The sequence below is a fragment of the Syntrophales bacterium genome (genome assembly GCA_023229765.1).
In the GTDB taxonomy this organism is placed as follows: Bacteria; Desulfobacterota; Syntrophia; order Syntrophales; family UBA5619; genus DYTH01.
Genome location: JALNYO010000002.1, coordinates 57672 through 115342 on the forward strand (window position 1 = coordinate 57672; position 57671 = coordinate 115342).

Below are 57671 nucleotides of genomic sequence, written 5' to 3' on the forward strand. Positions count from 1 at the left end.
TTGTTCAGGATGGGGAGTGCAAAGGCAGCGGTTTTGCCGGTGCCGGTCTGCGCCTGGCCGATAGCATCAATGCCGGCAAGCATGAGCGGTATGATCCCCGACTGAATGGGGGTAGGCTCGGTATAGCCAAGCGCGGAAACCGCCTGCGTAAGCTCGGGGCGCAGGTGTAGATCAATAAATTGTGAAGTCATTTTCTTCCTTTCGTCTTGTTGTCCAGAATTACCAGGTTCGACATCCCGGATAATACTGGATGGTTACGAGACTCTTGTTTCAATGACTCCGCAATGCTCTTGCCAACACCAGGCCTTCCTCGCGGAAGAAACCCGCCCAACAAAAATGCCCGACCGTCGGAGCGCCGGGCAAAACCTCGGAATTTTTAAAACAACGTCCCAATGCAATGGATCTTCTACTATGCCGGATCTTCAAAAAACCACTCCGACGAGCGGATGTATATGAGGAATGCCCCTGTTTGTCAAGGGAATTGTTCTTAATTATTGAAAAAGCCCTGTACTCAGGTGATTAACTCATTCGTACCGCAAATGCAGATACCGCCCCTTTTCCAGTAGACAATTTAGCCATAGCCGGCGCTCGCACGCAAATCCGGATTAAATAATCCTTATTCCACGTCACAATGCTAACTTACATTTTTCTTGAGTATTCTTAAAAGAGGCGGCTCCTGCCTGTTGATCCTAATGATTACCGAGCGGCCAGAACTATATAAGCGTTTACTTTCCTTAGGGAGGACCTTCTATCGTTTGCTTCGCACTATATCCGCGATTCTTCAGCGCTTCCACAACAGCGGGGGTAGAAGTCTTTGCATCATCAATGATAATGTTCACAGCATCACCACCGGGAAAAGTCACCTTGGCCACACCCTCTACTGTCTTGAGGATAGCCATCTCCTTTTAACATTCAAACTTTACGAGTGGGCTATATCAAATATCCAGAGTCACTTTATGGCACTACAAAACACTTTTCCGCCCCACTGTCAACGTAAATCACTGTAATCACTCATTGCAAAATCTGAAAAAACCGAAAAATGGCTCGTTTTTAAAAATTTCGTCATGAATTTGGGTTAGCCGTGGGGAAGGGAGAGGAAAGCAAAAATCGCTTGCTAAAGCCACGGCGACAGGTGTAGAATGCCGCCGAGATTCGGGAAGCGGTGTTTTCAGGAACATGTTAACCCTCGTCCAACCAGAATTTTCCGGAATTGCGGACAATTTTGAATCCTCCTTTTCGCCTCTTCGTCCGTTCTCCGGCACAACTTCGTTTTAGAAAACAGGCAGTTTCATTGACAATAAATCCGCACGGAGAGCGCGTCCCTCGGGGTCGGCCTTTACTTGCGCCAGTCTTCGTGCCCCGCCTTGATACAGGGAGGTAGATGCGATGACATCCAGGAAGAAGTCAGGCCGGCAGAATGTTTCCTTGTTTATCACGTTTTTCCTGTCCTCTTGCCTGACATCGCTGACGATGTCGGCGTACGCCCAGGTACAGGAGAGAATCGATGCGAGTTCCGCAGGAGTTTTTGCCGCGGGCGGCTCCTGGAACCCTTCGATCTCCAAAGACGGCGTGCATGTAGCCTTCTATTCATGGGCAAGCAATCTGGTGGATGATGACACTAACTCCATCGCGGACATTTTCGTCCGTAACCGGACAACCGGTGTGACAGTCAGGGCAAATGTAGCTACCGACGGAACTCAGGCCGACGACATCTCCGAAAACCCGTCTCTTTCCGGCGACGGCCGTTTTGTCGCTTTTCAGTCGAAGGCAACCGTGGCCACTCAACTGGCGAAAGACGTCGCGTTTGTCGAAGACAGCTATCATGTCTATCTGCGGGATCTCGGCAACAATCAAACCATATTGGTCAGTAAAAACCTGCCGGGACGGGAAATCGGCGCCGGTTATTCCTATCGTCCCAGGGTGTCATTCGACGGTCGTTACGTGGTGTTCGATTCCTGGGTTGTCCATCAGTTCGAGGGAGATCCCTACTACAAATACGATGTTTTTCTTTACGATCGGCAGACGGATTCACTGATCCTGGTCAGCAGGAATGTTTCCGGAACACAGGGAAATGGAAGCGATCAGGGCCCGGACATCACGGGCGACGGTCGTTACGTGGTTTTCGAGAGCCAATCGACCAATATCGTTTCCAATACCCTGGATGGAACGACTTCACACCTCATCCGGCGCGACCTGCAGACCGGCGAGAATCTGCTGGTCTCGGTCAACTCCGAGGGGACGCCGGCGGACAAGAGCTGTACCGAGCCAAGAATTTCCGACGATGGGCGTTATGTGACATTCAGATCCTATGCAACAAACCTTGTTTCCGGAACGGCGAACGGCAAGCAGCATCTCTTCATCAAGGATCTTGTCACGAACGAGGTGAGGCGAATTACGCAAAATTCCTCTGGCGATCCGGGAGACCTCAACAGTTTTGACGCGGCGATCTCTCCCGATGGCCGTTTTGTCGCATTCCAGTCAGCAGCGGGCAATCTGACGGATCAATCCGAGTATGGCGTTGGTCACGAGTATCTCTACGACCTGGAAAAGAACGAACTGAGGTTGCTGGACATCAACGCCGCGGGGGCGGTAGGCAACAATGACGTATTCACGGCAAACGATATTTCCGAGGGGGGCCGTTATGTCGTATTCGACTCGGAAGCAACCAATCTCGTTGCCAATGATCCGGTTGATTACAATGATGGCATATACCTCGCCCTGGGAAGCGTCTCGGAAGACTGGTCGATCGGTCCCAAGGGAACGATCGGCGGCTGGCGCAACGATGTCGCCATATCGGGCAATATCGTTGCGGTCGCCGAGGGGAAGGGGGTAAGCCTTTACGAGATCAGCGGCGAGACGCTGGTGAAAAAATCGACCCTCTCCCTTTCCATCGAACCGACGGCGATTGCGATTAGCGGAACGAAACTCTACGGCGCCTCGGGGCCATGGGAAGATGCCCCGCTGTTTTTCGTCGCCGACATCACGAACCTCTCTTCTCCCTCCGTACTGGGTTCATGTACGGCATCCTGTCCGAACCACGGCAGCCTGATTGCAGCCGGAGATTATGTCTATATGTCGGCCCTATCCGGAGATTCTTGGGTTGTCAATGCCATAGCTGCCGTTGATGTAAGCAATCCGTCTGCCCCGGTCGCGCAGGGGAACCTTGCTCTCGGCGACGGAGTTATCGCCAATGCCTTTACGATCGATGGAGACCGTCTCTATCTCCAGGGGAGTCTCAACGGTGCACCGATGTTTTTCGTCTATGCTCTTTCGAGTCCGCTGGCCCCTGCAAAAACGGGCGAACTGGCTGCCGGAGTCAGCGAGACGAGCCAGGGTCTCCATGCCAGCGGTGACCTGGTTTACAGTGCCATCGGGTCCAAGGGGGTGCGTGTTGTCGATGTTTCGTCTCCTGAAAACCCGCTTCCGAGGCACCAGTTCACGATTGTTGAGGGGACGACAGCGCTGACGGTCGGCGATGTCTATGCCACAGGAAATACTCTGTACGTTGCCGCCGGAAACGGCGGAACGGTTGTTTTCAATGTCACCGACCCCATGAATCCGATCCGCCTCGGGGCCGTGCCGATGAAAGGTACGTTCCGGGTGACGGGATCCACCGGCGGGGTCGTGGCGATGGCGGGCGAAGGGGACATTGCCGTGCAGAAGATCGGTATGGCCGGTGCGACACCGGTTTCCCAGGGCGGAGCGGCGAGCCCTATGGTCCCCTCCGCGCCACTGGCCGTCGGAAACCGTCTCTATCTCGGTGGGGACGGGCTTTTCATTTACGATATCACTGATCCGGCGTTACCGGCGTTGTTGAGCGTAAACGCCGCCTGGCGTTATTTTACCCCGCTTGCGGCGACGGATAACACACTGGTTGGGCTTTCTGCGGCTCCTGATTTCTGGACGAAAACGATCCTTTCCGTCATCGATGTTTCCAACCCGGAAAACCCGGTTGCGCGCGGCAGTTACACGACCGGCGACGGGAATTTCGTCGCCGGCGCGGTAGCCGGGAACATTGCCTATCTTGCCCGCAACAAGCCGGATGCAGAGATCGTGGATTTTTCGGACCCCGCCAATCCCCTGAAAATTGGGATGCTGCCGTTCAGCAGCACTTCCGGGAGCCTCGATATAGCCGCCGCCGGGAATATTGCCTGCATCGCCGGTCAGACCGAAAATGGCTACCGTGTCCATATATTCGACGTGACGACTCCCGCGTCTCCGGTGTTAAAATCGGAGCTTACCCCACCCGGTGGAACGATCCGCCTGTGGCTTGCCGGAAGTACGCTGCTGGTTTCCTCCAATACAGGAACAGGCAACAGCGTCGAGGCGTTCGACCTGACCGATCCGGCGAACCCGGAAAAGGCAGGTGCGATCACCGTCCCGCTTGACGCTGAGGATATTGCCGCGCTTCTCCAGGAAGGCCAGGAACCGATAGTTCTTCTGGCCAAGCCCGGTGGCAGTGTCCATACCTATGGCTACAGTCCGTCGTCCGGCGTTTTTTATGCCGGGCCGGTCTGTCATTCTCCCTATTCGCACCAGGTGATGGTTTCCCAGACTCCGAACAGAACAGGAGGCTACACCGTTGCCACATCCGATGAATCCTACGGACTCTACACCCAGGAGATCACGCGCACGCCCTCCACCTGCTGCCTGACGACGGAGGTTTCCCCGGCCCAGGCGGCGGCGGAAGGCTGTACGGCCGCACCGGCGAAGGTCGATCCGGTCGATTGCGGAGGGACGGTCGATGTGACGGCGACGGCCAAGGAGCCTTGGTATTTCAAGGAGTGGACTGGCGCGGCGACGGGGGCGAGTCCGTCCGCCACAGCCACGGCGACGGGGCGCTGTTCGGTTGCCGTCGCAAATTTCGTCAAGCCGACGCTGACGCTCACGGCGGGTGTGCAGAACCCCGGCGCCTACGCCGAATTCTACGGGATTACCGGAGAATATGCCTACGCGAACGGGCGGACGAACGTCCCAGTCATCCACGTCGTGCTGACGGCCAACGATGTCGATGACTGGCTGGCGACCGCCATGACCTTCATGACATCGGGCACGGGCAACGAAAAGGAGGATGTCGCCGAGGCGAGGCTCTATCTGGGGAATATCGGCGGGACGCTTCTCGGGACGAAGACGTTTACCGACGACAACGGCAATCTGAGTTTCAACTTCACCGTCAATATCCCCAAGTCGAGCAGCGTGTCGATGATCCTCGTCTATGACTTCAAACCGGAGCGGGCCTTTCCCTGCAACAACTACAGCGCCAAACTCGACATGGCCCATGTGACCGCCATCCCGGTGAACTATCCTCCCGGCCAGAAGCTTCCCGTGCCTCCCCTCGGCGTTACGGGCGGCCCCAGCACCATCAAGCGGGGCGATGTCGTGATCGACGACGGCGACCGTCAGTACGGCCAGCCGGAGGACCAGCAACATCCGAATCCGCCGCCCTTGGAAAAGAAGCTCAAGACAAGACTCAAATGGCAGCCTCCCGCGACGGTGGAGTACATACAATACGAGATCAGCTCCGCGCTGGCCTGGGGCGGGTTCCTCGAGGGGGTGCGCGGCCAGCGGAAGGTCGAGCAGCCCGTCAACGCGGAGGGGTACGCCGAGGCGTCGATGACGCTCGGCACGGCGAAGGGGCACGACAACCCCTACGCCGTCGTGGTGGATCAGAAAAACAGGGGCGCCGCCTGCTATTCCAGCTATGCCCGTTCGGTTTTCACCGAATGGGGAATGGGCGTTGAACTCCCGACCAACGCCCGATACGACGGCACCGCCGACGGCGGTGAGGACGGTTTCGGTACCTTCCTCAACATGATTCAACTGGAAAACGACTTCATTGTGACCGTTACGATGGCGCCCGAGAACTTCGCGGAGATCAAAGAGGTGAATTTCCAGTTGGGTTCCCTTCTTCACGCGCAGGGGACTTCTCTGGGCAACAACCAGTACAAGGCCACCTTTGACCTGAAACACTTCAACGGCCCGACCCCGCTTACGATCACTTGCGTCTTGAACCGAAACGGGGAGCAGATCACCGCCGAGGAGCGCTACATGGTCAAAATCATTCCCCTGCCTTCATGGGTGAACGCGGTAGGCGAGATCTGCGACGGGAGTTCCTTTGTCAAGGAATTCGTCGGCGAGGACGAGGCGTACAAGCTCACGTTCAACTACCCGACCAACTTCGCCTGGAGCGACTACGTGCCGGGCGACGTCGGGATGCTGGGCGGACTGAACAACAAACTCGATATCGAATTTTCCGCCGAGGCGCTCTATCGGATCGACGAGACGAGTACGTTCGGGGCGACGGTGAAGGGGAAGCCGACGATCCTCGGCAAGGAGTTCGATCTGGAAGGGGGGCTGTCGGGAGACTTCGACCCGAATTTCGCCTTCCAGCGCGGGACCGGCAACCTTCGGGCGAGTTTCGGCTTCGATCTGCCCGAAAAGGGCTATTCGAAGACGTTTCTCGTCTATGGCGTTCCGATCACCGCCGCCGTCGATCTGAGCGGGAACGTCGAGATCTTCGTCCGGGGGGCGGCGGTGCTGAACCGGCAGCTCGAGTTCGAGGAGATCACCGTGGCGCCCGGCACGACGGTCACCGGCAACATCACGATATCGCTTTCGGCCGTGTTCGGCCTGGCGAAGATTTCCGCCACGGGTTCGCCGTCCGTGACGCTGGAAATCGAGATGAAATACACCTCGGCCAACGGAACGAACACGACCTGGCGCGGAGAGGTCGTGGTTCCCATAACGGTGGTCGGGTCGATCTTCTGGGGAGTGGGCAGTGCGGAACTCTGTTCGGTGACGCTGGGGCCGTGGACGTTCGGAAGCGGCGCCGCGCCGCAGGCTTTCCGGTCGCCGATGGGGGCGGGGGCCGCCGCGCCGCGTTTCCTCTCCTCCCAGTCGCTGGCCGTTGACGCCACCGGCAGAAGGATGCTGGTCTGGACGGACGACGCCGCGCCGGATCAGCCGTCCCCGAACGCCGAGCTGTACTACCGTTTCCATAATGGAACGGATTGGGGCGAGAAGGGGCCGATCACCGGCTCAACCACACCGAACGCGGAGTGGGAGACCGACCCGGCCGCGGTCTTTCTGGGAAGCGGGACGGCCCTTGCCTGCTGGACGGCCAACAAGGGAGCGCCGACGCTGAATAACCTCAACGAGATTCTCGCCGCGCAGGATATCGCCTGTTCCGCCTGGAGCGGAACGGCCTGGAGCGCCGCGCAGAAGATCATTGACGATGACCAGGCGGACGGAACGGCGACCATCGCCTATGACGCCGTCAACAACAGGGCCGTCGCCGTCTGGGTACACAACGCCGACGCGCAGAAAGACGCGATGAAACGGACGAGCTGGAACCTGAAGTACGCGCTCTTCGATCCATCGATTCCCGGATGGACGCAGGCGGCGGATGTGCCCGGGACGGAGTCCGGCGCCGACATGATGCCCGCCGTCAGCGTGGATGCGAGCGGAAACCCCGTTCTCGTCTGGGCGCGGGACGACGACGGGATTTACTTCACCGAAAACGAGAAGGGAGCGAACGACGAGCCGGTTGTCAAAAACGGGACCACCATCGCCTCGGCGGATAACCTCGACAGCCGCATCCTCTGGTCGAAGTGGTCGGGTTCGTCCTGGAGCGCTCCCGCGGCTGTTGCTTCGGGCGACAAAGCGACGAGGCTTGCCCCGTCGATCGCCCCGTCTCCGGGCGGCCAGGCGCTCGCCGTCTGGACGGAGAAGGAACCGGGAAAGAAAAACAGCATCAAATACGCAGTTTTTGACACAAGCGCCGGGTTATGGACGACGCCGGGTCTGGTCGTGGAAAGTTCCCAGTTTCTGGAGGAGCCCGAGGCGGTTGTCGATGCAACCGGCAAGGTGACGGTGATCTGGAAGGGCTATACGAAGGGCGGCGGCGCGCTCTTCTCCTCGACGGGGCAGATGGCCGCCGCGATTGTCTGGTCCGAGCCGAAGCAGATCACGGCCAATGACGCGATCCAGTGGCAGTTGGTCGCCGTTGTTGACAAGGACAACAGGATCCTGACCTCCTGGAGCGAGTACGACGCGGTGACCGGCAAGCCGGTGACGTCCGGCGGTTTCGGAAGCGCCGGAAACGTGGTCGATCCGAATCCGGGATCGGCGACGCTGGCCGGGACGTATTCCGACCGGGCCGTCGATGCGAACAGTGACGGGCTCTACGAGGCCGTCGAGGTCTCCGTCGATGCGACCATCGTTCTTGCCGGGAATTACGAGGTGCGGGGAAAGCTCTTCAAGGATGGAAAGTTCCTTGTCCGGGCGGTGTCCGTCCGGGACGGCCTGAGCGTCGGCAAGCAGACCTTTGCGCTCCTTTTCCCCGGCGCGGTTCTGGGCGACAGGGGCGCTGGCGGGCCTTACCAGCTTCGGGACGTCGTCCTGATCGATAGAAACGGAACCGCGATCCGCATCGATGGCGCCGGGACGCCCTACGCGACGACCGGGATGTACGATCCGGCGAAGTTCGCGCCCGGTCCGCTGAAGCTCGACAAGACGCGCTACATCGGAACCGGCGCCCGGGCGGTCGTCACGCTGACGGATCCGTCGCGAAACACGAACAGTGAAACAATCCAGACAGCCGCGGTGCGGGTCGCAAGCGCCCTAGATCCGACAGGCTTTTTGTTGACGCTGACCGAAACGGGCGTCGCGACCGGCGTCTTTACCGGAGAGGTCGGCTTCAGCCTGACGGCCAGCAATGCCGATCAGAAACGGATCCACGTCGGCGATCACGCGCTCCTTCAGGTGATCCATGACGATTCCGTTCTGGATTACCGGTGGGTGGCGGCGGCGCCGTGGGTCATCGGCGGCAGCGGGGATCTCAACGGCGACGGCTTGCTGGATATGGCGGACGCGGTGCTGGCGATGCAGGTGATGACGAAAAAGATCAACGCGGGAACGGTCGTCATGAAGGCGGCGGGTGTCGGCGGCAGGGAGGAGATCGGTTCCGACGACGCGCTCTACATTCTCCAGAAGAACGCCGGTCTCCGATAGGCAATTCCGGTAAACGGGGCATGATGCAGTTTGATACAGTGATGTCCGGTTAAGAATTTGCATGTGATTGCTCCCGGTTTGGCGGGGGATGAATCTCGCCGCCGCCAATATTTGCAACGATATCCTCAATGGTCATTTCGTTGCGGATATTAGAAGAAACTGCTCTTTTCGATGCCGCCAGCGGGAGCAATGCACTGCCTGGCAAAATCATCTTCTTTCAGCAAGGGTGTAATCCTGGTAAAAATGGAACCTGAAGGGAGATGTGCGCCATAATTATGCCATATCATTAGATTTATTAATAAAATGCAGCGCTTGCTTTGAATAATGGCAATTTAAAAGGCCACGTCAGAGCTTAATGGGCTTAATAGGATTTTTTTAGCTGTTGCGACCAGAAAAACTGCTCCGCCAAATTCAATCGCGGATTTCGGGCCCACAAACATTGCGAGAATGATTTGTTGACAACGGTTCTGTTATCGGTTAGTAAAATCCGCAGGCCGCTTTGAGAAGCAGTAGCCATCATAATTCATTTTTGTTATCAATGCCATTCCTTGCTTCGAACGGCGCCATCGATTTTCCGGCGGCCATGCGTGACCCGCGATGCAGGAGCAGTGCGCCCGCAATTGCCCGCTCCCTGCAGGGCAGCTATCGACCGGAGCATCTGTTCAGCCTGCAAAAGGCCGTCGGACTCTACGAGTTTCATCAAGAGAAGATTACCGACTGTGAACGGCAGATCCTGGAGCAGTTGAGGCGCTCTCAATGCCCGGGAACCGGGGGCCAAGTTGGTCGCCGGAAAAGGGTCAGCAATACCAGCATAAAATCAATAATTGAATGTACTTGGAGTTAGGCAGACTCGGGAGGTAATAACGAAGATATGAGACGCGATCATAGCAGTGTGAGTGCATCGTTTACTCTCATCGGTCCGGGGGCTTTCGCGTTGATGCTGGCCATGCTGTTTTGGCTTCCCGCGCAATCCGCTCAGGCCGAGGGCATCCTGGACGTATACAAAATGGCTTTGGAGAAGGACGCCAGTTTTATCGGCGCCCAGTTCAGTCACGAAGCCTCAAAGGAAACCCTGACACAGGCTTGGGCCGCTTTTCAACCAAAGATTTCAGCAGAGGGGAAATACACCAGAACCGCCCAGAAAATCATCAGTAGCGACAACACCGTTTATGGTCAAGGATCCTCCACTTTTCCAACCAAGGAATATTCGCTGTCGCTGGTACAGCCTCTTTTCAACAAAGCCTCTCTTGCCAATCTCTCCCGCGCAAAGGCACGGCTGAAGGGTGCGGACATGGACATGGAGGTGGCCAGGCAAGACCTCATTGTTCGCATCGCCAAGGTCTATTTGGGGGTGCTTGCTGCACGCGACAGACTTGCCCTGGCCAGGACCGAGGAGGCTGCGGTCGGTCTCCACTATGAGCTGGCATCAGAAAAGTTCAAAATGGGGCTCACGCCCAAGACTGATTATCTCGACGCAAAATCGCGCATAGCGGAGATTCGGGCAAACAGGATCGCCGCGGAAAGTGCCACGGATGACGCCCACCAGGCCCTGCGGGAGGTAACGGGAAAGCTGATTGTGTCTCTTGCCGCGCTCCGCGAAGATTTGCCCATGAAATATCCGGCGCCGGGTAATGTCGAAGCCTGGATCGACGGAGCCGTGCAACAGAATCCTTCTCTCGAAGCGCAACGACAGGCTGTGGAAGCGGCACGTCGGGAATACGAACGTCAGTGTGCAGGGCACTATCCACTGCTGAATCTGGAGGCCGGTTACACTTACAATGAAGCTGATGGCACTGTTTTCGGCGGCGGGAGCCAGGTGGAGTCAACTAACGTCTTGTTGCGGCTGAATATTCCCCTTTTTGAAGGAGGAATTACCAATTCCCGTTCGCGGGAGGCCTACAATCTTTATCAGGCAGCCCTCCAGGAACAGGAGCGCCAGCTAAGGGCGCTGCAAAAGGAGACGCGGGCCGCCTATTCCGGCGTGGTCAACGCAATGGAGCGGGTGAAAGCCCTGCAGGAAGCCGTTGAATCCCGAGAGCTTGCGCTGCAGGCCAAACAAGATGGATATAAATCAGGGCTTTTCATCCTGCTGGCGGTTCTGGATGCGCAGCGGGATCTTTCCCTGACGAAGCAGGACTATGCAATGGCCCGGTATGATTATGTCATGAACAGCCTGCGGTTAAAAAAGGCTTTCGGAACGTTGGCCGAACGCGATATCGTTGCCGTCCAGGGATGGCTGGCAGACAAGCAGTGATTTGTTGGGTTTTTCATCCCCGTTCGTAGATCCGTAAACCAAAAGGCAGGAACGGGCATGTCGGCTTTTACTTCAACGAGGTGTAACCATGTGGAGTTTTGGCGGCAGCAAAAAGGCCTCGGGGAAGCAGGCAAAGCAAGTTCGCCGGACGCGCCCCTTGCAATGGGAGGAATTGGAACCGCGGCTTCTTCTTTCCGCGGATGTTCCGCTGCCCGTCGGCGAAATCAGTGATGCAAACATATCAAACACAATTGCACCGGCAAGCTATACCCGTCTCCTGGAGACTGTCTCGGTGAGTGGCGGTCCCGGGGATAGTGCCGTTGTCGTGGATTTTAATGCCCGGACAATTGTTCTGGATAGTGAAGCGCCCCGGAATTTCGCGCCAGGCGATCTTCTGAATCTCAGCGGTAACGGCGGGGCAGATGTACTGATCATCAAGGGCACGGACAGCGTGCTGGGAGTCGGTGGCGACGATGTCATCATCGTATCTCAAAACATCATTGATGTTAACGATACAGAAGTGAATTTTTCTGCCTTTGAAACCATCCGGATCGATGCCCGCGGCGGGAATGATTCCCTGACGTTTACAGGTGATTTGAATGCCGGCGGTGGCGTCGATGTCAAAGCCGAAGATATTGTCATCAATGAATCGGTGACTGTCTCCACCCGTCAGGTCGATGCAGGAGCGGATATCATGACTGCATCATCGAGCGGCGATTCCGGCAACATCACCTTTACTGGCGAAAACATTGCCATGAAACCGGGATCACGTCTGCTTTCCCATGTTGAAGAGGGAAGTGAGTATGTGGCCGGCTGCATCACACTTTCCGTATCACAACTGGCGGGAACAGGCGCACTGGATTTATTGGCGGATATCGACAGTTCCACGGTGGGAATAACACTCGATCATGCTACTGTCAAAGGTGGAATTGTCTCAATCACCGCAGAGGCGGACCACTCCAGAATTATCGAAGCATTCGCAGCGGGCGCCCCCCTTGTTGATACCCTTGTTCAGACCGGGATTGATTTCCTGGAAACATTCTCCCTGTGGGGGGGAGTGGCCATATCCGGCACGGATGCTTCCATCTTGATCAAAGAGGGCAGTTCCATAACTGCCGATGCATTATCCGCGATTGCCAAGGCGACGTCCAACGCCTCCACAACGCCCATCGGCCTGGAACTGGGGGTGGCGATCGCGATTGCCAATACCAAAGCCCAGGTCATCGTGGAAGGCGACATTATCACTGCCGGGGATGCCTACATCCGCTCCGGGGCCGACAGCACCCTCAACGCAACGGCGGACTCCAGCGCTGTCTTCAAAGGAGCCGCGGCCGCTGTGGCCGTGACTGTGTTGAACTCCGATTCGCAGGCCCACATCACAGAGACGGCAAACCTGAATATCGGGGGGAACCTGACTGTCAGGGCCGATACCGTTGATCGGAATGTGACGCTTGCGCGCTCCACAACAGGGCAGGATGGTCTTGTGGGTATTGCGGTCGCAATCTCCGATGAATCCGGAGAGACCAGCGCCTTTGTGGACGGCAATGTCCAGGCAACAAGTAACATCACTATCGAGGCCTTGCAGAAGAAAGAGGCCATTGAAGCCTCCCGAATGCTCAGTCTTGTCCCGTCTTTTAAAACCGGGGTCAATGCCACGGCCGGCGTCAATACCGATTCCACCGGAAACCTGCTCGACGATACCCAGGGCGCCCTGCTTAACCCTTTCAAGGAAAAGCTGAAAAATATTATTTTACACAAAACATCGAAGCCCCTCTCGGGCAAGGTAAGCCCCATCGAACTCGGTTCGGCCGTGGCCGTGGTGAATGATGCAAACAATGTCACCGCAAGGATCGGCAACGGCGAGGCCGATTCCACAGAGAAAGTGACATCCCGGGGAGCCATTGCGGTTCATGCCGCTGTCGAGAACCGGCCGGATGTGACGGCTGGCTCCGCCATCCATGACGTTGATGAGATCAAATTGGCCGGCACGACCTATCTGGCCGGCTCCGCCGCAGTGGCCATCGGCGCTTACCGCAACAAAGCCGACGCCCATATAAGTGCCTGCGCACATGTCGATGCCGAACAGACCTTGACGGTCAAGTCCGAAGTGCTCAACGATTACGAGTGGACCTATGGCGTGAATCTGATCACTCCCTGGACCGAGGGGCCCGATTACACCAGGGCTGATGGAACTGTGACAATTGAATCCGGCGATATCGTCGAAGTGCAATCGGATGATCCCCTCGGCGCTGAAGCTGGATGGTACCGATACGTGGGATTGACGCCGGGGGCGGATGTGAACCTGGGCCAGGCGGATTTTTCCAGCGAGGCCAACTGGGAATCCCTTGGGGTTTATATCGTTGATGGCGAGGGAGGCGCCCGGGCCGGTTCCTTCATACGCAACCTGACCACCTACCTGGACGACAACTTGGGGCTGGACAACAACGTGGCGGATTCCTGGAGTCAGAGCACTGCCGACGGGGCGGAGATCAGCTTCGCCGGTTCTGTGACTGTCCTGAATCTGGAGCATGTGAGCCGTGCATATATAGGGGAAAATGCGAATATCAACCAGGATGAAGCCTTAAGGGCGAAAACGCAGGACGTTACGGTTCATGCCAAAAGTATCAACGAGGCCGTTCATTTCATAGGCAATATCAGCCTTCTTGGCATCCCCGGCCTGAAAAAAGGCGATTCACCCAGAAGCTACAGTCTTGATCCGAACACTCCCGGCGCCGGGACAGAGGGTGGCAAGGCATCCGTGGGCGCGTCTGCCATGATCATCGACTACAATAATGATGCATCGGCCAGGATTTATGACGGCGTGATTCTTTACGCGGAGCGTCTTGAGGTGGACGCCGACAACCAGGTACTGGGAATATCCATTGCCGCTTCGGGAGGGAAAGCCGGCAATTTTGGGGCAAACGGCGTTTACGCCATGACCAGCGTGGACAATATTACCCTTGCCCAGATCGGTGCAGGGGCCGACGTGACGGTTCGTGATGGCGGAATGATCGTAAATGCCACGGATACGACGCATATCGTCAACATCGCCGGCGGCGTGACCGCTTCGGGAAGCGTCGGGCTCGGGGCTGCCCTTGCCGTAAGCGATATCTCCCGGGATACCCGGGCTCTGCTCGGCAGCCGGGAGATCCTCCTGGGGGGCAACGAGTTTTCTCCCGCCAGCGGGGTCGATGCCCGGGGCGATATTCACCTGGAATATGATCACGGTTTCACCGATGGCCAGGCCGTGATTTATAACAGCAACGGCGGGAACGACATCGGCGGTCTGACCTCCGGCGGCATTTATTTTGCCGATGTAATCGACAACCAGACTATCCGGCTGGCCGCAACCGCCGAAGATGCCATCAGCGGCACATCCCCGCTTGCCCTGGAACCAGGCGCTGCCTCAGGAAGTTCCCATACCCTGGGGGTGGGATTCGATCCGACCGCCGCACTGGATGCCGATGAAAACAGCATCAACCTGGGCTATCCGCATGGCTTTGTCACCGGCCAGGCTGTGGTTTACAGCAACGGAGGCGGAACCAGTTTTGGCGGGCTGACCGATGGTGAGACATATTATGCCGTCGTCGTGGATACCACCACCATCCAACTGGCAAAGACCCGGGAACAGGCGCTTGCAGCGACGCCGACAGTGATGGATATCGATGACGCCGCGTCCATTGGAAACGACCACCGCCTGGTCAGTCAACTTGCCTTGGATCAGAATGCGGAGGTGGATGAAAACACCGATACGATCCGTTTCGCGGCCCCTCACGGTCTCTCCGGCGGCCAGGCCGTTGACTACAGCAGCGCAGAAGGAACACCCGTCGGGGGACTGATCAACGGCGAAACCTATTATGCCGTTGTGATCGACGCCAATACCATCCAACTGGCGGCTGCCGAGGACGATGCCGTCGCCGCTCAACCGGTGGTCGTGGATATCACAGGCCAGGTGCCCGCCGGGGAGATCCACGCCCTTTTTGCTGTCTGTTCCTTCGATGTCTTTGCAGACGTCGATGACGGACTCGATACTGTTGATTTCGGATTTGAACACGGCTATGTTGACGGAGATGCCGTCGTCTATGAAAGCGGAACAGGGCCTGTTATTGGCGGTCTGACTTCCGGGGAAACCTATTATGTGATTGTAGTGGATGCCACGACAATCCAATTGGCGCGTACTCTGACCGAGGCGACGTCCGCCGTCCCGGTTCCTGTCGCCCTGGAAGCTTCGGTGGCCATCGGCTCTTCCCATACTCTGGGCGCCGGCATTCGGGCCGTTCCCCTGGTGGACGGAACAACCGCCACGATCGATTTTGACCGCTCCCACGGATTCACTACGGGAGAAGCGGTTTCCTACGACAACGGCGGCGGCAGCAGCATCGGAGGTCTGGTACATGGACAGACCTATTATGTGGTGGTGGTCGATTCGACCGCCATTCAACTGGCCGGCAGCCGGAATGACGCCCTCGCCGAAACGCCGATCATCATCGCTCTGGATCCATCGGCAGCCACCGGAACGGATCACCGTTTTTCCGAACCTCTCGATGCCGGCGGCGCTCTGAAGACCCCGGGTCCAATCCAGGTAGGAGCTTCCAGCTCCGGATGGATTATTTCTTCCTCCCTGGCAGGCGTCTTTCCGAAAGGAGAAGGGAAGGATAGCTCCGATTCCGAGGAAGCGCCCGGCGGAGGCGGGAAATTTGGCCTGAATGTTTCCGGGGCCGTTTCCTGGAATGAAATAGCCGATATCACCGAGGCCGGTGCACGGGGGGTGAACATCACCGGAGACTCATCGGTCGATCTGTCAGCGCAAAACAATTCCGCTGTTTTTGCCGTTGCCGGTTCCGTGACCATCGCCACCCAAAACGCCTCCCTGGCCATGGGGGGCGCCCTGGCAATCAACCGCATCGATCTTTCGACCCGATCGCTGATTGACCACAGCGCCGTTGACATTTCAGGAAGCCTGACATTGGCCGCTGACAATGCAGGACAGATCTGGAGCTTTACCGGGGGCGGGGCCGGTTCCACCAAGGCCATCGGCTTGGCCGGATCGGTCTCCTGCAATGAGGTAGCCAGCGAAACCACCGCCTATCTCGGCGGCGATTCCTCCATAGATACCGGCATGACAGGAGATGTGACGATTTCAGCAAGGGACAGCGCCTCCGTCATTGGCGCAGCCGGAGCATTGGCGTGGGGGGGGAAGATCGGCATCGGCTCCTCGGTCAGTCTGAACCGCACCGAAAATACCGTCCAGGCCGCTGTGGAAAACGCCGACATCAATGCCGGCGGCGACCTGACGCTTTTTGCACTCAGTGACAGCAACATCTTTTCCTTCGCGGCGGCCATCGGCGGCAGCAAATCCTGGTTGGCAGCAGCGGTTGCCTGGTCGCAGAACCAGATTGCCAATCAGACCTCCTCCTCTATCAAAGGCAAAAAGAGCGCCCAGGGCGTTCGCGCCGAGGGGGAGATTTCGCTCCATGCGTCGGATGATGTGGACATCGAATCTATGGCCGGCGGAATCGGGTTGGCCTATTCCGGTCTCGCAGGGTTTGGGGCCGCCGTTGCAATCAACACGGTTGAAAACCAGGTCAGGGGCACTATCGACGATGCCGTTGTTGTTTCCACAGCCGGGGGGCTGGAACTGGCAGTTGCTGCCGATACAACCATCGAGTCGGCTTCGATCAGCGGCACAGGCGCCAAAAAATTTGCCCTTGGCGGGTCATTTTCTCAAAACAGGACCGGTGACAAGGTTTCTGTGAGTATTTCCGGTCATTCGCAGGTCAACACCGCCGGGACAGTCACGTTGACGGCCACGGACACTTCCACGACAGATGCCCTGGCCATGGGTATTTCAGCTTCCGGACTGGCGGCGGGGAATGTGGCCATTGCGGGCAATATCACTGCCAACACGCTGAAAAGTTCTATCGAAGAATCGCACGTTACAACCGCTGCCGCCGTCGTCCTGGACGCTGAATCAACGGCCATTATCCGCATGGCATCGGTCGGAATCTCCGGATCCAAAAAAATTGCGGGTCAGGTCTCGGTAATCGGCAATGTCATTGCCAACAGCTCCGAAACAGAGATCAGCGGCTCTACCGTCGTCGCGACGGGAGGCGTTACCCTTTTTGCGTCGGACATCGCTCCGAGCATCATTCCGGACTGGATCATGCCGGATGACTGGTCCGCTGCCATCAGTTCTGCCCTGGAAGATTCGCCTGTCGATCCTGACGGCAATATCTTCGCTCTGATGATCAGTGTGGCGGGTTCGGGGCAAATCGCCGCAGATGTTTCGGTCATGGGCAATGTCATTTCTAACAACGTTCTGGCGAGGATCATGGATTCCCATATCCGGGCGGGGGTGAATGAGTCTGGAAATATCCTTCACCCGGATGCGGATGTGACGCTGGATTCTCTCTCCGATGCTCGAATCGCCGCGGTAACGGCAGGTTTGGCTGCCTCGAGAAAAGCGGCCCTGGATGCCACACTCTACGGCAATGTGATCGCCAACGCGGTGGAGGCTTCGATCTCCGGGTCTTCGGAAGTCTCTGCCGGTGGTCTGGTGGCTCTTCGTGCCCGGGACAATTCGGATGTTGATTCCCTGGGTCTCAGCATTGCCGCTTCAGGCGGCGCGGCAGGAGCCATTCTGGCCGCTGCCAATGTGATAGACAACAGCATCGCGGCGAGCATCTCTGAGTCCACCGTGGTCAGCGGTTCTGATCTGTCGCTGGCGGCGCTATCCGACGCGGGCATCATGGCCTTTGCCGGAGGAGTGGCCGCTTCAAGCAAGGCCGCGGGGCTTTTGTCGTTAACGGCCAACACCATTGCCAATACCATTGCGGCGACCATTACAGGCGCCGGGAACCCTTATCACATAGATGCCAGCGGGGACGTCACGTTGACAGCTACCGACACCTCCGTCATCAACACGCTTTCCTTCGGTGTTGCCGCCTCTGTCGGCTCTATCGGCGCCGGCGGCGCGGCGCTTTCCGCCGGTCTTGTAACAAACAGCAGCCGGGCGGCAATTGCTGGAAGCGCCGTGAAAACGGAAGGCAACCTGTCGCTTGCGGCTGAATCATCAGCCATGATCAGTAACGTGTCCGTAGGCGTCTCCGTGACAGCAGGCACTGCGGCCGTCAATCTGAGTGTCCTCGGTAATGTTGTTGCAAACAGTACGGAAACCGAGATAGACAATTCGCAAATAACGGCAACAGGCGGTGTTTCTCTTTCCGCTGCGGAAATTGCCCCCAGCGCCATTCCCGACTGGCTTATCCCGGAATCATGGTCAGAGAGCGTAAGCGATGTATTGGATGATTCCCCTCTCGATCCCGATGGCAATATCTTTGCCTTGAGGATCGGCGCCGCGGCGGCGGAGAAGGTTGCCGTTGACGCGACGGTGATAGGCAATGTGGTCACCAACCGTGTGGCTTCCGAGATCATCGCCGGCAATGTATCGGCGGGTGCGGATCTCATTCTGGAAGCGCTTTCCGATGCCCGGATCGCAACCATCACCATGGGTGTATCGGCGGCGGGTAAGGCGGCAGTGGATGCCACCGTGTTCGGCAATGTTATCACCAATACTGTTGAAGCGGCCTTGATTGACGGGGCAAAAATCTCCGTCGGCGGGCGAGTGGGCTTGAAGGCCGCGGACAAGTCGGAAATCAATGCCCTGGGGCTCGGCCTTGCCGGTTCGGGTGGCGTATCGGTGGCCATTGTGGTAGCCGCCAATGTTGTCGTGAATGACATTACGGCCCATATGTCGGGCGTGCAGGCAGAGAGTGTCTCCGGTGTAACACTGGAGAGCCTTTCGGAAAGCGAAATCTGGGCGTTGACCGTCACCGGCGCGGCGGCTGTGGGCGCCGGGAATCAGGCGGCTGCCGGATCAGGATCAGCTTCCTACAATACGGTTCAAAACACGATTGAGGCCTGTATCGCCGATAACAGCAACATCGACGTTGACGGCGGCGGGGTCATGCTTTCAGCAGAGGACAACAGCGATCTTTTGACTGTGGCCGGCGCTGTCAGCCTGACGGTGGCCACTCAAGGGGGCGGTACGGCAGGGGGGGCGCTGGCCGTCACAACGATTCATAATCAGGTGAGATCCTCGATCAGCGATTCCCGTGTAAACGCTGTCGGCGATTTTGATCTTGCGGCCATCTCCGACGCGCTCATCGGGACACTGACCCTGGCGGGCGCGGGCGCCGGCTCCTTCGGCGCGGATGGAGGGCTTGCCCTCTCTGTTGCCGGGGCGGGCGCCTATAACAAGATCGGCAACACCATAGAGGCATTGATCCAGCGCAGTCCGGTCGCTGTGACAAACGGCCGGGTCAAGTTAACCTCCGAAGACAAAACAGAGATGATTGCCAATGCCGGCGCCCTGGGCCTGTCCGGCTCCATTGGTACGGGGGGCGGCACTGCCGGTACAATAGGCGCCTCTGTCGCCGTGAACGAAATTGAAAATGTCGTTCGTTCCTGTGTCTCTGCTTCCGATTTGAACACGGCCGGCTCGGCTCAGGGCCTGCCGGTCACCCTGGATCTTGCCGATTCCGGCGCCATCTACGATCTTATCGAGTTCGGCTTCGATCACGGTTTTCAGACCGGTGATGCCGTGGTCTATGACAACGGTGGCAATACCGGCATCGACGGCCTTGGAGACGGCGTAACCTACTATGTGATCCTTCATGATTCTACCTCGATAAAACTCGCATCCACGAGGGAAAAGGCTCTTGCGAACGAAGCGGACGTGGATATCAGACTGCCCGATATCGAGGGAGACAACTTCACCCCGGGGGCGGACAATTTCAGATTTCTGAACCGGCTCGATGCCGTAACAGTTACTGCCGAAGAGGCAGGCTCCGTCGTCGATTTCGGGAAAGAGCATGCCCTGCAGACCGGTGAAGCCGTGGTTTATGACAACGGCGGCGGCACTGATATCAGCGGCCTTGTCAATGGTGCGACCTATTATGTCATAGTCATGGATAAAACCTCAATCAAGCTGGCCACCACCGGGGAGAAAGCCCTTGCCGGAGATTCTGACCTCGTTATCGGGACACCCTCCGGAAACGACAGCCTGGTCAAGACATATCTGATAGACAACATAAGCAGTAAAATCAATTTCGGCGCCGGTCACGGCCTGACGAAAGGCGATGCGGTCGTCTATGACAACCGGGGAAATGAGAGTGTCGCCGGGTTGGTCGAGGGACAGACCTATTACGTCATCGTCGATGACGCCTCCACCATCCGGCTGGCCACCACCAGGGCGCAGGCCCTTTCAAAAGATGCCGATGTCAATTTTGAAACTCCCGCTTCCCCGGCAAGCCACAGTTTTATCAAGACCGATATGATTGATATTTCTGCTAATTCCGAGGATGTCATCTGGGCGCTGACCGTTGCCGGGGCCGGGGGCGTGGCCGCCGGCGGAGGCGGCGTCATTGCCTTTTCCGGGGTCGGTTCGTTTTCCTACAATGACATCAACAATACGACGGAAGCCTTTATTGACGGCGGCAGTTCGATTACAACAGACAGCGGCGGCGTCAAGCTGGCGACAACGGACGATTCCCTGATCATCGCCAATGCCGGCGCTGTAAGCCTGGCCTTTGCCATCGGCATTGGCACTTCAACAGCAGGCACGGTCGGCGCCTCGGTTGCGATCAATGAAATCGGCAATGAAATCCGCTCCTATATTGATGGTTCCACCGTCGTCACTGCGGGCGATGTGGATTTAACGTCCGTTTCCAATGCGACCATCTGGTCCATGACACTGGCCGGGAGCGGAGGGGTGGCCGTTGGTGGAGGCGACACAACCAATATCACCGGCGCAGCTTCCTTTTCCTACAATGCAGTCAATAATATCACAGAGAGCTCTATTGCCAACAATGGCGATGATAGAAGCTCTATTCTGACCACAGCAGGCAGTGTCCGGCTGGTATCGGAAGACAATGCCAAGATTCTGGCCAATGCCGGCGCCTTGAGCCTTGCCGCAGCCGTGGGTGGCGGCAAGGCCATGGCGGTTACCATCGGCGCCTCCCTCGCCTTGAACGAAATCGGCAATGAGGTCCGCTCCCATATTACCGGCAGCGATGTCGATACCGCTGGAGATGTTGACCTTACGGCTACATCCCAGGCGACCATCTGGGCGCTGGCGCTGGCCGGATCCCTCGGACTGGTCGGCGGTGTCGGTCTCACCCTCGAGGCGAGCGGCGCGGGCGCAGGCGCTTACTCTACAGTCGGCAATATGGCTGAAGCCTTCATCGAGGGGGACAGTGTCATTACGGTGAGCAGCGGCGGGGTCCGTTTAACGGCAGATGACGATACCAACATCCTTGCCAATGCCGGTTCCATTACGCTGGCGGCCGCGGGCAGCATTGGCGGAAGCGCGGTTGTCGGTACCTTCGGCGCGTCCATTGCGGTCAATGAAATCGCCAATGAGGTCCGTTCCTTTATCTCCGGCTCCACTGTCAATGTTACAACGGGGGTTGATCTTGCGGCTGCTTCGGACGCGAGCATCTGGGCGCTGACAGTCTCGGGCAGCGCCGGTGGCTCCGGCGCAGGCGTGTGGGCCCTTACCGGCTCAGGCGCCGGATCAAGCTCGTACAACAGCGTCAAAAACACCATAGAGGTGTTTATTGAAGACAGCTCCCAAATCGAGACAACCAGTGGCGAGATCCATCTGAGCGCGCAAGACAAGAGCAAAATCCTTGCCAACGCCGGCGCCGTGAGCATGGCCGTTGCGGCGGGGGGGGCAGGCGTTATCTTCGGCGGAATTACCGGCGGCGGCAGCGGCAGCGGCACCGGCGGCGGCACCGGCGGCGGCGGCGGTACCGGCGGGGGCGGCAGCTCGGGTACGGTCGGGGTTGTCGGCTACGGCGTCGGGGCGATTGTCGGATGGATCGTTGGAGGACTTGGCGGTTCTGCCACCGGCGGCGGCGTGGGAGGCGCCAGTGGAGGGGCGGGCGGCAGCGGCAGCGGCAGCGCCGCCGGCAGCGGCGGTGGTGGAGGCGGGGCCTCTGTTTCGGTCGGTGCGTCCGTGGCGGTGAATGAAATCGCCAATGAGGTTCGTTCCTATATCAAAGATTCAACTGTTGCAACATCAGGGGCGATCGATCTTTCAGCGGAAGCGACGTCGAGCATCTGGGCGCTGACCCTGGCCGGATCCCTTGGCGCTGCCGGAGGATTCGGAGCCGGGTTTACCTTTGCGGGCGCCGGCGTCTATTCCCACAACAAGGTTGACAATACGATAGAAAGCTCCATTGATGGCGGCGCAGTGAATTCTTCCAGTGGGGAGGTGACTTTAAGAGCCTGGGATCATTCCGCCATTATCGCCAACGGCGGGGCCGCCAGTATCACGGCAGCCGGCGGGGCTCTGTCTGCAACGGCATCCGTTGGCGCTTCAGTCGCTGAGAACCACATCGCAAATGAAGTGCGGGCTTATATCTCCGGCGCAGCGGTTACTGCCGGCGGAACGATCGTCCTGGATGCGAAAGAAGAAGCGTCTATCTGGGCGCTCACCCTGGTCGGAACTCTCTCGGGCGCCCCTGGAATCATCAGCGTCAGCGCAACAGCCGCCGGAGCGGTGGCTGTCAACACAATCGGCAATACCGTTGAGGCCTGTATCACTGACGGGGCCCAGGTCAACGCCGGAATTGCAGACGTCTCCATCCAGGCCTCCGACAATGCCTCCATCACCGCCAATGCAGTTGCCGGAAGCGTCGCCGTTACCGTTGCCGTTGCGGGCGGCACTGCCGCGGCCGCAGCGGCCGTTGCCGAGAACAAAATTAGCAGTGAAGTTCAGGCATATACGGATGCTGTCACCCTGGAGCTCGCTGGCGGTCTGATCATTTCCGCGACTTCAACCGCGAGCATTGAAGCCATGTCCATCGCGGCTTCAGTGTCGGCATCCCTGTCCATTGCCAGTATCAATTTCACCGGCGGCGGCGCCAGCGCCAACAATACCATCGCCAATACCCTCAGCGCCTTTATCGGCGATGGCAGTTCGGTAACCGCGGACGGATCGATACGGGTTTCAGCGCTCGATCAACCGACCATTTCTTCGGACGTGGGGTCCGGAGCCTTATCCTTCGGCACGGCCGGGGCTTCCGTAGGCATTTCGCTTGCCGACAATTCCATCGGCAATACAGTCCAGGCCTTCATAGGCAATGCTGCGGTCACTTCCAAGAACGGCGCCATTCAAATCAGCGCAAATTCTCCCTCATCCATGGATGCCCTGGCCGTGGCCACCTCCGTGGCCGTTTCCCTGAGTCCGGCCGGCATTGCCGGCGCCGGGGCGAGTGCGAATACCGCGCTTACATCCGAAATCGAAGCATACGCCGGCGCCGGCGCGACGCTGAAGGCCGCCACGGATATTGACATTACAGCCATTTCCAACAACAGTTTGGCCAAAGTCGGTACATACGGCATCGCTGTCTCCAACGTTGCGGCGGTGGGAGTCAGCCTGGCAAATATCAACGTCGCCGGCAAAACTCTGTCCCATATGGATGGCACGGTTCTCGATGCCGATAATCTCAGCCTTAAAGCCCGTTTTGAAAGCAATGCCCAGGCGGATGCCGTGGCCCTGTCCGGGGGTATTCTGGCCGGCACCGGCGCCGATGCCGAAGTGGCTATCTCCCCGACGATTGGAGCCTGGCTGGGAAGCGGCAATGTCAGCGTTTCTGAAAACGTCACCCTCGTCTCGGAATCTCTGGCCAATGCGGACGCCGATTCAGTTGGCGTATCCATCGGGGCCCTGGATGTGGGCGTCTCCCTCGCGAAGGCTACGGTTACACCGGATATCAACACTTCCATTGCCGGTGGAATGGTGGCCGCAGGCCAGGGGATCACCCTGACGTCGCGGCACAACCTGGATGAAAACGGCGATCTCCGGGATATGAAGGCCTCTGCCCATGCCACCGCGCCGAGCGGGGCGCTCCTCGGCAGCGGTGCAGGTGCGGATGCAACGGCGGATGCCTCGGCGGTGCTCCATACCTTTGTGGATACAACGGCAACCCTTACTGCCGGCGGCGATATCAAAGTCGAATCCCTGTCAAATAACGAAGCGGTTGCCAAATCAGAGGGCATCGCCGCTTCCCTGGGGTTGTCTGTGGGTGCGAGCCTGGCCAACGCCAAGGCAGGCGGCACGACCAGGGCCTTAATGAATGGCGCCATCACTGCTGCAGCGGGTACGGGCGCCGGCGCCGATCATCTGATCATCACGGCAGAGGAGTTTACGAACGCCAATGCCCGGGCTCTCGCTGTGGCCGGCGGCCTTGTTGCATCCGGGGCCGGGGCCGACGCCAGGGCCACGGCATCCCCGACGGTTGAGGCATCTGTTGGAGACGGTTCCCATGTGACCGTAACCGGTGCGGTACACATCAGCGCAACCGCGACTCCCCACGCCGACGCCAAGGCCACAGGCGTCAGTGTCTCCGGGGGGATCGGAATCGGGGCCTCGGTCTCCGCGGCGGAGGTTTCCCCTCTGATTGTCACTTCGGTCGGAAGCGGGGCAATGATTGCGGCCCATGACCTCTTGGTGACTGCCCGGCAGGAACTTGTCGGAGAAGATCCATCCGCCAGGGCGGACGCTGTTGCCTCCGGCGGCGGTATGTTACTGGGTGTCAACGCCACAATCAGCAACACGACCAGCCGGGCGGAAGTTTCCAGCTTTGCTGAAGACAACAGTTCGCTTCTGATCTCGGGCACTGCCCAGATCAAGGCTGTCGGTGCGGACAAACTGGAAGCCCTGGCGACCGGCGTGGCAGTGGGAGTGCTTGCGGCGGGCGCCAATGCGGCCACCGCCGACTCGGCCACCACCACCCGTGCCTCTATCGGAGACAACGTTCTGATGACCGGAACAAGCCTGATCCTTGCCGCGGACGGAACGGATGACAACTTTGCAAGGAGCGTGGCCGGCAGCGGCGGCGTGGTTTCCGGAAACGCCGCCGTAGCCCGAACCATCAATAGTAACACCACCGAGGTGTCCATAGGCGGCGGCACGGCCGACCGGAAAATTGCCGCTGACACGGTCCAGATCGACGCCCGGCACACCGCAGGTTTCAATGCGCAGACGGACAGCATCTCCGCCGGCATTGTCGGAGCCAGCGGCGCGGTGGCCGACAACCAGGTGGATGCGGATGTGTCGGTAACGATCGGCGCCGATGCTATGATCGATACCCGGGGACTGATCATCAATGCCCTCAACACCATCGACAAGGACTGGCTCGATGACTACAACGTTTCGGCCGGAAGCGGCGGCGTATTCGACGGGGCGGCGGCGCTGAGCACGACGGAGATCGCAGATACCACGACCATTCAGGTGGGCGACGGCGCCTGCCTGCAGGTGAGCGGAGACCGATCGACACCGGGGCAATTTCTCCTGAAAGCTGTCAGCAACATCATTGCCCGCGACAAAACCCGTCTGGATGCCGGCGGCGCCATCGCCGTGGCCGGCGCCGGTTCAGTGATCGAGAACAAAACCCATCTGGTCGCAATCCAGGTTGGGGCGTCCGAACTGGCCAGCGTGGGAGACCTGAGCCTGTCTGCCTATTCCACTGTTGACATTGAAGCCCAGGCCAATGCCAAGACATACGGGGTGGCCGGGTCGGCCGAGGGTTTTTCTAAGGCCAGTACCGATGCTCTTCACACGATCCAGGTTCAAAACGGAGCGGTCATCCGCGCCGACGGCGACATCAGCCTTCGCGCCGGGAGCGACCCCGAAGGCCAGATGAACAACTTTGCGGTTGCCGCCTATACCGACCTGTGGAACAAAACACTGATCCCCATGAACACGAATCCGGTGGCAGACGGCGTCATCCACCAGCAGAACCGGATTACCATCGAAAACGGGGCTTGGCTCGGCAGCGCCGGCGATACATGTCTGTTTGCAGAAAAAGGCACATTTGACGCAGACGGGGTCGGTACCGGCAAAGACCTGTACCGGGAGGCTGGGGAAGGTATGGAAACCATCGGCGTCGATGTTTCGCTGGCCATCTCCGGCGGCAACGGCGGGGTGGAACAAATCACGGCCGATGTCGTCGCTGCCGGCGTCGTCGAAGTGGGCCTCCACAACAACCAGGTGCTGCTGGTCGCGGACACAAAAGACGCGCTTCCCGCCAGTGGCGTGGACGGGCTTTCGGTTGACGATTTGATTGTCGAGACCATCAACGGCAAGGTGTTCGCCCACACCGACGGGATGGAATTTTCCATCGAGACCGGAAGCGATCTGCTCCAGGCTATCGACGTGCGGATTTCCGAGTGTCGCTCCCTGATCGCCACCTACCGGGGGACCGAGGCCGAGGCAAGGTTCAAAAGCGAATTGGAGATTTTGGAGCTTTTGCGGAGCGATCTTGCCTCCGGAACCACGGAGGCCGACTTTATCAACGTGGCCGACACCGAGGCCCGGTCGGCCGATATCACCATCCGGGGTGACTCGATCAGCGGTCAGGCCACGGGCCGCCTGGTGGCGCCGGGAGATGCCCGGATCGTGATCCGCAATGCCACCGCCTATTACCTGAGAACCGGTCGGCTGCTGATTCCCGAGTACGAGGGCGGCAATATCCGGTTTAATTACCGGCCGCTGAACGATGCAGAACGGGCCGGCTTTGACCAGGTACTGGATGCCGCGGTGTCGGGTCCGCCGGAGATCATCGTGGAGAACACGGCCGGAATGCCGAACATCGAGATCACCGAAGATATCCGGAACCTTAATGGCCGCGTATCGGTATCCACCGGGGGCAGCATCTACATCTGGTCTTCCCTGGACAAGCTCGATGCCGGAGTTGCCATCGAGGCCGATTCCATCGAAATGACCGCAGGAGAGGATTTCATACAGGCCACAGTCCCCCTTTTCAGCCATGTCAGCGGCCTGCCGAGGGGATCCTGGGAGGGCGTGACCCGGATCACCGAAGCGCTGAAAACCGACTGCACCGTCACCGAGGTCAACGGCAAGCCCGAGGTGAACTGGACTAATTACTTGCTTGTCAACGCCAAGAAATCGATCGAAAACTCCATCAACCAGATGGATGGCAGCTCAACCACGTCCCTGATCGCCGGCAATCGCATCTTTATCGGGGCCGTGCACCTGAACATCAACGGCACAATCCAGAGTGGCCTCCAGGACAAGTTCGTCACGCTTCCGGGCCCCGGCAGCCTCGAAGGCGACAATCTGGAGAGACAGATCCAGGGATACGACCGGGAATATCATCAGAAAATCGCCGCGGGCCAGGTCAACGCCGACCCCATGTATCTTCTGGTTCTTGCGGATGCCAACAGCAATATCGGCAACTCTGTTTACTACAACGCCGGGGAAGACCGGATCGAGGTCAGGGACATCGGCATTCAGGGCGGCTCTATCCAGATCTTCGGAGACATCATGAGTACCGGTTCGGGGCGGCTCAATGCCCTGGACGGGTTCGGGCGCATCCGGATTGAGAACCGGACATCGCATGATCTGCTGGTCAACCATCTGGACGCTGGTTCGGGGATCGAAGGAGAGATCCGGATCCTGGATACGGCCGGAGAAGCCACGCGCACCACGGTCTATCGGCGGCTGGGAGATGACATCGTCGTCAGCGACGGCAGCGGCAGCACAATCGATACGCTGGAGGGGACCTCGACTGCCAGCTATGAACCGCTGGCTGGGCTAAGGTACCGATGGGTGACCGGCCAGTCTAAAACCATCATCGAGGTTCGGAAACACTCGGAAAAATCCCTGAGCCTGTTTGGCGCCGATCTCAATTGGCTGATGAGTGAAAGCACTGACTGGAGCGATAAATTCCAATTCTACACCGACCAGGTTCCCCTCATGCAGGGCGAGTACTATGTGGAACAGGCGTCGGCCGCCGACTTCATCTACCATTATGGCTTCCAGGAGAAGATTGAAGCCAACTGGACCCTGGTTCCCCAGAACGAGCTGGGCCCGATCGACGCCAGCATCACGGGATACGATTTCAAGGACCACAACCCCTACACCCATGACGACACATACTGGGAATGGGAGGACCACGGGTGGGATACATTTCTGGGCCACGTCAAGTTCTTGGTCTATGTGCCGATCCACGAGTCCTCTGCCGAACTGGTGTTTGAACAAAAAACCAAGGATATCCACACCCACACCATCGCTGCAGACAAGACCATCGGCATCGAATTCTCCGGCTATGACAGCGGCCGGATCGATGTCATCTCTTCCAAGGATCTGCTTTTGGCCGGTTCGATCCGCAATGACAGCGGGACCACCACCCTGCTGGCTCAGGGCGCCATCGAACAGCCGGCCTCCGGGGAGCTGCCGGTGATTCGCGGCACGAATCTGCTCTTCTACGCCGGGAACGGCATCGGAAATGACAACCCGGTGCGGATTCGCCTTGACGGGGGTGTCGTCACTGCCCAGACCGCGTCGGGAGACATCCGGCTGGAAGATATTACAGGCGACCTGACGTTTGGACAGATCACGATTCCCCATTTCGACCCCTTTGCCGGTCCTGGAAAAATCTTTTCCTTTGTCCCTGCCAAGGCTGTTGACAGTTCGGTCTTCACCATCGAACTGGAGGAGGCCCATGGCCTTCGGACCGGCGATACGGTGACTTACAGCAGCGCAGAAGGAAGGGCCATAGGGGGGCTCACCGGCGGCGACGCCTACCGGGTTCTGGTTGTCAATCCCACGACCGTCATGCTGGCGCCCCAATCGGCAGATCCGGCCGTGCTGAAGGCGGCCGCAGAGCAATTGAAAACCGAGGGGATTTCGGCAGTACAGAAGCTTGTCATCCATCTTGACCACTCCTTGGCTACCGGAGTCAACCACCGGCTGATGGCAGGCGTCGGCCAGCCCGGGGGAATAGAGGTCGATCTGGCTGGCACGGCGGGCATCGCGGACGGCATCATCGATCTGGGTCAGCCCCACGGTTTTTACACCGGTCAGGCCATTGTTTACACCCGGCTGACCGGCGATCCCGTTTCCGGGCTCCAGGATGGCGGCACGTATTATGTCTATGTCGTGGACGAAAACCGGATACGGCTGGCCGAATCACGCGATGCGCTGGTAAGCTATCTTCCCGTTCTGCTCGATCTGGACGGAGGCGTTGCCACCGGGTTCGATCACCGGTTCGACCCGGTGGACGGAGGAACCACTGTGGCGATCAATCCATTCACCGTCACGGCCCGAACGGCGCTCTCTCCCCTCCCCGGCGTCGGGTATGTGGACTACCTTGCAGACCGGATCGAGCTCGGATACGCGCACGGGCTGACCACGGGAACAGAGGTCGCCTATGTTCAGGGAAACGCTCCGATAACTGGCCTCATCGACGGGCAGAACTGTTTTGTCATCGCCAGGGACAAAACAGCGTTACAACTCGCCCTGACCGAGAACGATGCGTTGAACAACCGCTGGATCGATCTTAGAGACAGCGAAGGAAAGAATGGGCGCTATTTTTCCTTTTGGGGCATCACCATTTTAATACCGGGAAGCAATATTGACAAGGCGGTTCAGCCCCAACTGATGGTCGAGAAATCCACTGAGAAGGCGTCCTTTGCCTTCGACCCGGTGACGGCGATCGGGGAGTACCAGTCCGCAATCCATTTTTCGCAAGCCCATCTGCTGACCGACGGGGAAGCGTTGGTTTACCACTGCACCGGTGACGGAGATCCTATCGACAACCTGGTGGACGGGGGCACCTATGTTGTGAAGGTGTTGGATGCGACCACCATCAAGCTGAAAAACGATCTCGATCAGGTCGTCTCCATAGGGGTTCCGACAAACCCTGCCGGAACCCACACCTTTACCAGGAACGCCGATCTGGCGGTCATCCCAGGCAGTCCGAATCCGCTGTTTACGACCTTCGATCCTTCGGCTGGTGCGCTCGAGATAGACGGCGGCGCCGTGGATATCACGAAGGATTGCCTGAACGCGACCGGGCACGGGTTCGCCAGCGGCGAGGTCGTGCTGTACCGGAAAGCCAGCGCCGGAACAGCCATTGGCGGCCTGACCGACGGGGGTTATTACACGATCGACCAGGCCGATGCCGGTTCCTTCAAACTCTCCGACGGGGCCACAATCATCGACCTGACATCCGGCGGATCGGGCAACCACACATTTTATTCTGCTATCCGTCTTTCAGTGGGGGCCGACAGTGCCCTTGCGGTGGGAGATGCGGTGCAATACCAACTCACGGGGGCAGCCGGCGCGACGATTGCTCCGATCGGCGGGCTTAAGGTCGGCAACATCTATTTCGTCATCGCCGCCAGTCAGAACACCGTCCAGCTTGCGGATACCTCCGGCGGAGATCCGATCCTGCTGGATGTCTCCGGCACGACCCCCGGGGACGTTCACCAGTTCATCCGGCAGGGGAGCGGCCTGGCGAGTTTCGACCCCTTTGCCGGAGTCCTGGCCCTGGAGGTGTCGCAAAACTCTCTCCTTTTCGATCCTTCCCGGCAGACTGCGGACGGACTGATCGTCCTGGATCATCCCTTTGTCGAGGGGCAGCAGGTCGTCTATGAGAGCCGCTACCGCCCCATCGGCGGTTTGCAGGATACAGCCACCTATGTCGTGGATATGGTTGCCACAAATACCATTCGCCTGAAATCCACGCCGGCGGGAGATCCCATTTTGCTGGATTTCGATGCCGCCACCGGGACCGGACACAGCCTGAGCAAAAACAGCACCCCGCTCGACCTGGATTTTTCGCTGCGAGATACCTGTGTTGTGATGAATACGGAACATGGGTTTGTTGACGGTCAGCAGGTCATTTACGAAAACGATGCGGGCGCCGTGAGTGAGCCCTATTATGTCCGTCTCATCGATGCCCGGACTCTGCAGTTGAGCTCCCAGGACGGGGGGGAGCCGATCCGACTGGACTTTGCAATGTTGACAGGCGCCGGCCACCGACTTACACCCGTTGCAGGAGGAACGCCGGTTGCGTTCGATCCGTCAACCCAGGGAGAGTATGTTGTTTTTGCCGAAAGCCATTTGCTTGACGACAACGACACGGTGGCATACAGCACCCCGACGGCAGCGCCTGTCGGCGGCTTGACTGACGGCGGAATCTACACTGTGGCAGCAACCGGGAAGACTTCCCTGCAGTTGAAGGACGCCGACGGCAATCTCGTCGCTCTTGACTACACTGTTGCGAGCGGCGCCTGCCACATCCTTCGATCACTGACCGCCATTGTCGGCGCATATGGCTTTGTAGAAGGCCAGGAGGTCGTCTATCATCAGATGGATTCTGCCGGAGTGTTCGACAGCGGATCCTCCGGACCATTAGGACTGTACCCGGGAGAAACTTACACGATCAAGCGGATTGATGCCGAATCGTTTTCCCTCACTGACGCCAACGGCGCCCTGGTTGCACTCGATGTCGATCCGACTCCGGCCGGTCAGGAGTTTCAGTGCAGCCTTTCCTCCAAATACCGTATCGATTTGGGACAGCGGCATTCCTATGCCATCGGAGAGGAGATACAGTTTGTTTCCGACAGCGGCACGGCGGTTGATGGACTCACCGCCTCCGGCGCCTACTTTGTCTCGGCCATAGACGAGACGGGGATTTCTCTTTCCGAAACCCCGGGAGGCGATCCGATGAGAACCGATGTCGTTGCCGAGTTCGCGCTTCTCGGGCAGCAGAGCAATCGGCTCGATACGAATTACGGTCTGATTTCCTTAAACCGGATCGATCTGGGCAGGGCGCATGGGCTTCATACCGGCGATGAGGTGGTTTACAAAAGCGGCGGCGACAACATCGGACTCCAGGACGGCCAGACGTATTTTGTGGAAGCGATCGATGCGACTACGGTGCGGCTGTTCACTTCCACGGGGGATTCGGTCAGTATCGACTGGAGCGCCTATTCCGGAAGCGAACAGCATTTCAACTATACCGTGGAAATGACCGTAGAGCCGGCGACAGCGATCGACAACCGGCAGCAGACCATATCGCTGGACGTTCCCCATGGGATGAAGAACGGGGACAAGGTGATCTACCACAGCGGGGGCGCCGCTATCGGCGGCCTGATGGACGGAGGTATCTACTACGTGGATGTGGTAACCCCGACGACCCTGAAGCTTGCCGAGTCACTTGATGGCATTTCCTCGGGATCATATATCCTGCTTGATCCCAATGTGGCTTCCGGCGACGGCCATCGGCTGGGCGTTCTGGAATCCGGGGCGGTGAAGACCGCTGCCGACAGCGTCAGCGGCAACGCCATCAAGCTGGAGGCTGCCCATGGTCTGGTAACTGGTCAGGAGGTGATTTACCACAGCGGCGTGGGAAATGCCATCGGCGGCCTGACCGATGGCGCCTCCTATTTTGTCGTGGTGGCAGATCCGACCACCTTCAAACTTGCCCAGAACCAGACTGACATCTTTTTCGAGAACCCGGATATCCTCATCACCGGCTCCTCCACTTCGGGGAGCTGCCGGTTCGTGCCGGTACAGGTTCCGACCGGGGCACTGGGCGATATTGAACTGGTTGCCCAGGGAAGCATCCTGCCCCAAGACAGTGCCTCTGTCCTCCAGGGTGGGCTGGTGAAACTGACCGCCAACGGGACAATCGGAAACGAAAATCTGATCCTGCGGCTCAATACGGCGGAATCTTCTGAAAGCGGCCTTTCCGTTCTTGCCGGGGGAGATGTTTTTATCGAGGAGATGAGCGGTCATTTGAACCTGATTTCGGCACAATCGTTGGGCGGAGATGCACAGATCCAGGTGGCGGACGGGGTTCTGCGGGATTCCAATCGTGAATCAGAGCGTGACGTCAGGGCCATTGAGGAGCTGGCCCAACTCTGGGACGACATGAACCTGACAGGAGCCGCCGCCGAGGCTAGCGCCCAGCAAACCGCCGCTGCCTATGCTGCTCTCCGGGAACGGGAGTATCACACTTACTGGCGATGGCGCAGCCAGCAGGACGACCCGTCCGTTTTTGATCCGGATTTTCAGGTCAAACTGTCCGATATCGAGGCCGAAAACTACCGGCAGCAACTGGGTTGGGACGACACGGCGATCGCCAATATCGAAACCCAGCGGAGCGACGAATACCGGACCCTGCACGAGATCTACGGAGCGCTGGGCGATATCTACAACCCGGATTGGAGATATGATGCGAGCGCTGCGGTATTCGATCTCTCGCTCGACCCGGTAACAGCAGTTAACGGGCCAGAAGATGTCATCAATTTGGAGACGCATATCTTAAGCACAGGCCAAGGGGTGGTTTATCGGACCGGCAGCGGGACCCCCATCGACGGTCTGGTGGACGGAAAACTCTATTTCGTCGTCCGGGTCGATTCAGAGCATATCCAGTTGGCTGCATCCCGCGCCGATGCCCATGCCGATGCCCCTCTGGTTATCAATATCGATGCGTCGGACGTCTCCGGAACACACCGTTTCTGCGAGTTGGAAGCTCTTCAACAGGGATCCGCCTGGAGTGAGGAGCAGCTTCTCCACTCCGTAGGCGCCGGGTGGCTCAAAAAGACGACCGACACCGTCACTCGCATCGAATCGTCCAATGTGCAGGCCGATCGTATCACCCTGGTAGCTTCCGAAGGGATCGGGGCCGATCTGGCGCCGATTGTCATTGATCTTTCCAGTGGCATGCTCGATCTTACAGAAGAACAGAAGGTCGCCCTGGTTGCCGCAGAGCGGAGGGATATGACTTTCATCGACGCCGATCGGGATATCATCTCGTTCGGATCGGCCCATAATCTCCAGACCGGTGACGCCGCCTCCTTCCCGGGAACATGGCGTCTGGCCAATGTGGATGGACTGACCGAAGGGCAGCCCTACTACGCCGTGGCGGTGGACCCCTTTACCCTGCAACTGACCGAAAGCGTCGCGGATGCCCTGGCCGGGACCGGGATCGTCGATCTGACCCGCAGTGAGACCCGCATTTTCTCCCATGAGGATCTTAACCTGCAGGCGACGGGAACCATCGATATTATCTCCGGATCCCATATTTATCTGGGGTCTGAAAGCGATCTATCTCTGGAGCGGATCCAGGCCGGCAGCACAATCAGCATCAAGGGCGGCCAAGGGATCACCAGCGCAGCGGTTGCCGGGCAGACCGTAATCACCGGTGGCGATCTGACCCTCGAGGCCGCCGGAGGATCCATTGGGGCCGCGGACCATTCTTTGCTACTGGCTCTGTCTGCCGGCGCCCGGCTGACGGCACGTGCCGAGGAATCAATTTATCTCACAGCTTCCGGGGATCTTCCTGTCGATACCGTTTATGTCCGACAGGATGCGGCGCTTGTTGCTTCCGGCGGGATTTTCGATGCCGATTGCACCGATCTTGCGAACATCAGCGCTGGTGATCTGTATCTCTCGTCAGGCACCGGCATCGGCTTGGCGGACAACTTTCTGGAGGTCGATCTTGATCCTGCCGGCAGGCTGAAGATTGCGGCAGGACAGGATGTGTTCATACGCGAGCTGTTCGGCGACATGAATCTGGAGCGGGTCACCGCCGGCGGAGATGTTCATTTGACCGCGGACGTATCAATCCTGGGACAGCCCGGGGATGTCCAGGCCGATATTTCAGGTAACAGCCTCGTGCTCCAGGCGCTTCTGGGTGGTATCGGGGCGCCGGGGGACGATCTGGAGATCGATTCGGCCGTTTCGGCGCCGGGCGCACTGACCGCTTTTAGCCAGACAAATTCCTGCCTGCTGGAAACGGCGGGGGATTTGTCGTTAAGGGAAACTTCCAGCGTCCTCGGGACGATATTTATCGCGGGCTCGGGCCGGATTCTCAACGGAAATCCCGACGGGGACAATGTCACGGGGGGAGCGACCCACCTGTTTGCCGTTTCTGACATCGGCGCCGACGGCAATCCCCTCCGTACTGCCGTAGGCAATCTGGAAGGCACTTCTGAAACAGGAAGGGTGTGGCTCCATAACACCGGTTATCTGACTGTAGGAGGCGTCACCGCTGATGATGGAATCAAGGCGGCCGGGAAAGTGACCATCAGTGCGTCAAGCCCCGTGACCGTGGCGGAAAACATTCAGGCGCCCTCCATCACAATCACTTCTTTTGATGATGATAACGATGGTCCCGGTCAGGCGGACGATCTGGTTGTCGTGACCGGGGTAACACTGGATGCCGTGTCCGGATCGGTTATCCTGCGGGCCGGGGATAATCTGACCATCCAGGAGGGCGCCGTTCTCAATGCATCCGATATGATCGAGCTGCATGTGGACTATGGAAATGCCGATCCGGACAGGGGGGGAATCCTGTACCTTGAAGGGGAACTGAACGCCGATTCGGCTGAGATTTACGGCGATGAGGGTGACGACATTATAGATGCATCCCATGTCACGGGGGATGCTGAACTTGTTCTGATAGGGGGCGCGGGGAAGGACACTCTTACTGGAGGGACAGGTCATGACTTCATCTTCGGGGACAATGCCATTGTTGTCCGGGATGAAAATGATGACATACAAAGGATCGATTCCCGAGATACAGATATGGGGAGTAATGATATTCTTCAGGGTCATGGCGGCGACGACGTTCTTGTGGGCGGTTATGGCGCCGACGTAATAGAGAGTGGCAATGGGAATGATATTGTCATAGGCGATAACGGCGCCCTTCTGTTCGGTTCGGACGGTTCCCTGAACCTTATCTTTAGTATCTCTCCCACGCTTGGAGCTGCGGATATCATCGTGGCCGGCAACGGAAACAACGTTCTCATCGGCGGCACGGGCGGGGACAGCATGATAAGCGGCTCGGGAAAAGACGTTCTTGTCGGTGACGGGGGGGCAGTCGCACTGTCTGCGGAAGGGTTATGCTATGTTGAAACCATAGATAATTTTATCGGCGGAAGCGATTTTATCGATGGCGGTCCCAACGAAGACATCATGTTCGGTGGCGCCGGCAAGAATACCTTTGTAGGAACACTGGCCGACGATATTATGGTGGGATCCTACGGAAGAGTCACCTTCCAGGACGGCAGAGTTATTGCACTGATAACACTCGACGCGAATGACATCCTGACGTATGCAATGGCGGATCTGTTGAGTGGGAAAAATGCCCGGAACGAAACGGGATATGGGCATGTTGACGAAGAAGGCGGTGAGGTATGGGAGTCCGATCATCGGGCAGAAAGGGTGCAATACGCAACATTTTTTCCCGAAAAACAAGGATATGAAAGTCCTGGAACGGGCGGTGTTCTTCAGTTCGATTCTCTGGGCAGAAAAACGCCGGGGGCGCTCTCGTCAACGAACAGTCATCACGGCGAATACCTATCCGTTCAGAAACCTGCCTTCGGCAGGATAACGGAGGGTGAAGCGACAGGCGCCACCGGTGACGCGGCGGGCAGCGACAAGGAACCCCATTCGGCAGAGGGGACTCCGGATGGTCAGCCCCCGCAGGAAATCCCGATTACTGACGGGCAGCCTTCCGGCGGGGCCTCTTCCGGCAGTCAGCCGTCCAAAACCATTCCGGTGGAGGAGCAAAAAAATGATCGACCGTCCCGACCGAATGGGCCCGGGGGCGAAAATCAGTCAAAAGACCCTCGAACGCTCAATACCGCTACAGGAGCGGCGCTGGCTGGTCTGATGGGTTGGAAGGTCATCTCCGGAGGAGCCCCGGACAAGGGCGGAATCGTGGATGCAAAATCGTTCCAACGGCTGGCTCTGGAAAAGGAAGACAAAAGATACAGAAGATGGAAGAACGCGGCATCCTGGAAATAGTGTCTCCGAACTATTCCTTATTCGCCGTTCCGATGACTGTGTTTTATTTTTTCAGTGTTCAGCGGAGGATTATCGATCGGGGAAAAGGGCGGACTGTAAGGAGCAGAACCCGCCCTTGCTTGTGTCTGTCCATTCATAATTAGTTTGACATACCGTATTTCGATAGTATAGAAGCAGGCATAACTGCCAGAATGTCAAGACATAAACCGCATTCGAACATAATCTACAGGGGAGAAATTATGAATCAAAAAAAAGATACCGATATCGAAAGCAAGGACATAACTGCCGGAACAGCAGAAGAGCAGGAGAACGTGAAAGCGATGATCCAGTGGGATGCTTCCCGGATGGAGTCGACATATGCCAACGTATGCAATGTCTCCTGCACAAGGGAAGAATTCACTCTTCTATTCGGAATCAACAAAACGTGGGATGCCGGTCAGCGCAAACTCACGGTTGACATGACGGATCGCATCATCCTCAACCCCTTCGCCGCAAAGCGTCTTTCCATTCTCCTTGGCAGCGTTGTCCGCCAATACGAAGGCCGTTTCGGTGAAATTCATCTGGAGGTTGCCGAAGAGAAGTGATTGTACGCGTCATTGGATGGCAAAGGTGATCATAACCAAGGCATGGGAGGATTTGCAAACTGCGGCAAATCGTGAAGAATTCATCGCCGCCTGGTTGTCAGTTCAGTGTTCCATGATTCCCTGCTGTCTGCAAGGCGTGCTTGTCCTCCAGGACAAAACGACCGGGGCATATATCCCGGTTGCTTCCTGGCCGGAAAAGGGACCTTTCGAGCGGTTGACGGGCATCCTCAACCGGACGCTTGCCGAAAAGGGGGGAATGCTCGTCCAACTGCCCCCGCCCGAAGGATATTCGGAGGGAGACGAACAGCAGTGGTATGCCTTAGCCTATCCGATTATCGTTGACGAGTCGCTCTGCGGGACCGTCGCGATAGAAGTGGCGGCATCATCGGAAGATTTCCTCGGGCGTGCCATGGAAGGGCTTCAGTGGGGCTCGGTATGGCTGGAGAACATGTTCCGTCGGGCACAGGGTGTTGAAGACCAAAATACGCTGAAGCGCCTGAAAGCGGCTGTGGATATTCTGGCCGTCGTACTTTCAGAGGAGAGCTTTCAAGGCGCAGCCACAGCTTTTGTCACTGAGGCGGCCACAAGGCTTTCCTGCGACCGGGTCAGCTTCGGACTTGTCAAGAATAATTCTGTCCAGGTCAAGGCTATTTCCCATACCGCAATCATCGGGAAGAAAATGAATCTCATCCGGTCGATCGGCGCCGTGATGGAAGAGGCCATCATGCAGCGAACGGAGGTTGTGTATCCTCCGACTTCCGCCGTGGAACCAACGGTCGTCCGCGATCATGAGCGCATGGTGCAGATACATGGCGACAGATCGATACTGACCCTTCCCCTGTATGGTCGGGGAAGGTATTATGCGGCCCTGACGCTGGAAAGACAGATTGACCGACCGTTCACGAACGAGGATTTGTCGTACATCAGAAGTGTAGCGGCACTGACCGGCCCGTCCCTGGAGGATAAGTATCTGAACGACCGCCCGATCGTGTTGGGCATTTTCGGCGCGCTGAAGCGGCAAGCCGTAAGGATCTTCGGTCCTGGATATACGGGGAGAAAGATCGCGGTTCTGTCAGCGGCGTTACTGATCGCTTTCTTTTCCCTGGCGAAGGGCAACTATCAGCTTACCGCGGATGCCGTCCTGGAGGGATCGATTACCCGGTCCATAGTAGTTCCTATGGATGGCTATATCAGGAAAAGCTTTGTTAAAGCGGGGAGTGCCATCCCCCGAAATGGAACGATGTGCAGCATGGATGAACGGGACCTTCATCTGGAGAGACAAACCTGGTTGAGCAGAAAGACGCAGTATGAGCGGCAATATCAGGCAGCGGTTGCAAAGCATGACCGCGCTGAGGCCAGTATTATCAGTGCCCAAATCGATCAAGCGCAGGCGCAGATCGGCATGGTTGAACACAAGCTGGGTAAGACCGCGATCAGGGCGCCATTTGCGGGGATTGTCATTAAAGGCGACCTCAGCCAGCGCATTGGCGGCGCAGTGACGAAGGGAGAGGAGATTTTTCAGATCGCGCCGCTCGATTCCTATCGGTTGATATTGAAGGTCGATGAACAACGTATCGCAGACGTGTCCGCGGGGCAAAAGGGCGTCCTCGTTCTTTCCTCTTTTTCCGAAAAACCCTTTGGATTCAAGGTGAGGAAGATTACGCCGATCACCACAGCCGAAGAAGGACGCAATTATTTTCGCGTGGAAGCAAATCTGGACGAGGCGTCAACGCGACTGCGTCCGGGGATGGAGGGCGTGGGAAAAATCAGCGTGGACCGGAGATTGCTCTTTTCCATCTGGACAAGGGGCCTGATCGACTGGTTCCGCCTCCGCCTCTGGTCCTGGCTGCCATAGGGGATATTCATGCCGGAAAAGACCCTTTACAGCAATTCCTGGTATCGCGTGGCGTCTCTCAAGCCGTTTGTCCGAAATCATGCGGAAATACACCGCCAGGATTACCGGGGAAAGGTGTGGTATGTTCTCGAGGACCACGCCAGCGGACGTTTTCACAGATTCACGGAAGAAACATATTTCATCATCGGTCTCATGAACGGGAAGTGGACACTGCAGCAGATATGGGAAGCCGCTTGCCGTAACCTGGGTGAGGATATGCCGACCCAGGACGAGCTGATTGCGCTTGTCTCCCAGCTTCACCAGGCGGACGTTTTACAGACCGATATCTCTCCCGATATCGGGAATCTCCATCGCAGGCAGCAAAAAGACCGGCAGACCCGCTTCTGGAATGCCGTTCGCTCGCCGCTGGCCATGCGTCTCCCCCTGCTGGATCCGGACCGGTTTCTGGAAAAGACGATGAGAATCACCCGCCCGTTCTTCACCCTGCCGGCGGGAGTTCTCTGGCTTGCAATCGTTGTTTCGGCCGTCTTCCTGGCCATAACCCATTGGCAGGACCTCACGGCGAATCTGGCGGACCGCGTCCTCCTGCTGGAAAATCTCTTTACCTTCTGGCTGATTTATCCCGTGGTGAAAACTTTTCACGAATTCGGCCATGCTTATGCGGTCAAACGATGGGGGGGAGAGGTGCACGAAATGGGCGTGATGTTCATCGTTTTCATGCCCATTCCGTACGTAGATGCCTCGGCGGCGACGGCCTTCCCCGACAAATGGCAAAGGATGATTGTCGGCGGATCGGGCATCGCCGTTGAGCTGCTCATCGCATCCCTGTCAATGTTCTTGTGGTTGAACCTGGAACCCGGCGCCGCAAGGGCCGTTGCCTACAACACAATGATCGTTACCGGCGTATCGACCCTTTTTTTCAATGGAAATCCCCTGCTGAAATTCGACGGCTATTACGTTCTTTGCGATCTCCTCGAAATTCCCAATTTGGGAATGCGCGCCAATCGATATCTCGGGTACCTTGCGCAGCGCTACCTGATCCGGAACGAAGAGGCGGAGTATCCGATCTCCGACAAAGGAGAAGCTGGCTGGCTATTTGTCTATGGGGTAAGTTCCTTTTGCTATCGACTCTACATCACCCTGCGGATCGCGCTTTTTGTTGCGGGACGATTCTTTTTGATCGGCATTTTGATTGCCTTGTGGGCCATTGCGGGACTCCTGCTCGGACCGCTGGCAAGGGCGGGCCGTCTGATCATGGCCAATCGCGCGCTTTACAAACTGCGTGGTCGCATTCTGGCAATTTTCCTCATCACTGTGGGGGGATTGCTGTTGTTTGCGACAGCCATATCCTTCCCGTCCTTCACAACGGCGGAAGGCATCCTGTGGCCCGGGGACCAGTCACAGTTGCGCAGTGGCGCCGAGGGGTTTATCAGGGAAATCGTTGCCGTTCCGGGAAATCAGGTGAAACCGGGGCAAATCCTGATTCGGTGTGAAAATTCTGATCTTGTTTTCCAGGTCAGGCTGCTGGAAGCGGAACGTATGGAATTAGAAGCTCGATATCGAAGCGCTTTCGTCCGGGATCGCAACGAAGAAAGGATATTGAAAGAAGAAATCGCCCACATCCAGGAGAAGATTGCCGAGGCGAGAGAAGAACTGGCGGCCCTTGACGTCCGCAGTCCCGCGGCGGGGATTTTGTTTCTGCCGCAGGCGGGAGATATGCCCGGCCGTTTCGTGAAGCGGGGGGATGCTCTGGGATATGTGATCGATTACAGCAAGATAAATGTCAGGGTGGTGATTCCCCAGGCCGATGTGGATCGGGTAAGGAGCAATGTCCGTTCGGTCAAATTACGGCTTGCCGAGGCCCCGTCCGTCGAAATTGCGTCAGAGCTTATCCGCGAAGTACCGGCTGCATCGAGCAATCTTCCCAGTTTCGCCCTCTCGCTTCAGGGCGGCGGCGCCATTGCGCTCGATCCCGAGGCGGGTAATGTGCCAAAATCGTTCGAAAATTATTTTCATTTTGACCTCCGGATGCCGGTGCGGACCGCGTTGCGGATCGGAGAACGGGTTTACGTAAGATTCGAGCATGACCCGGAATCGCTGATGCGCAGAGGGTACCGAGCGATAAGGCATCTTTTCCTGAGGACCTTCGATATCTGATGCATATTCCAAGGTGCTGTTTTGCAGACCGGCGTTTCCAGTGCCCTTCGAAAAGGAACGGGCGAATGAAAAGAGTCTGGCTATGATCCGCGGCATATCAGCCTGGCCGCCCGCTGATTATTTCGTACGTCCCGAGCGAAAGGAACACAGAAGAACGATGCTCGACCGTATGGCCAGGAAACTGTCGGGCTGTGTCATACGTCCCGTCAGGGTTCACCTTAGCGGTCGGAATGACATAGTGGCAGAAGTCCAACAGTGCGAGGGCGGTTTATTGGAAAAAACGGATGCGGAACTCAAGAAAATGGCTGCGTTCCTGAAACAGAGACTCCATTCGCAGGGATTCAGAAAACCTCTGGTGGCGCAAACGTTTGCACTCGTCCGGGAGGTTGCCGGAAGAACGGTGGGGATGAGACATTTTGATTGCCAGTTGATCGGCGGGGCCGCCCTGTTGAACGGATTCCTCGTGGAAATGGATACAGGCGAAGGGAAGACGCTCGTAGCGACATTGCCCGCGGCAACAGTGGCCTTGGCAGGTCTGCCTGTCCATGTGATCACAGTCAATGACTACCTCACGGCAAGAGATGCTGAATGGATGGGCGAAATCTACCGTTTCCTCGGACTTTCTTTGGGCTGCGTCACTCATGAAAAGACGCCGGTCCAACGCCGTCAGGCCTACCGCTGCGACATTGCTTACTGTACCAACAAGGAATTGGTCTTTGATTATCTGCGGGACAAGCTCGCCCTCGGTGAATGCGCGGATCCGCTCCGCCTGTATGGGGAGCACCTGTACAATACGAAGGGGAAAAACCAGCAGCTCCTTCTTCGGGGGCTTCATTATGCCATTGTTGACGAGGCGGATAGTGTGCTGGTCGATGAGGCCCGGACGCCGCTCATCCTGTCGAAAAGAGAGTCTTCCGAGCAAGAGCGGGACGTAGCGAGACAGGCGCTCTTTGCAGCGGCCTCGCTCGTGGCGGGATACGACTATCGTGTCGAGTATGAAGTTGAGCAAGGGGTAAAAAAGATCGTTGTCACGGATACGGGCCGGGAAACAATCAGCGCAATCACGGAGTCGCTGGGACCGCTGTGGAAGGGCGCCGTGCGGAGAGAGGAACTCGTGCAAAAGGCGCTTGCGGCCACCCTGCTGTTCCACCGCGACGAACATTATCTGGTGCGTGACGGCAAGGTGCAGATCATCGACGAGTTTACCGGGCGGGTCATGCCGGATCGCTCCTGGGAGGGGGGGCTTCATCAGTTGCTCGAAGCGAAAGAGGGATGCGAAATCACCGGACAGCAGGAAACGGCGGCGCGCATCAGCTATCAACGCTTCTTCATGAAATATCTCAAGCTTTGCGGAATGACCGCGACGGCCCGGGAGGTGAGGAAAGAGTTGTGGGCTATCTATGCGTTGCCCTTTATGAAAATACCGACAAACAAGCCGACTCAACGCCGTTGCTGCCCGGATCGCCTGTTCGACACGGTGGATGACAAATGGGAGGCGGTTGTGCAGAGGATCCGGGAACTCCACGAGGAAGGCCGACCCGTGCTTGTCGGAACGCGAACCGTGGCGGCGTCAGAGCAGCTGGGCGCCCTTCTTGCGGCATCGACGCTTCCCTTTCAGATGCTTAATGCCAAGCAGGACGCGGAAGAGGCGCTTATCGTCGCAAGGGCGGGCGAAGCAGGGCTGATCACCATTGCCACAAACATGGCCGGAAGGGGTACGGACATCAAGCTTGCCCCGGGCGTCGCTGAACGGGGGGGGCTGCACGTCCTGATGACGGAACGGCATGAAGCGCGGCGGATCGACCGGCAGCTTGCAGGACGATCCGGAAGACAGGGCGATCCGGGCAGCCATGAGGCTTTTTTGTCTCTTCACGACCCGCTGCTGGAAAACGCGTCGGGCTATTGGGAACTGGTGGAAAGGTTGTTCAAAAGATTCGGGTATGATATGAGGAAAATGGTGGGGCGGCACATGATGATCCAGGCTCAAAAAAAGGTGGAGAAAGCGCATGCGGGAGCAAGGAAAAGGCTCCTGCAATTTGATGAGGAACTGGGGGATGCGTTGTCTTTCTCAGGGAGGAGCGACTAAAAAATGCGACCTGCGGTCAGAATTCCCTATCTCCTGGTAATTTGCCTGCTGGCTCTGTTCTGTCTCGGCGCCGGGCCGGTCGGCTATCACCTGAAAGGTCTTCTCGAACCGAGCGATATTGTGGAGTTGAGCAGTCAGATTCCAGGTATTATCGAGGCGGTTTTGGTGGATCGAGGTGATCGAGTGAAGAAGGGCCAAGTCCTTGTCAGGCTGCAATCAAAGGTGGAGCAGGCCACGGTAGAGCTGGCCGCTGCCCGTCTTGCATTCGGCAAGCGTAAAGTCCAGCGGAATGAGGAACTTTTTCAGAAAAAGCTGATCTCCGTTCATGAAAAAGATGAGATGGAGACGGAGGTCAAGATCGCAGAGCTTCAGCTCGGGGAAGCAATGGAGAAACTCCGGCTGCGCACCATCATCTGTCCGATTGACGGCGTGGTGATGAAGCGACAGCTTTCTCCCGGTGAATATGTAGGCGAAGGTTCAATCATGATGATTGCCCGCGTGAATCCAATCAACGTGGAGGTCTATGCCCCCGCTTCGCTGTTCACGAAAATCCGCAAGGGAATGCAGGCGGAAATAAGGCCCGAGTCGCCTGTAAACGGTGTCTATCTGGGTAAAGTAGCAGTCGTTGACGAGGTCATCGACGCTGCGAGTGGCACGTTTGGGATTCGAATAGAGTTGCCTAATCCGGATAATCTGGTCAACGCGGGGCTGAATTGCAGCGTCCGCTTTCTTCTGCAGTAAAGCATACGGAAAAACAGCATGGTTTTAAACCTTTTCAATATCTGAAGTATTTCCCACAGAATTGCTCCTTTGTGGTCCAGAAAAAAAGCGCCGCTACTATTCCAAATCGAATTGAGCGTCATCAAAAAACAGTTGTTCCAGCTCTCTGCTCCCGGTCAGAGTTGTTACTGATCGCTGTTTTAATTATGGCGAATCGGGGAGAGATCTCCAATTGCAAACACACGCTGACACTATCTACGGCGACCCCGAAAGCGGAGCTTAATGTTCATAATACACATGGGATGAATACATGCAATCATAACGCATTTTGAAAAAAAGGCGTACCGGAGAGGTCTGTCTGAAAGCGGAGCTTAATGTTCATAATTGTGCTCAAAAATGCCATCTTGCCGGGTGACTCGACAAAAAGGTAAGCTGATTTATGAAGATCATGGACGATTTCGAATGGCGTGTCTGCGCAACCGCCGGTCACGTCGTCGACGATCGAGGGCTTCGGAGCGAAGCGGATGCCTTTGCCGAGCCTCTCGATTCCTACGACATGCTTTTCGTGCCCGGAGGGTTCGGCACAAGGAGCCTCCAGCATGACGGGAATTTTGTCGATTGGCTGAAAACGGCCGGCGCCGCGCGGCTCAAGGTATCGGTATGCACCGGCGCTCTCCTGCTCGGCGCCGCAGGCTTTCTTCGAGACAAGCGCGCGACGACGCACCCGAGCGCGCTCAAGGAACTGGAACCCTACTGCCGGGAGGTGGTCCGCGAGCGGGTGGTCGATGAAGGGGACATCATTACCGCGGGCGGCGTCTCGTCCGCCATCGACGCAGGTCTGCACGTCGTTGAGAAATTGGCCGGTCCGGATGCGCGCGTCCGGATTGCCGCCCAGATGGATTACCCCTATCGCTGGAACGCGTAGCTCACTCGCGATCAAAAACGGACGCCCTCAAGCGTCGCTTTGCTCGCGCCGTTCAACGCGGACTTTGTCCATATGAAACAAGACGCAGGTCAGACCAAAATATCCCTTGACTCGCAATAACAGTCTCCCTATACTCAGCCCCGCGGAAACAATGTCTTATCCAATCTTTAATGCCGGCTTCCAAAGGACGAGGGATGAAAAGAGCGCTGCTCTCATCTGTCATGATTGTCTTTGCGGTCCTGTGCTTTTTTGCCGGACTGCCCATGCCCGCCTCGGGACAGGATTCGCAAGCCCTGCGGGAAGGTATCGAGCAATACAACCAGGAGAATTATGAAGAGGCGATCCTGCCCCTGACCAGAGCCAGGACGGAAGCCCCGTTATCGGCAGAAGCGGCCTTCTACCTCGGCATGGCCTTCCGCCAGATCAACGACCTCCCGAACGCCTACCGGCAGTTCGAGGACTCGGTCAACCTGAAGCCGCTTTCCGACAATGCCATCCTCGAATTCATCGAGGTGTCCACCCTCGTTGGCCGGCTCGACGTTGCGAAGAAGTGGATCGCCGTCGCGGAAGAGCACAAGGTCTACCCCGCGCGGGTGGCCTTCCTCAAGGGGGTGACCCTGGCCAGGGAGGAGAAGTACGACGCGGCCATCGCCGCCTTCGAAAATGCCAAGCGGATCGAACCGGCCTATGCCCAGCCGGCCGACCTCCAGATCGGCGTCTGCTATCTGAACCAGCGCAAATACGTGCTGGCCCGGGATCGCTTCCAGGCGGCAGTCACGAAGGATCCGCTGTCCGACATGGCTTCCTACGCCAGACGGTATCAGGAGGCCGCATAGCAGCAACGCTACCGCGAGCGGCCGCTCAGGCTCACGATCGGCGTTATGGGCCAATACGACTCCAACTACCGGACGCTTGCCGAGCCTTACGGCCCGGCTCCGGCCGCATTTGCCGATTACCTGGCAAACCAGGACAGGCGAGGTTTCGCGATGCAGAATATGGCCCGCCTCGACTATGTCCCCCTCCTTCCCGCACCCTTCATCTTCACCGCGGGATACGCCGCCATGAACACGCTGCACCAGAGATACGGCACCGACAACGACACCTTCGCCAATTCCTTCACCGTGGCGCCGGGCATCAGCAATGAAAATTTCGCGGTCAACCTGGTGGCCAACTACACGCATAACCTGAAGCGCGATCCCGGCTACAACCGTTATTCCGAAAGCGCCAGCGTGGGCCCCCTTTTCCGCTACCTCCTGAGCAGGAACCACATCCTGGAGGTCAGCGGCGCCTTTACCCGAAAGAACTTCTTCAGGGTGGTCAGCAATCCCGAATATGAGGACCAGAGCTCCCGCGGCATGGAGAGCTCCCTGAACTGGGTCTGGCTCTTCAGGGAGAATGCGATCTTCAACCTGAAGTTCGGGTACACCTTTGACAGCGCCGAAGGCAGCCATTACGACAACCGGGGGTACCGGGGGTCGGCAAACCTGATCTATCCCCTCCTGGACGTCCTCAGGCTCCAGCTCGGCGGCGAGTTCTATCTCCAGGACTACCGAAACGAAAACGTTTTCTTCGACAACATCACACGGAAAGACAGGACCTATACGGGAACGGTCGGGCTGACCTGGTCCGTATTGAGACACGTGGACGTGATCGCCCAGTACCTCTACACGAGGGTCAATTCCAATATCTACATCTACGATTACCAACGGGATGTCTGTTCGCTGGGGATGGAACTCAAATTCTAAGGGGACGGAGAATTTTATCTTTGGGGGTCGCTTATGAATAAAATCAGGAAGATGGCGGGGATCCTGGTAAGCCTGCTGATGCTGGCGCTGCCCCTTACGGCCTTCGGCGCCCCGGTGGGGAAGATCACCCACGTCGAGGGCAGGGTGGACATCACTTCCGGCGACAAAGCCCGTCCGGCAAACCCCGGAGACCCGGTGGACATCGGCGACATCCTGCGCGCCAAGAGCAAAGCCAGGGCCGAGGTTACCTTCCTGGACGGGAACATCATCCGTCTCGCCGAGAACACACGGATCCGGATCACGGATTATCAGGCGGGAGAGGGCAAGACCAGCACCCTGGAACTCTTCCGGGGAAAGGTCCAGAACATCGTCTCGGCGCTGGCCAAAAACGCCCGCTATGAAGTCCACACCCCCACGGCCGTCTGCGGGGTCCGCGGGACCGACTTCTTCGCCTTTTTCCTGAACGGGGTGAGCGGCTTCATCCCGAAGGAGGGGACTCTCTACGGCTACAGCCGCAGCATGCCCCAGGAGGTGAGAAGCGTCACCGTGGGACAGGCCATCCTGGTTCCGGCGGCGAACCGGCCGGCAGTGATCCAGCCCGCGAAATCCGGCGAGGTGGAAAGACACCTGCAGGATACGGCCCCGACGGGAAGGGAAAAAAGAGGCGCCCGATCCGGGCAAAAAGTGGGCGCCGCGGCGGAAGCAATGAATAAGATCACCCCGCTGGCGGACATGGCCGGCATTCCCGTCTCCTTGACATCCGCTGCGGGCGACCTCTTGACCGGGGAGGCGGACATCGGCAAGCTTCAGGGCTACATAGGCAACCTGAATAATACCGCCGCCGGGACGTTCACAACCGATGGGATGCTCACCAGGACATCGATCCTCTCGCTGGTGGACCTGGCATCCCAAACCCTGGCTTATCCGGGCCAGGGGTTTTCCAGCCGCGAATACTCGCTCCCGGGGGGCGGGTCGGCCGGCGAGTACCTGAATTACACCCGGTCGGCGCCGGTGAACGGCGTCTCCACGATCACCGCCGCGGGGGCGCAAGCCATGTGGGGGGAAGCGAGTCTTGCCGGACCCCAGTCCTACACGGTGGTCGCCGGCGGGGTCGTGAACGGCCTGTTCGACCCGGCGACGACCCCCTTGACCTGGGCCGACTTCCCCCAGGGCCAGGGAAGCTTCCTGGAAACCAACATCTTCCTGAGCCAGCAGACGTTCATGACCGACAACGACAGGGAAAACCTCGAACAGACCAACAGGATTCCCGCCTTCGATGTGGGTATGGCGAACCTGAGCGGCAGCAACGGAGCCCTCACCGTGAACATGAGCAACATCAAATTTTTCCGTTTCCAGGCCGAGGCCGATCCCCGGATCTGGGCAACGAACAGCGTTACCGGCAGCTACACCGCCAACCCGGCCGTCGGGGCTCAGGTCAAGCTCAACAGCTCCAACGGCCTGGCCGGGCTGACGCACACCTTTGAGGTGAAACAGTGGGACACGGGAAACAGGATCTGGGGCGCCTCCATCTACAGGGGCGCCGGCGACACGGGCGGGGCACTCTCACGGAGCGTTGCCGATACGGCAAGAGCGGCGACGGGTAATCTGCCGGCAGGGGCCTCCCCGGCGATTTCGATTACCGAACTCCGCGGCGGGGCGGCGGGGGCCATCTTTCCAAGCCCATATCCGTTTTCGCCGGGGATGGGATCTTTCACCGGGACCGCTGCGGGAACGGTTAAAACGGTTAAATAGAAGGAAAAGAGATCCTGTAAAATTATGTTCAAGGTGTTGACGATGTTTGATACGATCCGAAAAAGGAAGTTCTTACCCGGCCAGCGCTCCATAGACCGGATCGTTCATTTTAGGCTGTCTAAGAACGTTTTCAAAGGGGCCCCGAGGCACTGGATGCAATTCTTAGGGGTAGTGCCAATATCTGGTTTACCGAGATGCGAAACCTGGAGGTCACCGTTCTGATCGGTGCCCAGATCAGTCACTATTTCAAGCAACTCAAGATAGTCCCCTCCCAGGAGATACGGGAGGAGATGCCTGATGGGTCGCTCATTGTATACTTTCGGATGGGACGTTGCGAAGCCATCGCGAATATTCTCAAACCCTGGACTCCCCTGCAAATACCGCTTTGTGTTTTGAAGCTTTTATGATAGCAGACCGGGAAGTTGCTTCATCTGGGCAAGAAACCTGCAAATACCGCTTTGTGTTTAGAAGCTTTTACGGGACAGAGGTGCAACAAGATGGCAATAGAAAGGTGGAACATTTCTCAATTATATCCGCGATTTGCCGCGACCAAATCTAACCATCGCGCATCTGCCCCCTTGTCCTGCGCAGCTTTCGAACTTTAGTTCGGTATATGTATGGAAAAAGACATCATTCTGGATTCGATTGCCGACGGGGTCTTTACCGTCGACGATAATTGGCGCATCACCTCTTTCAACCGTGCGGCAGAGCAGATTACCGGCGTTTGCCGCACAGATGCGATCGGCCAGTGCTGCAAGGACGTGCTCAAAGCGGATGTCTGCGAAAAAGGCTGCATCCTCCGCAAAACCATTCAATCGGGAAAATCCATCGTCAACCGGACCGTCCATATTGTGGATGCCGCTGGACGCCGAGTTCCGATAAGCATTTCCACTGCCCTGCTCAAGGATGAAATGGGTCGGATCATCGGGGCCGTGGAGACGTTCCGGGATATCAGCATCGAGGAGAAACTCCGGAATGTGATCGCCGAACGGTATTCTTTCGAAGACATCATCTCGAAGAACCACCGGATGCATCAGTTGTTCGACATCCTGCCCGATGTGGCCGACAGCGTCAGCACGGTCCTTCTGGAAGGGGAAAGCGGCACCGGCAAGGAGCTGTTTGCCCGGGCCATCCATCATTTGAGTCCGCGAAAGAAACAGCCGTTCATCGCGGTGAACTGCGGCGCCCTTCCGGATGCGCTGCTGGAATCCGAGCTTTTCGGTTACAAGGCCGGGGCCTTTACGGATGCCAAAAAGGACAAACCGGGACGCTTCCGGCTGGCCGAACGGGGAACCCTCTTCCTGGATGAAATCGGGGATATTTCACCGGCCCTTCAGGTCCGACTGCTCCGGGTGCTCCAGGAAAAGACCTACGAACCGCTGGGTTCGGTGGAGACTGTCCCGTCCAATGTCCGGATCATCGCCGCGACCAACAGGCGTCTGCAGGAACTCGTCAAGGAGGGGAAATTCCGCGAAGATCTCTATTACCGGATTCATGTCATCCGGATGGAACTACCGCCGCTGCGGAACCGGATGGAGGACATCCCGTTGCTGGCGGATCATTTCATCCACCATTTCAATGTGCTGCAGAAAAAGGAGATCACCGGATTGTCCGGCGAGGCCCTGGCCTGTCTCGTTTCCTATGACTACCCGGGCAATGTCCGGGAACTTCAGAACGTTATCGAGCACGCCTTTATCCTCTGCAAATCGGGGTTGATCGAGCCGCATCACCTGCCGGAAAACCTTTGCCTGTCCCGCGACATGGAGTCCTCCAGCAGAAACGAGGTCATGAATATGAAAGACCTGGAAGCGGTTTTCATCACGAACATGCTGCGTCGGCATCAATGGAACCGCCTCAAAACAGCGAAGGCCCTCGGCATTCACAAGAGCACCCTCTTCCGCAAGATCAAGGCATTGCGCATTCAAATCCCTGTTGAGCCGGAGAAAGGGGGCCTTCCGTAATCTCAACCATATCAGCGGCTCCTGTCTTTTGCAGAGGTTTTCTTGTTATGTGGGTTGAGTAATTACACCTCCACCACGGTCCCCACGTTGCAGAAGAAGAAACGATCCCCGAACTCAGAAGCCAGACGGAATGCCGTTTTTAGCCCCGTGCAATGGGAAACCCCGAGACGTTCGATATCAAACGCCTTGAGGGCATCGATGCTTTTGTCCCGCTGCTCATTGCTGACCGGGCCGAGATGCGTACCGCCGATCACGGCATAGATGTGGCGCTGCCCCATTTTTTCCAAGATGTAACTCAGGGTGTTGATTATGCCGGAATGAATCGGTCTTGAACGCCACGAGAGGGAACGTTATGCGTTGATCCCTCATTGTCGGGCCGATCTCACAGGGGAGTCGCACAATTGCATCCTTTCAACCGCCACAGCTATTGTCATTTGCGACCAAGCCGCCGGTCATTTCTTCTTCTCGACGCAGACAAGATATTAATATTATTATTTATATGTTTTTCCCAGCCGGTTGGCAGTCTTTTGGCACTATTCTTGATTGATGATCAGCAAAGGCGGCACCATGAAAGTTGCGATGACAGTCTGGGAAAATACGGTTTCAACGGTTTGCGATTTCTCCAACCGTCTATTGGTTTTCGATGTGATGGGGGGGGAGGTTAAAAATAGATCGTTGATTCCCTTTGAAACCAAAATATTGCTGGAGAGGTTGAATCAACTCGGAGAGCTTGGGGTCGAGGTGCTGCTGTGCGGCGCCATTTCCCGGCCGTTGGAAAGGATGATCCTTGCATCCGGTGTGAAGGTGATCCCCTGCCTGCGCGGGTCGATCGAAGAGGTCATCGGGGCTTATCTGGACGGCGGTCTCTCCGATGCCCGCTTCATTCTACCCGGCTTTGGCCCGGGGGCGAGCTGTGTGCGAGGGAGGAAACGGCGTCGCGGCGGCATTGCCGATTGCCTGACAAGGTGAAGGACGCCAATGGGGAAGGACGAGGGTAATTCAACCCTTTCTTGAAACAACAAACCAGAGGAAAAGGACGGTAAAAGATGAAGGTAGCGATTACAGCCAGTGGAGAGAATCTCAACAGTCCGGTCGACCGCGTCTTTGGCAGAGCGAGATATTTTGTGATCGCGGATCCGGAGGAGACGAATGTCGAAGTGTTCGAAAACAGCCAGAACGTAAACGCGGCTCAGGGGGCTGGTATTCAAGCGGCTCAGCAGATAGCCGATAAATGCGTTGATGTTGTCCTGACCGGTAATGTGGGACCGAATGCGTTCAGGGCTTTGGATGCGGTTTCCATCAAGATTTACGAGTTCGGAAGCGGCGTTCTGACGGTTCATGATGCATTAGCCGCTTGGAAAGAGGGGCGCTTGCAGGAAGTGAAGGCGCCTACTGCCAAGGGGCATGGTTTTTAAATTAAGGGAGTTGAATCCCTGAAATGGTCACCCACAAGCGGATTCAGAATATTACTGTTTGTGGGGACGGGATAGGGAGGTGATCGAATGCCAAGAGGAGACGGAACAGGGCCCAGAGGAACGGGAGCGGGCGGTAAAATGGGGCAAGGTCAGGGAGGCCGAAAACCCGGCCGTATGGGCGGACCCCGTGCGGCAGGACCTGCAGGCGACTGCCTATGCCCGCAGTGCGGACACAAGGAACCGCATAAACGCGGAATTCCCTGCATGGATCGGAAATGTCCCAAGTGCGGGGCTGCGATGGGCAGGGAATAGAGGAATAATCTTGTAGAAAGAGGCAATTGCAAAACCATTTGTCATTCCCGAATGTTTTTATCGGGAAAGCGAAGCTTAATGTTCATAATATGGTTTTTCAAGCAGTTAGAACCAGATTATGAACATTAAACTTCGTTTTCCCGCTCAGAATCGTTGCGGGAATGACAAGATGGGGAGTCTTGCAATTACCTCGAAAGCAAGGAGGTAAAGATTATGCCAGGTGGAGATAGAACAGGTCCTGTGGGTAGGGGACCCCTGACGGGACGGGGTGCTGGTTTCTGCAACGGTTACGGAGTTTCGGGATATGCGAATCCCGGTTACAATGCGAGCGGTGCTTTTTTCGGGGGGCGCGGGCGGCGCAACCGCTTCTTCGCGACCGGCGTGCCGGGATGGCAGTCTTTTGCCGGAAATCCGCTTCCCGGCGGGATGTCCTTTTCCGCGCAACCGGAGACACCGCAGAATGAGTTGGATGTCTTAAAGGAACGGGCCCAATATCTGGAAAACGGGCTGAAAGAACTTCAGGCGCGCATGGAAGCTTTGACGTCGAGAAACAAAACCGAATAACCGTTTGGAGCGTCGGCAAAGGGCTATGTGCAACCCCCTTTCCTCCCCTTGCCGGCGCTTCTTTTTTCAGTAAAAGGAGTATGTATTGAAGATCGCCATTGCCAGCGGAAAAGGTGGGACGGGGAAAACGACGATTGCCGTCAATCTTGCCCTGACCATCGCATCTTTGGGTCAACCGGTCACCCTGCTCGATTGCGATGTCGAGGAGCCGAACTGCGGACTTTTTCTCAAGCCGGAAATCACCGGATCTCGCCCGGTGTCAATTCCCCAGCCAAAAGTGCTGGAGGAGCGGTGCAACGGTTGCGGCGTCTGCGCCGATGTTTGTGAATATCATGCGCTGAGCGTAATGGGGGGGCAAGTCCTTGTCTTTAGCGAACTCTGTCACGGCTGTGGCGCCTGTTCTCTGTTATGTCCGGAAAAGGCGATTGTCGAGGAGGAGCATCAAATCGGGTCGGTTGAAGAGGGCAGCAGCCACGGCATCCGTTTTGTTCAAGGACAGTTGAGTGTGGGCGAGGTGATGACCCCCGCCGTCATCCGCCAGGTGCGGGTGCAGGGTGAAACCACGGGCGTCTGCATCATCGATTCGCCGCCGGGAACGTCCTGTCCCGTTGTGGAGTCGGTCCGGGGGGCGGACTTTGTCCTACTGGTGACTGAGCCGACGCCCTTCGGCCTCCATGATCTGACGCTGGCGGTCGAAATGGTGCGGGCGCTTGCGAGACCCTTCGCCGTGGCCTTGAACCGCTGCGACGCTGGAGACGAAGGGGTCAGTTCCTATTGTGAACGTGAGAGGATTGAGATCCTGTTGTCCATTCCCGACGACCGGCGGATTGCGGAGAGCTATGCCCGGGGGGATATTGACCTTTCGAAACTGCCTGGGTACCGGGAGGTGCTCGATCGGTGTTACCGGCGCATCGGAACCCTGGTGAACGAAGGGCAGAACAGGATTGATCAGGGGAAGAGGGGGCGTATCGCATGAAAGAGGTTGTTGTGATCAGCGGCAAGGGCGGCACGGGAAAGACCACTCTGGTCGCGGCATTTGCCGCACTGGCCGAGCGGAAGATCCTGGTGGACTGCGACGTGGATGCAGCGGATCTGCATCTGGTGCTCAATCCGCGGATCGAGCGCCGGGAGGATTTCTCCGGGGGGAAAAAGGCCGCTATCCTGGAGGATCTGTGCACCGGATGCGGCAAATGTCAGGAGCTGTGCCGCTTCGATGCGGTGTCGTCCGTTGCCGGTCCCGATGGGCAAAACCGGTTTACGGTGGACCCGATTTCCTGCGAGGGTTGCGGACTTTGTGCGCGTCTCTGTCCGGCGGAGGCGATCCGTTTTGAACCGGTCGTCAGCGGGCAGTGGTTCGTATCGACGACGTCTTACGGGCCCATGGTCCATGCCCGACTCGGCATCGCCCAGGCCAACAGCGGGAAAATGGTCAGTCTGCTCCGCCGCGAGGCGCGAAGCATCGCGGAAAAAGATGGATTCAACCTGCTGATTGCCGACGGTTCGCCCGGCATTGGTTGTCCTGTAATCGCCTCCATCACCGGGGCAGATCTCGTGGTTGCGGTAACGGAACCGACCTGTTCCGGTCTTCACGATGTTCAGCGCGTCGTGGACCTGACCAGTCACTTCCGGATTCCCCTGATGCTCTGCATCAACAAATGGGACATTAACCCGGAAGTGGCCGACCGGATCGAGCGGGAAACCGCGCAGCGGGACGTCCGAATGGCCGGAAGAATTCGCTATGATCCGGCGGTTACGCGGTCACAGATCATGAAAACCACGATCGTGGAGTACACCGGTGGCGCCATTTCCGTCGACATCCGGACCGTTTGGAGAAATGTGGTCTATGCCCTCGGCTGATTTTATTCGGTCGTTAAACATAATGCCGTAAATAGATGCGGAATCAATATTGATGGCCGCGGGAAAAGGAGCGGCGGGAGAAAAGATGAAATCATATACGGATCATTCCGCCGTGCGTATGACTGAATATGTTTATGGACCGGTACCGTCTAAACGGCTGGGACGCTCTCTCGGCGTCGATCTGGCGCCCTTTAAGCGATGCACCTATGACTGCATCTATTGCCAATTGGGCAGGACCACCGACAAAACGGCTGAACTGAAAACCTACGCTACGTCAGAAGCGATTTGCTCCGAATTGGAGCGGAAGCTCTCTTTCGGGCCGCCGCCCGATTACATCAGCCTGGCAGGCTCCGGGGAACCGACGCTGAATGCCGGCATCGGTGAGTTGATTGACAAGATCAAGGGCATGACAAACATTCCCGTAGCCGTTCTTACCAATGGCTCCCTTTTGTGGCGGGATGAGGTCCGGACCGCTCTCATGGCCGCGGATCTCGTTCTTCCCTCTCTGGATGCGGGCGATGAAGAGATGTTCCAATACGTCAATCGTCCCCACAAGGGCATTTCCTTTGAAAGGATGATCACCGGCCTCATCGATTTTGTTCGCGTTTACCGGGGGGCTGTGTGGCTGGAGGTCTTCCTGCTCGCGGGCGTGACGGCAATCCCTGCGGAAATCAAGAAAATGGACGCGCTCCTCTGCAAAATCCGCCCGAAGCGGGTCCAATTGAATACCGTGACCCGTCCACCTGCCGAGGAATTTGCCTATGCCGTTTCCGAAGATCAAATGAAAGACTTAAAAAAGCTGTTTTCAGAAACGGTCGAGATTATCAGCCAAGGAGCTCCTGCCGAATCCCCCGATTTTCAGACCGGACAGTCGACGGCCGACATTCTTGCCTTGCTGAGAAGACGGCCGTGCACCCTTGAGGGCATTTCCGCCGGCCTCGCCATGCAGCCTGGAGAAGCATTGAAGCATTTGGACGCGCTCTTCCGGAAAGGTTTGGTGACCGTCGTTCCCAGGCATGACGGCATATTCTACAAGACGAATGGGAAATAATTTTCGCCTCATGACCCACCATCGTCCTTCTGTAGCAGCGGAAGGGTACATTGCTTTTATCCGGGCTTCTGAATGCCATCTATGCAACTTTCGTAAAGCTTTTGGACGATGGACGCATCGTTGTGGCGGACAACTATTTCAACAAGACCAGAACCAACATCACAAATGGCAGCAAAGGGGCCATCCTGTTCATCACGAAGGAGAAGAAATCGTATCAGGCCAAGGGAAACATCGAGTATTGCACCGATGGCCCGATCTATGAGGATATGCGGCAATGGGTGGATCAGAAACATCCCCGGATTGCCGCCGCGGTTTTGCGTGTCGATGAGCTGTATTCAGGGGCTGAAAAGCTGATCTGAGCGCATGAATAGAAGAAAGGATGATCGATGAGCCGTTCCTTGATCCGTCGGCAATTGCTTGATTGTGAGCCCTACGGCCCGGGATTGTCCATAGAAGAGATTGAAGAGCGGTATGGCCTTTCGTCCGTGATCAAGCTGGCCAGTAACGAAAACCCCCTTGGGGCGTCGCCAAAGTCACTCCAGGCCCTGGAAAAGCAGTTCACGGAGGTACACCGTTACCCTCGGGCAGGCAGCCCCCGGCTTCGTCAGGCCCTGGGCGCCTATCATGGGGTTCCCGCTGACCGGATCGTGGCGGGGAACGGTTCGGATGAGATCATCGATCTGCTCATCCGGGTGGCGGTGGAGCCGGGTCGAGAGCAGGTCCTGGCGTTTCAGCCCTGTTTCAACATCTACCGACTCCAATCAAAACTCTGTGGCGTGGCGTTCCGCCAGATTGCTTTGCGGGTTGATTTCACCTTTCCCCTGCAAGAGCTTCTTGGGGCGGTGAATGACGCCACGGCCATTGTATTTTTGACCACACCCGACAATCCTTCGGGGTTTGCCCCTCCTGTCGAAGAAGTGCTCGATTTGCACCGTCGCCTACCGAAGGATTGTCTGCTGGTCGTGGACGAAGCGTATATGGATTTTGCCGTACCCCAGGAGCGCTATTCCATTATGTCGCTGGCGGGCAGAGTCTCCAATCTTGTGGTCCTTCGTACATTTTCAAAGCTTTACGGGCTGGCCGGATTGCGTCTGGGTTACGGCGTCATGCCGGCAATACTGGCCGATACCCTGCTGCGGGTGAAACTCCCCTTCAGTGTGAATGTTCTGGCCGAGGCGGCCGGCATTGCGGCTCTGGACGATGATGCCTTTCGCAGCGATACCATCCGCACGGTGGTACAGGGACGGGAGACGTTGACCCATGCCCTGGGCGAAATGGGGTTCCTGGCGTACCCATCCCAGGCCAATTTCATCCTGGTGAAACCACCGATGGCGGCCTCTGACCTGTTTGAAAAACTCCTCAGACAAGGGATCATAATCCGGCCGTTGTCAAGCTACGGCTTGACGGATCACCTGCGGATCAGCATCGGAAATGCAGAGGAAAATCAGGCGTTGCTCAGGGCCATTCAGGACATCCTTGCACCATGACACATCAAATGTTCACTCGCTTTCATTCACGGACCTACATGCATGGGCAAAACGATCCTGGCAGGCGATCGGCTGAATCGGTAAGGTCGGTTTTTGATAGATAGTTGCCGTTCCCATACTGATTGCATTTCTGCGACACAATAGGGGGATACGGGTAGCAGATATGCTACCATATTCCTGCCTACCGAAACCCGCTCTTGTTATCCTTTCATATTAATTGAAGATTATCTATATTTACCAAAAAGTTTTTTCTGGCATGGATTATGATTATCCCCCTGTCGTTACAAGACGG

24 protein-coding genes (1 of these 24 only partly in view) are annotated in these 57671 nt (G+C 57.5%); 22 read left to right on the forward strand and 2 right to left on the reverse strand.

Annotation, left to right across the window (positions count from 1 at the left end):
* Positions 1-191, reverse strand: the 5' end (the start) of a protein-coding gene (locus tag M0P74_02220; GenBank protein ID MCK9362408.1) for a DEAD/DEAH box helicase. 1504 nt of this gene lie to the left of the window's left edge; the window shows 191 of its 1695 coding nt (coding positions 1-191); the start codon lies at positions 189-191; its stop codon lies off the left edge, out of view.
* A gap of 1195 nt (positions 192-1386) precedes the next feature.
* Here M0P74_02220 and M0P74_02225 point away from each other — a divergent pair.
* From M0P74_02225 to M0P74_02290, 14 genes are all read left to right on the forward strand, one after another.
* Complete coding sequence (locus M0P74_02225; protein ID MCK9362409.1) at positions 1387-9012, forward strand: hypothetical protein; 7626 nt, start codon at positions 1387-1389, stop codon at positions 9010-9012.
* A 583-nt stretch (positions 9013-9595) separates the two neighbouring features.
* Positions 9596-9856 carry a hypothetical protein gene (locus tag M0P74_02230; protein ID MCK9362410.1) on the forward strand — a complete coding sequence of 87 codons (261 nt, stop codon included), beginning with the start codon at positions 9596-9598 and terminating at the stop codon, positions 9854-9856.
* Between the two features lie 27 nt (positions 9857-9883).
* Entirely contained in the window at positions 9884-11266 is a 1383-nt protein-coding gene (locus tag M0P74_02235) for a TolC family outer membrane protein (GenBank protein ID MCK9362411.1), read from the forward strand.
* Between the two features lie 88 nt (positions 11267-11354).
* A complete protein-coding gene (locus M0P74_02240; GenBank protein MCK9362412.1) occupies positions 11355-36908 on the forward strand; it encodes an LEPR-XLL domain-containing protein in 25554 nt (8517 codons plus the stop codon).
* A gap of 239 nt (positions 36909-37147) precedes the next feature.
* Positions 37148-37492: a DUF3467 domain-containing protein gene (locus M0P74_02245; GenBank protein MCK9362413.1), complete on the forward strand. Its 345-nt coding sequence runs from the start codon at positions 37148-37150 to the stop codon at positions 37490-37492.
* Positions 37493-37508: 16 nt separating this feature from the next.
* The gene (locus M0P74_02250) at positions 37509-39347 is read left to right on the forward strand and encodes an HlyD family efflux transporter periplasmic adaptor subunit (GenBank protein MCK9362414.1); all 1839 of its coding nucleotides are present in this window, start codon (positions 37509-37511) and stop codon (positions 39345-39347) included.
* Between the two features lie 9 nt (positions 39348-39356).
* Positions 39357-41504 (forward strand): efflux RND transporter periplasmic adaptor subunit, encoded by a 2148-nt coding sequence (locus tag M0P74_02255; GenBank protein MCK9362415.1) that lies wholly within the window; start codon positions 39357-39359, stop codon positions 41502-41504.
* Positions 41505-41544: 40 nt separating this feature from the next.
* Positions 41545-43590: a preprotein translocase subunit SecA gene (locus M0P74_02260; GenBank protein ID MCK9362416.1), complete on the forward strand. Its 2046-nt coding sequence runs from the start codon at positions 41545-41547 to the stop codon at positions 43588-43590.
* A 3-nt stretch (positions 43591-43593) separates the two neighbouring features.
* Positions 43594-44331 carry an efflux RND transporter periplasmic adaptor subunit gene (locus M0P74_02265; protein MCK9362417.1) on the forward strand — a complete coding sequence of 246 codons (738 nt, stop codon included), beginning with the start codon at positions 43594-43596 and terminating at the stop codon, positions 44329-44331.
* Between the two features lie 418 nt (positions 44332-44749).
* Positions 44750-45235, forward strand: coding sequence for a DJ-1/PfpI family protein (locus M0P74_02270; GenBank protein ID MCK9362418.1), 486 nt, complete (start codon positions 44750-44752; stop codon positions 45233-45235).
* Positions 45236-45429: 194 nt separating this feature from the next.
* Complete coding sequence (locus M0P74_02275) at positions 45430-46071, forward strand: tetratricopeptide repeat protein (GenBank protein MCK9362419.1); 642 nt, start codon at positions 45430-45432, stop codon at positions 46069-46071.
* Positions 46072-46116: 45 nt separating this feature from the next.
* The gene (locus tag M0P74_02280; GenBank protein MCK9362420.1) at positions 46117-46980 is read left to right on the forward strand and encodes an outer membrane beta-barrel protein; all 864 of its coding nucleotides are present in this window, start codon (positions 46117-46119) and stop codon (positions 46978-46980) included.
* A 33-nt stretch (positions 46981-47013) separates the two neighbouring features.
* Entirely contained in the window at positions 47014-48732 is a 1719-nt protein-coding gene (locus tag M0P74_02285; GenBank protein ID MCK9362421.1) for a FecR family protein, read from the forward strand.
* A 617-nt stretch (positions 48733-49349) separates the two neighbouring features.
* Complete coding sequence (locus M0P74_02290; protein ID MCK9362422.1) at positions 49350-50693, forward strand: sigma 54-interacting transcriptional regulator; 1344 nt, start codon at positions 49350-49352, stop codon at positions 50691-50693.
* 62 nt (positions 50694-50755) lie between these two features.
* Here the strand turns inward: M0P74_02290 and M0P74_02295 are convergent, their stop codons facing one another.
* Positions 50756-50971, reverse strand: coding sequence for a hypothetical protein (locus tag M0P74_02295; protein ID MCK9362423.1), 216 nt, complete (start codon positions 50969-50971; stop codon positions 50756-50758).
* A 289-nt stretch (positions 50972-51260) separates the two neighbouring features.
* On the opposite strand from M0P74_02295, the gene M0P74_02300 reads away from it, so the two are divergent.
* The 8 genes from M0P74_02300 (at position 51261) to hisC (ending at position 57379) form a co-directional block, all read left to right on the forward strand.
* Positions 51261-51662, forward strand: a complete 402-nt coding sequence (locus M0P74_02300) for a hypothetical protein (protein ID MCK9362424.1) — start codon at positions 51261-51263, stop codon at positions 51660-51662.
* Between the two features lie 77 nt (positions 51663-51739).
* The gene (locus tag M0P74_02305; GenBank protein MCK9362425.1) at positions 51740-52108 is read left to right on the forward strand and encodes a NifB/NifX family molybdenum-iron cluster-binding protein; all 369 of its coding nucleotides are present in this window, start codon (positions 51740-51742) and stop codon (positions 52106-52108) included.
* Between the two features lie 525 nt (positions 52109-52633).
* Complete coding sequence (locus M0P74_02310; protein MCK9362426.1) at positions 52634-52984, forward strand: DUF5320 domain-containing protein; 351 nt, start codon at positions 52634-52636, stop codon at positions 52982-52984.
* Positions 52985-53069: 85 nt separating this feature from the next.
* Positions 53070-53960 carry an ATP-binding protein gene (locus M0P74_02315; protein ID MCK9362427.1) on the forward strand — a complete coding sequence of 297 codons (891 nt, stop codon included), beginning with the start codon at positions 53070-53072 and terminating at the stop codon, positions 53958-53960.
* Positions 53957-54841: an ATP-binding protein gene (locus M0P74_02320; GenBank protein ID MCK9362428.1), complete on the forward strand. Its 885-nt coding sequence runs from the start codon at positions 53957-53959 to the stop codon at positions 54839-54841. The genes M0P74_02315 and M0P74_02320 overlap by 4 nt, the downstream gene beginning before the upstream one ends.
* Before the next feature lie 85 nt (positions 54842-54926).
* Positions 54927-55892 (forward strand): radical SAM protein, encoded by a 966-nt coding sequence (locus M0P74_02325; GenBank protein ID MCK9362429.1) that lies wholly within the window; start codon positions 54927-54929, stop codon positions 55890-55892.
* A 50-nt stretch (positions 55893-55942) separates the two neighbouring features.
* Positions 55943-56251 (forward strand): hypothetical protein, encoded by a 309-nt coding sequence (locus M0P74_02330; protein ID MCK9362430.1) that lies wholly within the window; start codon positions 55943-55945, stop codon positions 56249-56251.
* A gap of 27 nt (positions 56252-56278) precedes the next feature.
* Positions 56279-57379 (forward strand): histidinol-phosphate transaminase, encoded by a 1101-nt coding sequence (hisC, locus tag M0P74_02335; GenBank protein MCK9362431.1) that lies wholly within the window; start codon positions 56279-56281, stop codon positions 57377-57379.
* The last annotated feature ends 292 nt before the right edge of the window (positions 57380-57671 follow it).

Coding starts and splice junctions, on each gene's coding strand:
- M0P74_02225 (MCK9362409.1), top strand. CDS start 1,387: ATGACATCCAGGAAGAAGTCAGGCCGGCAGAATGTTTCCTTGTTTATC.
- M0P74_02230 (MCK9362410.1), top strand. CDS start 9,596: ATGCGTGACCCGCGATGCAGGAGCAGTGCGCCCGCAATTGCCCGCTCC.
- M0P74_02235 (MCK9362411.1), top strand. CDS start 9,884: ATGAGACGCGATCATAGCAGTGTGAGTGCATCGTTTACTCTCATCGGT.
- M0P74_02240 (MCK9362412.1), top strand. CDS start 11,355: ATGTGGAGTTTTGGCGGCAGCAAAAAGGCCTCGGGGAAGCAGGCAAAG.
- M0P74_02245 (MCK9362413.1), top strand. CDS start 37,148: ATGAATCAAAAAAAAGATACCGATATCGAAAGCAAGGACATAACTGCC.
- M0P74_02250 (MCK9362414.1), top strand. CDS start 37,509: ATGGCAAAGGTGATCATAACCAAGGCATGGGAGGATTTGCAAACTGCG.
- M0P74_02255 (MCK9362415.1), top strand. CDS start 39,357: ATGCCGGAAAAGACCCTTTACAGCAATTCCTGGTATCGCGTGGCGTCT.
- M0P74_02265 (MCK9362417.1), top strand. CDS start 43,594: ATGCGACCTGCGGTCAGAATTCCCTATCTCCTGGTAATTTGCCTGCTG.
- M0P74_02270 (MCK9362418.1), top strand. CDS start 44,750: ATGAAGATCATGGACGATTTCGAATGGCGTGTCTGCGCAACCGCCGGT.
- M0P74_02275 (MCK9362419.1), top strand. CDS start 45,430: ATGAAAAGAGCGCTGCTCTCATCTGTCATGATTGTCTTTGCGGTCCTG.
- M0P74_02280 (MCK9362420.1), top strand. CDS start 46,117: ATGGGCCAATACGACTCCAACTACCGGACGCTTGCCGAGCCTTACGGC.
- M0P74_02285 (MCK9362421.1), top strand. CDS start 47,014: ATGAATAAAATCAGGAAGATGGCGGGGATCCTGGTAAGCCTGCTGATG.
- M0P74_02290 (MCK9362422.1), top strand. CDS start 49,350: ATGGAAAAAGACATCATTCTGGATTCGATTGCCGACGGGGTCTTTACC.
- M0P74_02295 (MCK9362423.1), bottom strand. CDS start 50,971: ATGGGGCAGCGCCACATCTATGCCGTGATCGGCGGTACGCATCTCGGC.
- M0P74_02300 (MCK9362424.1), top strand. CDS start 51,261: ATGAAAGTTGCGATGACAGTCTGGGAAAATACGGTTTCAACGGTTTGC.
- M0P74_02305 (MCK9362425.1), top strand. CDS start 51,740: ATGAAGGTAGCGATTACAGCCAGTGGAGAGAATCTCAACAGTCCGGTC.
- M0P74_02310 (MCK9362426.1), top strand. CDS start 52,634: ATGCCAGGTGGAGATAGAACAGGTCCTGTGGGTAGGGGACCCCTGACG.
- M0P74_02320 (MCK9362428.1), top strand. CDS start 53,957: ATGAAAGAGGTTGTTGTGATCAGCGGCAAGGGCGGCACGGGAAAGACC.
- M0P74_02325 (MCK9362429.1), top strand. CDS start 54,927: ATGAAATCATATACGGATCATTCCGCCGTGCGTATGACTGAATATGTT.
- hisC (MCK9362431.1), top strand. CDS start 56,279: ATGAGCCGTTCCTTGATCCGTCGGCAATTGCTTGATTGTGAGCCCTAC.